The sequence below is a fragment of the Variovorax sp. GW821-FHT10C12 genome (genome assembly GCF_059415405.1).
Window position 1 is genome coordinate 1 of sequence record NZ_JBWKNE010000006.1, and the last position, 57,671, is coordinate 57,671.

Genomic DNA, 57,671 nt, shown 5'->3' on the forward strand with positions numbered 1-57,671 from the left:
GCCGTGGGCGTGGCGGCAGGCGCGCGCCGCACGCTGATCGCCAACCAGGTCGTGAGCGACGAAGACCTCGCAGGCATCCAGCTGCTGCTGGCCGACCACGCGGACCTGCGCATCGTGTTCCTGGTCGACTCGCTCGCACAGCTGGCGCTGATCGAAGACTGGTCGAAGCTCAATCCTGCGAGCGTGCCCTTCGAGGTGATGCTCGAGATCGGCATCGACGGCGCACGCACGGGTTGCCGCACGCATGCGGAAGCGGTCGCCGTGGCCAGTGCAGTGCGTGCCAGCAGCGCCGCGAAGCTGGTGGGCATCGAGAGCTACGAAGGCCTGAATGCCACCGGGTCCACCGAACAGGACACCGCCTTCGCCAAGGCCCTGATGGACCGGATCGAAGCCGTCGCGCGTCATTGCGACACGCAGCAACTCTTCGAGACCGACGAGGTGCTGGTCTCGGCCGGCGGCTCGGCGATCTTCGACCTCGTGGCCGGGCGGCTCAAGCCTGCGCTGGGTTCGCCGGTGCGCGGCCTCTTGCGTTCGGGCTGCTACGTCACGCACGACCATGGCTTCTACAAGCGCATGGTGAATGTGGCGGATGAGCGCATGGGTTGCGAGTGCGGCGAAGGGCTGACGCCGGCGATGGAGGTCTGGGCCAACGTGCAGTCGCGGCCCGAGCCGGGACTGGCGATTCTCTCGGTCGGCAAGCGCGACATCTCTTTCGACATGTCGATGCCCATCCCCATTGCACACGCGGCACGCGGTGCATTGCAGTCGCATGCGGTGCCCGCCAGCTGGAAGGTGACCGCGCTGAACGACCAGCACGCCTACCTGCGCTGGGACGCGAACGACGAAGCGCAGGCACCGGTCGTCGGCGACCGTGTCGGCCTGGGCATCTCGCACCCCTGCACCACCTTCGACAAGTGGCACTGGATGCCCGTGGTCGAGAACGACTACCGCGTGAGCGATGCGGTCGTGATTCATTTCTGAGCAAGGCAACGCCTCCCCCATGAACACACAGAAGAACAGCGCGACGCTGCTCGAAGGCGGCCTCGTGGTCGACGGCTCGGGCGGCCCTTCGTGGCCCGGTGACGTGCTGCTGCAGGGCGACCGCATCCTGGCGCTCGGCGAAGGCCTGCGCACGCGGCTGCCCGAGGGGCTGGACATTGCAGATATCGAGGTGGTCGACTGCCGCGGCAAGGTGATCGCGCCCGGCTTCATCGACGCCCACACGCATGACGACGCCATCGTGCTGCGCGATCCGCTGTGCCTGCCCAAGGTGTCGCAGGGCATCACGACCGTGGTCACGGGCAACTGCGGCATCTCGCTGGCACCGTACCGCACGCCGCAGTCGAAGCCGCCGCTCACGCTGCTGGGCGCGGATTCGTTCCAGCACGCGACCATGGCCGAGTACCGCGCGGCGGTCGATGCGGTGCAACCGGCACTCAACGTGGCAGCCCTCGTGGGCCACACCACGCTGCGCTTCGCGGCCATGCAGGCGCTCGACCGGCCCGCCGATGGCGACGAGCTGGCGCGCATGGAAGCGCTGCTCGACGACTGCATGGCCGCCGGTGCGCACGGCCTGTCATCGGGCCTGTTCTACGAAGAAGCCTTTGCCGCGCCGGCCGAAGAGGTCACCGCGCTTGCGCGCGTCGTGGCACGCCATGGCGGCGTCTACGCCACGCACCTGCGCAGCGAGATGCAGCAGATCATCGAGGCGATGCACGAGGCCGGCGACTCGGCGTTCGAAGCCGGCGTGCCCTTGATCATCTCGCACCACAAATGCGCAAGCCCGGCCAACTGGGGCCGCACGAAGGAGACCCTGCCGCTGATCGACGCCCTGTCGCAGCGCCAGGAGATCGCGATGGACGTCTATCCCTACGTGGCCGGCTCCACCGTATTGCGCGAGGACATGGTGGACGGCGTCATCGACGTGCTGCTGACCTGGTCCGAGCCCCACCCGGAGATGACCGGGCGCCTCATCGCCGACATCGCGCGCGAATGGGGCACGACGGAGCAGGAGGCCAGCCTGCGCCTGAAGCCCGGTGGTGCGTGCTATTTCCTGATGCAGGAAGAAGACGTGGAGCGCGTCATCGCGCATCCGCGCAGCATGATCGGCAGCGACGGCCTGCCGCATGACCGCCATCCGCACCCGCGCCTGTGGGGCGCGTTCCCGCGCGTGTTTGCGCGCTACTGGCGCCAGCGCAAACTCTTCACGCTGGAGCAGGCGGTGCACAAGATGACGGGCATGACGGCGCGCAACCTGCGCATCGCCGACCGCGGCCTGCTGCGTGTCGGCACCATGGCCGACGTGGTGGTGTTCGACCCCGAGACCATCACCGACACGGCCACCTACGACCAGCCGCTGGGCGTGAGCGAAGGGATCGAACGCGTGTTCGTGAACGGCGTGCTCGCCTACCGAGACGCGAACGAGGCGCGCGTGCTCGCGCGCGCGGGGCGCATGCTGACACGGCAATCACGCGCCGCGAACTGAGCGTCGCCGCGCCCCTTCCCCGCCATCCCGTAGAGTGCACGCATGATCGAATCCACCACCCTTCGGTACTTCTACGAGGTCGCGGCCTTCGGCTCGGTGCGCGTGGCGGCGGAAAAGCTCTTCGTGGCCCAGAGCGCCGTGAGCCGGCAGATCGCGCTGCTGGAAGACGAACTGGGCGTGCCCGTCTTCGAGCGCCACGCACGGGGCATGGCGCTGACCGCGGCCGGCGAACTGCTGCTGCGCTATGCGCAGGACAACAAGACGCAGCTGGCCGACCTGAAGGGCCAGATCCACGAGTACGAGACGCTGGCCAAGGGGCACGTGCGGGTGGGCTGCGTGGAAGGCATCCTCCACGGCCTGCTCACCAGCTTCATGCCGAGCTTCATCCGCACGCACCCGGGCATCACCTTCTCGCTCGATCTCATGGGCTCGCATGCGGTGGGCGAGTCGGTGGCGGAGCACAAGTACGACCTGGGCATTCTGTTCGGCGCCTCGCCGCGCCCCGACCTCATCGAGCTGCAGAAGATCGAGCAGCCGCTGTGCGTGATCGCTTCGACGCAGCATCCCCTGGCACAACAGCGCAGCTGCACGCTCGCGGAAGTCGCCGACGCGCCCCTGGCGTTGCCCGACCGCTCCTTCGGCCTGCGCCAGCTGGTCGACCGCGTCAGCTCCAAGGGCAAGTTCAAGCTGAACATCGCGGTCGAGACGAATTCGCTGTCCTTCGCGAGCCGGCTGGTCGCGGAGTCAGACCTCATCACCTTCCAGCCGAGCGACGTGGTCGCCCCGCTGATCGAGGCCGGCAAGGTGGTGGCCATTCCGCTCACCGATGCGTCGCTGCGCTCGGCGCGCGCCACGCTGGTGGCGAGCTATTCCCGGCGCCTGTCGCTCGCGGCCAATCACCTGTCGCAGTCGCTGATCGCCTACATGCAGGGGTGGCAGCGACCCGTGAAGCCGGGGCGCGCCACCGCCGCTCGCACGCCCGCCAGGGGAAAGCCGGAGTAGTCCCCGCGCGCGGGATCGTCGGCATCGAAGGGCTCAACCCGGCAGCGTGACCGTGATCATCTTGATCTCGGTCATCGCCTCCAGCGTGTGCATGCCGCCCAGCCGGCCGATGCCGCTCTTCTTGCCGCAGCCGCCGCCAAAGGGCAGGTGGATTTCCCACCAGGTGGTGCCCGCGTTGATGTTGACGATGCCTGCGGGGATCGCCTTGGCCATGGCGATGCCGCGGCCGATGTCTTGCGTGAAGACGCCCACCGAGAGGCCGTAGTCGTTCTGCATGGCCAGCGCCAGGGCCTGCGCTTCGTCCTGGAAGGCGATGACCGGCACGACGGGGCCGAAGGTTTCTTCGCGGCACAGCCGCATGTCGGGCGTGACGTCGCGCACCACGGTGGGCTCGAAGAAGAGGTCGCTGCCCAGGTCCGGCCGCGCGCGGCCGCCGCACAGTACGCGTGCACCCTGTGCAACGGCATCGTCCACATGCGCGCGCACCTTGGCCGCCACCTGGGCGTTGTTGAGCGGCCCCATGGTCGTGGCGGGATGCAAGGGATCGCCCAGCACCTGCTCGGCGGCCTTGGCGACCAGCCTGTCGCAGAGGCGGTCGACCACGCTGGCATGGGCCAGCACGCACCCTGTCGCCGCGCACACCTGCCCGGCATTGAAGAACGCGCCGCCTGCCGCTGCAGCGGCTGCCGCATCGAGGTCGGCGTCCTCGAAAACGATCACAGGCCCGTTGCCTCCGAGCTCGAGCAGCAGGGGCTTTCCGGCACCTCGCGGCGATGCGCTGGCCCGTCGCGGTGCTGCCGGTGAAGGTGATGGCGGTCACGTCCGGGTGCACAACCACCGCATCGCCCACGGTCGCGCCCTCGCCGATCACCAGATTGAGAACGCCTGCGGGCAGGCCGGCCTTTTCGATGGCCGCCATCAGCGCGCAGGCCACGAGCGCGGTGGACGGCGCAGGCACCCAGACGAGGGTGTTGCCGGTGGCGATGCCGGGGGCGATGTATTCCACCGGGATGTTGACCGGGAAGTTCCAGGGCGTGATGACGCCGTACACGCCGCGCGGCTGCCGCAGGGTCATGACGAGCTTGCCCGGGTCTTCCGCCGGCAGCGTCTTGCCGCCCATCTGCTTGACGAGTTCGGCGGCAAGCCGGAAGCCGTCGGCGGCCTTGGCGACTTCGCCCTGCGCCTCGGCCAGGACCTTACCCTGCTCGCACGACAGCGTGTGCGCGAGGGCCTCGCGCGCGGCATCGACCTCGGCCGCGATCGCCATGCATATCGCGGCGCGTTCGAACACCGGCGTGGCGGCCCAATCGGAGGCCGCGGCCTTGGCGGCGGCGACGGCCGCGTCCGCCGTCTCGCGGGTCGAGCGGGGCACGGTGGCGATGGTGTCGCCGTTGGCCGGGTTGATCACCGGCAGGGTGTCGACGGGGGTCGACCAGCGCCCGCCGATGAAATTTCCCGTTTCGACTTCGGACATGCAGTGGCGGCTCATGGCCTAGCCGTACGAATACGCGATCGACGCGGCATGGCGTTGGCCTTCGCTGCCGCCGGCACGCGCGTCCACGGTGGACGCGGACGGCCTGTACCCGGCCGGCGCCGGGGCTGCGACGCCCACATGGCGCTCGGTCTGCGCATCGAAGCAATGGGTCGATGCAGCCTCGCGGACCTGCAGGTGCACGAGGTCGCCGGGCTTGAGGGCCACGCGATCGTGCACGGAGACGCACCAGGGCGTCTCGCTGCCCGCCACGGTGCCGTAGATCTGCGTCTTGTCGCCCGTCGACTCCGTGAGGATCACGCGCAACGCCAGTCCTTCCGGGGCCAACTGCAGATGCTCGGGCCGCAGCCCCAGCAGCACGTGCTGTCCATCGGCCAGCAGCGGCGTGCACCCGGACGTGGGCAGGTCCCAAGCCTGCCCGTCGGGCAGCGCGAGCCAGGTGCGGCCGTGTGCGCGATGCACCTGCCCCTGCGTGAAGTTCATGGCGGGCGAGCCGATGAAGCCCGCCACGAAGCGGTTGACCGGGCGGTCGTAGAGCTCGAGCGGCGCACCGACCTGCTCCACCCGGCCGGCGCGCATCACGACGATGCGGTCGGCCATGGTCATGGCTTCCACCTGGTCGTGCGTGACGTAGACCATGGTGTTGCCCAGGCGCTGGTGCAGGGCCTTGATCTCGGCGCGCATCTGCACGCGCAGCTGCGCATCCAGGTTGGACAGCGGCTCGTCGAAGAGGAACAGCGCGGGCTCGCGCACCACGGCGCGGCCCATGGCGACGCGCTGGCGCTGTCCGCCCGAGAGCGCGCGCGGCAGGCGGTCCAGGTAGGGCGTGAGGTTGAGCAGGCTGGCGGCTTTTTCGATGCGCGGGCGGAAGTCGCTTTCGGCCTCGCCGCGCGTGCGCGGTCCGAAGGCGATGTTCTCGTAGACCGACAGGTGCGGGTAGAGCGCATAGCTCTGGAACACCATCGAGATGTTGCGCTTTTGCGGCGACAGGTCGTTGGCCCGTGCACCGCCGATGCGCAGCTCACCGCCGCTGATGGGCTCCAGCCCCGCGATCATGCGCAGCAGCGTCGATTTGCCGCAGCCCGAGGGGCCGACCAGCACGACGAACTCGCCGTGGGCAATGTCCAGGTCGATGCCGTGCACGACGGGCACGCCCGCGAAATCCTTGCGCAGTTGCTTGAGTTGAACCTGAGCCATGGAGTCTCCTTGTCTTTGTGGAAGTGAGTCGCCGGCTCAGTAGTCTTCGACCGTGATCTCGCGGGCCATGGGCAGGATGCCCGCCATGAGGCCCGCATCCACCGGCAACGCCACGCCCGTGATGACGCGCGCGGCGGGCGACGCCAGGAAGAGCACGGCATCGGCCACGTCGTCGGGTGTCGCGAAGTCGCCCAGCGGGTACCACTTCTTCAGCTGCTCGAACACCCGCGGGTTCTTGTCGGCGCGCGCCTGCCAGGCGGGCGTCTTGACGGTGCCCGGCAGCACGATGTTGGCGCGGATGCCATAGGCGCCCAGCTCCATCGCGAGCGAGCGGGTGTAGCTGACCAGCGCCGCCTTGGCCGCGCTGTAGGCCGGGTGGCCGAGCGTGGTCAGCGCGTTGACCGAGCCGATGAGCACCAGCTGCCCGCTGCGGCGCTCGACCATGGCGTGGCGCACCGCCTCCACGCAATGGAACGCGCCGTTGAGGTTGAGCTGGATGTCGGCCTGCCAGTCCTGCGGGGTGGTCTTGCGCACCGTCGGCCCGCGCGCGGCGCCCACGTTCGACACCAGCACATCCACCGGGCCGACCGTGGCGACGGCCGCGGCCACCCTCTCGCACAGGCCTGCGCAGTCGGTGACGTCCGCCACCAAAGGATGCAACCGCGCCAGGTCGTCGGCGCTCACGCCCTGCCCGGCCAACACGGCCGCCAGGCCTTCCAGTGCACCCGCGTCGTGGTCCAGCGCGATCAGCCGGTCGCCGGCCTGCAGCACGCGGCGGCACAGGGCCTGGCCGATGCCGCCGGCGGCGCCCGTGACCAGCGTCACGCGCCGGGACGGCGCGTGGGGATGAACCGAAGACGGAGTCGAAATTGATGTGTCCACGCAATGCGCCCTGTGAATTGCCAATACCTCTCCCGACCGGGCGGCAATGAATTACCGCGCGCAATTCGAGCTCGAATTTTGAAGCGTACAGGACGCCGCCGGAATTTGGCCTTCAATATTTCGCAGGCAGGGTTCTGTTTTTTAGAAATCGAGGGTTAGCTCTATCTATGGCGTCATTCGACCGACTCGTAAGATAAAAAAGCGAAAGCATTGATCGCAGCAGATCCCGACGTGTATTCAATTAATTTTCAATCACTTCACTAGGAATTAAATATGAAAAAACGAAATACAACTCTATTGGCAGGCGCAATTCTTCTGGGTCTTTCCTCCCTCACGGCCCAGGCGGGAAATATCCGCATCGCCATGTCCAGCTACAGCGACAACACACGCCCCTGGCTGGAGGCGCTGGCCCGGGACTACGAAAAGGCCAACCCGGGAGACAAGGTCAAGGTCGAGGTGGGAAGTTGGGAGAACATGCAGCAGAAACTGCAGGCGGAAATCGCCAGCAACAACCCGCCCGACCTGGCCCACGTCGCGACCCGCTGGGTGGGCGATTTCGTGAACGACGGCCTGGTGGAGCCGGTCGACAATTACGCCAATGCGGCGTTCAAGGATCAATTTATTCCGGCATTTCTGAAGGCCGGCAATATCAATGGCAAGCCTTATGCGCTGCCTATTGCGGCCAGCGTGCGCGCCATGTTCTATAACAAGGAAATGCTGAGCAAGGCAGGCTTTCCCAATGGCCCCAAGACCTGGGACGACGTGATTGCCGCCGCGAAAAAGATCAAGGCCACGGGCGCCTACGGCTATGGCATCCAGGGCAAGGACCTGGATACCGACACTTATTTCTACTATGCGCTGTGGAGCATGGGGGGCGACGTGCTCGATGCGGGCAACAAGGCCGCCTTCAATTCGCCGACCGGCGTGAAAGCCGCCACGCTTTACAAAAGCATGATCGACCAGGGCCTGACCGAGCCCGGCGTGGCCGGCAACACGCGCTACGACCTGCACAACCTGTTCAAGCAGGGGCGACTGGGCATGGTCATTTCGCTGCCGCCGCTGGCCAAGGAAATCGCCAAGGACGCGCCGCAACTGAAATACGGCATCACCGGCGTGCCCAATGGCGGCAAGGACATCACCTTCGGCGTGACCGATTCGATCATGATGTTCAAGACCTCGAAGAACAAGGAAACCGCCCAGAAATTCCTGAACTTCATGTTCTCGAAAACCGCGCGGCTGAAGTTCGACCAGGGCGAAGGCTTCATGCCAGTGACGCGCGAGGTGGCCAACGACCCCGTGTTCAAGGACGACCCGGTGCTCTCCGAGTTCGTGACCCTGCTGCCCAACGCGCGCTTCGCCCCGCTGGTCGCCGGCTGGGAAGACTCGGCGCAGGCCGTCACCAACGCGCTGCAGGCCATCTACCAGGGCAAGGCGGAACCGAAGGCGGCGCTGGACAAGGCCGCGGCCGAAGCCAACACCAAGCTCAACAAGAAGTAAGCAAGCCCCGGGGCGCAGCCCTGGGCTGCGCCAGCTTTTCGCGTGTCGCACCACGTCTATTCCGATCGAATTGCCCTATGCAGAATCCCGTTCGAGGCCCTGCCCTGGCTTGGGGGCTGATTGCGCCGAGCCTGTTGCTCACCCTCTTCATCCTGGCCTACCCGCTGTCCACCCTGGTGTTCCAGTCGGTGCACGACATCTCGCGCTTCGGCCTGCTGCGGGCCTTCAACGGCCTGGACAACTTTCGCACCGTGTTCACCGATCCGGTGTTCGCCCATGTGGTGTGGCGCACGGTGCAATGGACGGTGTGCGTGGTCGGTGGCGCGGTGCTGTGCGCTGTGCCGATCGCACTCATCCTGCAGCAGGATTTCTATGGCCGGGGCGTGGCGCGCACGATCGTGATGCTGCCCTGGGCAGTGTCGCTGACCATGACGGCCATCGTCTGGACCTGGTCCTTCAACGGCCAGTACGGCATGGTCAATGCGAGCCTCGCGATGGTCGGGATCATCCAGGAGCCGATCAACTGGCTGGCCGACGGACAGCTCGCGTTCTGGGTCGAGGTGGGCGTGGGCATCCTGGTGTCCATTCCCTTCACCGTCACCATCTTCCTGGGCGGGCTGTCGTCGGTGTCGCAGGACATCTACGAGGCGGCCGGCATCGAGGGCGCGTCGCGCTGGCAGCAGTTTCGCCGGCTCACGCTGCCGCTGCTCAAGCCCTTCATCCACATGGCGATCGTGCTGAACGTGATCTACGTCTTCAACTCGTTCCCCATCATCTGGATCATGACGCAGGGCGGGCCGGACAACGCCACGCACATCCTCGTCACCTGGCTCTACCAGCTGGGCTTTCGCCTGGGCCGGCCCGGTGAGGCGGCCGCCATTTCGCTCGTGATGCTGGCCTTGCTGCTGGCCTTCACCGTGTTCTACCTGCGCCTGCAAAAGCGCCAGTCCGCGAAGGCCGCCGCATGATCCGCTCCGACAAACTCGTGCGCAGCCTCTGGTGCTGGCTGCTGCTCGCGCCGCTGGTGGTCGTGGTCATCTTTCCGCTCGCGGTGATGTTCTTCACGGCGCTCAAGCCGGCGTCCGAGATCTACGTCTATCCGGCGCGCTGGCTGCCGCAGCAGTGGCAGTGGAGCAACTTCTCCGCCATGTGGACCCAGACCGGGTTCGGGCGCGCGCTGCTGAACAGCCTGCTGGTGTCGCTCTCTGCGACCGTGCTGACGATTGCCGTCAGCGTGCCTTCCGCCTACGCGCTGGCGCGCCTGAAGTTTCGCGGCCAGGGCGGCTACCGGCAGTTCCTGCTCATCACGCAGATGATCTCGCCCGTGCTGCTGGTGGTGGGCCTGTTCAAGATGGCGGCCAGCCTGCCCTGGTTCGAGGGCGGCAACATGACCGACTCGCGCCTGTCCGTGGTGGTGGCCTATGGCGCCTTCGGCATTGCCTTTGCCGTCTGGATGATGACCTCCTACTTCGAGACCATTCCGCGCGACCTGGAGGAGTCGGCCTGGCTCGAAGGCTCGGGCCCGGTGCGCACGGTCTGCAAGGTGTTCCTGCCGCTGGCCTTGCCGGCCATGGCGGTCACGGCGCTGGTCACCTTCGTCAATGCGTGGAACGAGTTCGCGGTGGTCTACACGCTGATCCGCTCCACGGAAAAGCAGACGCTGACCGTGCTCGTCACCAACATGGTCGCGGGCCAGTACGTGGTGCAGTGGGAGCTGGTGATGGCCGCCGCCATCTGCGCCGTGGTCCCGGTCGCCATCCTGTTTGCGTGGATGCAGCGCTACATGGTGCAGGGCTTGACCGCGGGCTCGGTCAAATAGCGACCGCAGCGGCATCACAGCCCGCTGCTACCCGCTGCGCCCGCCCCCTTCGAATAATGCGGTGACGGCCGGCGCGCACCCTGCGCAGGCCGGTTTCGCTACACCTCATCCGAAGGAGACAAACCCGATGGCTCGCAAGATCCTGATGCTCTGCGGCGACTACGCCGAAGACTACGAAACCATGGTGCCGTTCCAGACCCTGCTGGCCGTCGGCCACACCGTGCATGCGGTGGCGCCCGACAAGAAGGCCGGCGACTGGGTGCACACCGCCATCCACGACTTCGAAGGCGCGCAAACCTACAGCGAGAAGCCGGGCCACCGCTTCACGCTGAACGCGACCTTCGACGACGTGCGCCCCGAGGCCTACGACGCGCTCGTGATCCCTGGCGGCCGTGCGCCCGAGTACCTGCGCATGCACCCCCGCGTGGTGGAGATCGCGCGCCACTTCCTGGCCACCGACAAGCCGGTGGCCGCCGTCTGCCACGGCGCGCAGCTGCTCGCGGCCACGGGCCTCATCAAGGGCCGCAAGGTGTCGGCGTATCCGGCCTGCCAGGTCGAGGTGGAGCTGGCCGGCGCCGAGTACATGGGCATCCCGGTCGACCAGGCCGTGACCGACCGCAACCTCGTCACCGCACCGGCCTGGCCGGCGCATCCGGCGTGGCTGTCGCAGTTCCTGGTGGTGCTGGGCACCCGCATCGAACACTGAGCTGACGAAAGTGCGTGGGCGGCGCTACAGTGCCGCGTCGCCCCGATTCACCCCGCCTCTCGAGGAGATGGCCCATGTGCGAAGTCTTCATCAGCGCCGATCCGCAAAGCTACGACGCGCGCACGCGCTCGGTGCGGCTGCACGGCGTGGTCACCAGCATCCGGCTCGAGAACCTGTTCTGGCAGGTGCTCGAGGAGATCGCGCAGCGCGACGGCATGGCCGTGGTGCAGCTCATCGAGCGGCTGTACGACGAGCTGGTGGCGGCGCGCGGCGAGGTCGGCAACTTCGCGTCGTTCCTGCGGGTGTGCGCGCTGCGCTACGAGGCGATGGTGGCGCAGGGGCGGATTCCGGCCGACACGTCGGTCGCGATCCGCTCGCTCGATGCGAACGCCGTGCTGCATGAACTGCCGCAGGGGTGGGGACGGCCGTCGCCCGCGCAGCCGTCAAGCGAGACGCGCGTGCGCACGCTCCACGCTGTCGTACGGCGGCATGCGTAGACGCCGCCCGGCGCACGAGATCACCAGCGCATCTTCACGCCGACGCTCGCATTCACCCCGCTCTTGATACGCGAGTCGCCGCCGGAGCCCGCCCATAGCTTGCCCAGCTCCACATACACGCTCGTGTTCTCGGCCACCTGGAGCGTGGCCCCTGCCGCCAGCTCGGTGCTGCGGCCGCCGGTGCGCGTCGCGATGTCCGTGACACCGGCCGGGCCGACAAAGCGGGTGACGTCGGTGCCGCTGCTGCTGCGGTAGAGGTTGACCCGCACATAGGGCTGCAGCAGCCCGGCGCTGGTGACGAACTCGCCCTTCACGCGCAGACCGGCGCGTGCCTGCCAGCCGTTGTGGCTCTTCTGCTGCACGAGGGCGCCGGAGATGCCCGTGTCGCCCAGGCTCACGCGCTGGTGCACCAGCTGCACCTGCGGCTCGAGGGTCCAGTTCGGCGCAATGGGAATCGACTTCCCCACCTCGATCGACGCCAGCAGGCTGTTGCCCTTGCCGCCCCGGGACAGGCCCAGCGCGGGCATGGCGCTGTAGCGGTGGCGCCCGGCCTGCAGCACGCCGTCGACGTACACGCCGCTGGGGCTGTGTGTCCAGGTGGCATAGGCGCCCAGGAACTCGCTCTTCTGGTTGTTGCTGCCCACCCCGAGGTTCGCCAGACCGCTGGCAAAGCCGTTCACGCGCATGTCGCCGTCGAGCTGGCCGACGTACACGCCCGCGCGCCAGTCGGGGGTGGCCCACAGGTCGGTGCCGGCCTGGAAGCCCGTGAGGCGCCCCTTGCTCGTGGGGCTCACGGTGCCGCCCTGCCCGATGGTGCGGTCGGTGCTGATGATGCGCCCCCACGCCTCGCGGTAGCCCTGCGCGGGCTTGGCCGGGTTCGCGCCCGCGACGAGGTCCTCGCCCATGCGCAGGCGCCTGTTGCCGAGCATCGCGAAGCTGGCCTGGCGCAGCTGCTCGGGCAGCGCGGCGTACAGCGGCACTTCGGCGCGGTAGGTGGGCACGACGAGCACGGGCACGCCGCCTGCGCCGCCGGTGCCCGAGCCGCCACCGCCGGCAGACGGCGTGACGGGCGTCACCGGCGTGACGGGGGTGACTGGCGTGGCTGTCGAGCGCAGGTACCAGTTCTCGCCCGCGCCGGTGGCGTCGGCCGCATGCAGCCGGTACTCGTAGGCGCCCGCATCGACGTGCGCGCCGGCCAGCACGAACGCGCTCTTGGTGGTCTGCGCGGTGGTGGTCGCGCCGTTGAGGGCGCTGATCACCTCGATGCCGTTGCCGGTGGTGAGCGCGCCCAGGCCGCCCAGGTTGGTGATCTGCACATTCGTCGTGCCGCTGGCGACGGCGGTGGCGCCGCTCAGGATGAGCCGGTCGCTCGCGCTCGCGCTGCCGCCCAGCGCGGTCCCCAGTCGCAGCGTGCCGCCGTTGCCCACCCAGGGACCGTTGACGGTGAGCGTGGTGCCGGGCACCGCGCCCACCAGCGACACCGTGCCGCTGTGGGCCATCGACGCGAGGGTCTGGCTGTTGCCGGCCAGGTCGAGCGTCGCGCCGGTGGCCACGGTGAAGGGGCTCACGCTGCTGAGCACGTTGGCCGCGCCGGCGCGCAGGGTGCCCGCTGCGACGTTGGTGGCGCCCGAGTGGGTGTCGGCACCGCTCAGCGTCAGCACGCCCGCGCCGATCTTCACGAGATCGCTGGCGCCGGAGATCGCGCCGGTCCATGCCAGGTTGTTCCCGTTGGTGTCGATGGTGCCCGTGCCGCCCAGCAGCAGGGCGTTGCTGACGCTGAGGCCGCTGGCGCCCGCGATGACGCTGGCGGTCGCGCCCGCGCCGATCGAGATCGCGCCCGTCATCGACGAGCCCGTGTTCAGCCGGAGGCTGTTGGCGCCGCCCGTGAACGCGACCGCCGCGGCGCGCGTGATGCCGTCGCCGCCCAGGCCGCCCGTGATGGTTCCGCCGTTGGTCAGCGCAAGGTTGGCGCCCGTCACGCCCGCGCCGCCCACGCCGTTGGCACCGCCCGGGCCGCCGTTGCTGTTGGCCCCACCGACGCCGCCTGCCCCACCGGCGATGGTGCCGGTGTTGGTGAGGGTTGCGCCCGTGCCGGTCGATGCGAGGCCCGCCCCGCCATCGCCGCCGCTGCCTGGTGAGCCGGTCCCGCCCGCTCCACCGCCGGCCGCACCGCCCGCGCCCCCGGCGCCGCCCGTGATCGCGCCGGAGTTGCTGACGGTGACCGCGACGCCCGTCAGCGTCGCGCCGATGCCCCCTGCACCGCCGCCGCCGCCCGAGGCGTTGGCACGGGAGCCCGGCAATTCGGAACCACCCGCGCCACCCGCCCCGCCCGTGAGGGGCCCGGTGTTGGTGAAGCCGAGCCCCGGGTTGGTCGCGTTCAGGTAGAACCCGCCGCCTCCGCTGCCGCCGCCACCGCCCTGCGAGAAGGCGTCGCCGCCCTTGCCACCGGCGCCGCCCGTGGAAGACCCCGTGGCCGTGTAGCTGCCGAGCGGGCCGCTGAGGATCGAGCCGTAGCCGCCCGCGCCGCCGCCGCCGGCGGCCCAGTACCCGTTGCCGCCCGCGCCACCGATGCCGCCGGTGTAGCTGTCGGGCGAGTTGGCCACGTTGTTGCCGATCGACATCCCCTGGAAACCGCCGCCGCCCCCGCCGCCATAGCCGTTGCCATTGCCCGGGTCGCCGGTCTGCGCCTGGCCCGCGCCGCCGGCGTCGCCCTGGAACGCACCGGGGCCGGTGGGCGTGCTGGCGGCGCCGGCCGCGCCGCCGGTGCCCGGCGTGGCACCGCCGAAGCTGCCGATGCTGGCGTTGGCCCCCGCCGTGACGCCGCCCGGCGTCGACGATCCGCCCGCGCCGCCGGATGCATTGACCGTGGTGTCGTTGAGCCCGCCGCTGCCGCCCGTGCCATCGCTGCCGCCGGCGCCCCCGTTCAGCGACGTGTCCCCGACCGGCTGGCCGCCCGCGCCGCCGGCCGCGAGCACCGGCACGACGCAGACCCACAGCGCAGCCGTTGCCGCCGCTGCCGCCACCGCGCGCACGCCGCCCCCGCTGCACGATCGCGCGCGGCCGCGCGCGATTTCCGGCGCGGCCACCCAGGTGCCGACGGTGGGACTCCACAGGGTTCGGAAGATCTTGTTCATGACTTCAACTCCCTTTTCGCCACGGGGCGACGATTTCGGATTTGCAAGTCAAAAATGTAAGAACGGGTGCCAGTTACGTGTATCCCTGCAAGGGGGTACCGTGAAGCGAGAGCGATCTGCCGAAGGCGGGGCCGCGTCGCCTCTGTCAGGGCGTGCGGTAGACGGTCTACCCAGTCACGTATCCATACGTAACATGTGACTTTGGGACAGCACAAATCATTCGGCCGACGCGCCCCAAAAAAAGAAAAGGCACCCTCACGGGTGCCTTGTTCGTTGCAGATGCCGTGCTGAGCGCGAGCGATCAGTCCAGCGACACGTTCGCCTTGCGGATCACGTCGGTGAAGCGCTTCGTCTCCGTCGCCACGAACTGGTCGAACTGCGGGCGCGTGGTGGGGAACGGCTCGTAGCCGAAGCTCTTGAACTTTTCCAGCACGTCGGGTTCGGCCAGGCCCTTCTCGATGTCGCGCTTGATCTTGTCGGTCACCGACGCCGGCAGGCCCTTCGGCACGGCGATGGCGTTCCAGCCGATGACCTCGAAGCCCTTCGGGCCGCCCGATTCGCCCACGGTCGGCACGTCGGGGAAGGCGGCGTTGCGCTGTGGTGCGGCCACGGCCAGGAAGCGCAGCTTGTTGGCGCGCTGCAGCGGGCCGGCGGTGGCGCTGCTGCCCAACGCAAAGGCCAGCTCGCCGGTGGCCACCGAGGTGTACAGCTGCGTGGTTTCCTTGTAGATCACGTGCTCCATCTGCGTGCCGGTGGCCGACTCGAACAGTTCCGAGCCCAGGTGCACCGGGTTGCCGACCGACCACGAGCCGTAGTCGAGCTTGCCGGGGTTGGCCTTGGCGTCGGCGATGAGGTCGCCCACGGTCTTGTACTTGCTGTTGGTCGCGACAGTGAAGAAGAAATACGTCTTGAACAGCGGCAGCAGCGCGTCGAAGTCCTTCGATGCGTCGTAGGGCAGCTTCTTGAACAGCGCCGGGTACGCGGCCAGGTGCACGTTGTCGAGCACGATGATGTCGTGGCCGTCCTTGGCGCCGCGCTTGAAGGCGTCGATGGCGATGAAGCCGTTGCCGCCCGGGCGGTTCTCGACCACCACCGGTTGGCCCCAGGCGCGCGAGAGCTTGTCGGCCACGAGGCGGGCCACGCCGTCCGGGCCACCGCCGACCGGGAACGGCGTGATGATGCGCACGGGCTTGGTCGGGAAAGCTGCAGGCTGCTGTTGTGCCGAAGCGGTCAGCGGCAGCAGGCCGCCCGCGGTCAGGGCCAGCACGGCTGCAGTGAGGGCGCGGCGCGAAAGCGACGAACGGAAGAAGGACATGAGGGAAGTCTCCGGTTTGATGAATCGTTGATGGGTGGGAAGCGGTGCGCCGCCGCTCAGTCGACCGACGCGCCCGAGGCCTTGACGATGCCGGCCCACAGCGCGCTTTCCTTCGCGATGAGCGCGGCGTACTCCGTCGGCCCGCCGAGCAGCGGCACGGCGCCTTCCACGTCCAGGCGCGACTGGAACTCGGCGCCGCCCGCCACCTGCAGCATCTGCGCCGACAGCGTCTTCACGAACGCATCGGGCGTGCCGCGCGGCGCGAGGATGCCGTAGGTGAGCGTGCTCTCGAAGCCCGCGAGTTCGCGCAGGCCCGACTCGGCCACGGTGGGCACGTCGGGCAGCGACGGCAGGCGCTTGGCACCGGTGACGGCAATGGCGCGCAGGCGCCCGCCCTTGACCAGCGCGAGCGCGGGCGGGATGACGCTGAACATCATCTGCACCTGGCCGCCCGCGAGGTCGGTGAGCGCGGGGTTGGTGCCCTTGTAGGGGATGTGATTGATCTTCGTGCCGGTGCGCTGCGCGAAGAGTTCGCCCGTGAGGTGGCCGCCCGTGCCGCTGCCGCTCGAGGCGGAGTCGAGCAGGCCCGGGCGCACCTTGGCCTCCTTGACGAGGTCGGCCACGCTGCGCACCTTCGAGGCGGCGGGCACCACGAGCACGAGCGCGGACGAGGCGAACATGGCCACGGGCACGAGGTCCTTGCGGGCGTCGAACTTCAGGCCCTTGTACAGCGCCGGGTTGATCGACACGGTGCCCGTGTGGCCCAGCAGCAGCGTGCTGCCGTCGGGCGTGCTGCGCACCACCTGCTCGGTGCCGAGGTTGCCGCCCGCGCCGGGCTTGTTGTCGACGATGACGCCCAACTTGCGCACCTCGCCCAGGCCCTTGGCCATCTGGCGCGCGAACACGTCGTTGCCGCCACCGGCCGCAAAGGGCACGACGATGCGGATCGGCTTGCCGTCGGCCTGCTGCTGCGCATGCGCCGGCAGGCCCGCTGCTGCCAGCAAACCCAGCAGCAGCTCGCGTCGGGCGAGACCCATCAGACGCGTTCCAGGATCACGGCAATGCCCTGCCCCACGCCGATGCACATCGTGCACAGCGCGTAGCGGCCGCCGCCCTTGTGCAGCTGGTTCACCGCGGTGGTGGCCAGGCGTGCGCCGCTGGCGCCGAGCGGGTGGCCCAGCGCGATGGCGCCGCCGTTGATGTTCACGCGCGCGTCGTCGTCCTTCAGGCCCAGGAGGCGCAGCACGGCGAGGCCTTGTGCAGCGAAGGCTTCGTTGAGTTCGATGACGTCGATCTGGTCGAGCGTGAGGCCGGTGAGCGCCAGCACCTTCTGCGTGGCGGGCGCCGGGCCGATGCCCATGATGCGCGGCGCGACGCCGGCCGTGGCCATGCCGACCACGCGGGCGCGCGGCGTGAGGCCGTGCTTGGCGGCGCTGGCTTCGTCGGCCAGCAGCAGCGCGCAGGCGCCGTCGTTCACGCCGCTGGCATTGCCGGCGGTGACGGTGCCGTCGGGACGCACGATGGGCTTGAGCTTGGCCAGCGCCTCCAGCGTGGTGTCACGCGGATGCTCGTCCTTGTTGACGATGAGGGCGTCGCCCTTCTTCTGCGGCACGCTCACGGGCACGATCTCGGCGTCGAAGAAGCCGGACTTCTGCGAGGCGACGGCGCGCAGCTGCGAGTTGAGCGCCATCAGGTCTTGCGCTTCGCGCTCGATCTTGTAGTCGGTGGCCACGTTCTCGGCCGTCTCGGGCATCGAGTCGACGCCGTACTGCGCCTTCATGAGCTTGTTGACGAAGCGCCAGCCGATGGTGGTGTCGTACACCGCGTTGTTGCGGCTGAAGGCGCTCTCGGCCTTGGGCATGACGAAGGGCGCGCGGCTCATGCTCTCGACGCCGCCGGCAATCATGAGGCCGGCTTCACCGGCGCGGATGGCGCGCGCGGCGGTGCCCAGTGCATCGAGGCCCGAACCGCACAGGCGGTTGATGGTGCCGCCGCCCACTTCGATCGGCAGGCCCGCGAGCAGCGCCGACATGCGCGCGACGTTGCGGTTGTCTTCGCCGGCCTGGTTGGCGCAGCCGTAGAGCACGTCGCTCACGGCCTGCCAGTCGACGTTCTTGTTGCGCTCGATGAGTGCACGCAGGGGCACGGCGCCGAGGTCGTCGGTGCGCACGCTGCTGAGCGAACCGCCGTAACGGCCGAAGGGGGTGCGGACGGCGTCGCAGATGAAGGCTTGATTGGTCATGTGAGTTGTCTCTTGTCTTGAATGGGTGGAACGGATCAGGCAGCGATCGGCAGGCCGACCAGCTTTTCGAGTTCTTCGCGGCTCAGGCCCTCGACGGTGTCGACGAGCTTCAGGCCCTGCGGCGTGCACTCGAGCGTGGCGAGGTCGGAGTACACACGCTTGACGCAGCCGATGCCGGTGAGCGGATAGGTGCACTCTTGCACCAGCTTGCTCGCGCCCTGCTTGGTGAGCAGATCCATCATGACCCACGTCTGCTTGGCGCCGATGGCCAGGTCCATCGCGCCGCCGACCGCGGGAATGGCGTCTTTTTCGCCCGTGTGCCAGTTGGCGAGATCGCCGGTGGCCGACACCTGGAACGCGCCGAGCACGCAGATGTCGAGGTGACCGCCGCGCATCATCGCGAAGCTGTCCGAGTGGTGAAAGAACGAGCCGCCCGGCAGCAGCGTGACGGGCTGCTTGCCGGCGTTGATGAGGTCGTAGTCTTCTTCGCCGGCCTCGGGCGCGGGGCCCATGCCGAGGATGCCGTTCTCGCTTTGCAGGATGACCTCGCGGCCCTGCGGCAGGTGGTTGGCCACCAGCGTAGGCTGGCCGATGCCGAGGTTGACGACGGCGCCGTCGAAGATGTCTTGTGCCACTCGCGCGGCGAGCTGGTCCTTGGTGCGACGTGTGTATGCCATGGTCATGCTGCCTTCTTGAAGCCGCCGGCCTGCGTGGCGACACGTTCGATGCGCACCACCTGGTGCACGAAGATGCCCGGAGTCACGATGGTCTCGGGGTCGAGGGTGCCGAGCTCGGCGATGTCGTGCACGGTGGCGATGGTCTTCTTCGACGCCATGGCCATCACCGGGCCGAAGTTGCGCGCGGCCTTGCGGTAGACCAGGTTGCCCCAGCGGTCGCCGCGCTCGGCCTTGATGAGTGCCACGTCGCCGTGGATGGGGTACTCGAGCACGTACTGCTTGCCGTCGATCTCGCGTGTTTCGCGGTTGCCTGCGAGCTGCGTGCCATAGCCAGTGGGGCAGAAGAAGGCGCCGATGCCGGCGCCCGCCGCGCGGATGCGCTCGGCGAGGTTGCCCTGGGGCACGAGTTCGAGCTCGAGCTTGCCGCTGCGGTAGAGCCCGTCGAACACCTGGCTGTCGGCCTGGCGCGGAAAGCTGCAGATGATCTTGCGCACGCGGCCGGCCTTGAGCAGCGCCGCCAGGCCCGTCTCTCCGTTGCCTGCGTTGTTGTTGACGACCGTGAGGTCCTTGGCGCCCTGCTCGACGAGGCCGTCGATGAGTTCGCCTGGAATTCCGGCGGTGCCGAAACCGCCGATGAGCACCGTGGCGCCGTCTTGGATGCCTGCCAGGGCATCGGCGACCGAGCGCGCGATCTTGTTGATCATGAAGCTTGTCTCCGGGAGTGAAGAAAGAAACCGAACGGTCCGAACACCCTGCCGAATTCACGAATCCTCGCGAACCGCAATTTGTTCGTCTAAAGAACTTTTGTTCGTATAATGAATTTTAGAGAGGATCGCTCGCCATGGCAACCCACCCCGTTTCTGCTACGTCCACCACCGACACACCCGCCCCCGGCGACAGCTACGTGCAGTCTTTTGCGCGCGGCCTGCAGGTGATCCGCTCGTTCAGCGCGAGCGCGCCGCACCAGACCCTGAGCGAGGTGGCGGCCGGCAGCGGCCTCACGCGTGCGGGGGCGCGGCGCATTCTTCTCACGCTGCAGACGCTGGGCTACGTGGTGACCGACGGCAAGCTCTTCACGCTCACGCCGCGCATCCTCGACCTGGGCTTTGCCTACCTGTCGTCGATGCCGATCTGGAACCGCGCCGAGCCCGTGATGGAGGCGCTGGTGCAGCAGGTGCAGGAGTCCTGCTCGGCCGCCGTGCTCGACGCGACCGACATCGTCTACGTGCTGCGCGTGCCGACACAGAAGATCATGCGCATCAGCCTGGGCGTGGGCTCGCGGCTGCCGGCGTACTGCACGTCGCTGGGCCGCCTGCTGCTGGCCGACCTGGGCGACGACGAGGTGCGCGCGCGCCTCGAGGCCTCGAACCTCGAGGCGCTCACCAAGCACACCGTGACCGACATCGACGCGCTCATGGCCAAGGTGGCCCAGGCGCGCAAGCAGCAGTGGTGCCTGGTGAACCAGGAACTGGAAGAAGGCCTGATCTCCGTGGCCGCGCCCATCGTGAACCGGCAGGGCCGCATGGTGGCCGCGCTGAACATCAGCGGGCAGGCGAATCGCACGAGTGCGAAGGTGATGCAGGAGACGATGCTGCCGGCGCTGATCGATGCGGCACGGCAGGTGTCGGCGCTGCTGTAGGCCATCCACGCACGGCCCTCGGCCCTTTCAGGAACACCGCGGAACCGGCTTTGCCGGGCCGCTGGTGTTGCCCCCGGCAGGGGGTTGGAGAAGCGACACGAAGTGCGCGAAGCCTGGGGGCGAGCTCAGGTTTCGGAGTGGATGCCCTTCATGATGATCACGCCGCCCAACCGGGTCGTGTCTGCGCGCATGCGCTTGGCCAGCGCGTCGGGCGAACCGGGCTGCGCCTGCCAGCCGGTCTTCAGCAGCTCGCCGCTCACCTCGGGCGAACTGATCACCTCCACCAGCGCGGCATTGAGCTTGGCCACGGCCGCCGGCTTCATGCTCGCGGGCGCGGCAAGCGCGGTCCAGATCTCGAGGTCGGCGCCGCGCACGTCGGCGTCGCGGATCGTCGGCAGCTCGTTGACCAGCGGGCTGCGCTCGGGCGAGGTCACGCCGATGGCCTTGAGCTTGCCCGACTTCACATGCGGCATCGCCAGGCCCGGCGGCAGCAGCGCCAGCTGGATCTCGCCCGCGAGGATGCCGGCGATCACCTGCGGGTTGCCCGTGTAGGGCTTGTGCTGCGCGGTGATGGCCGCGCGGCTCTTGAGCAGCTCCATGCCCAGGTGGCCCACGGTGCCCACGCCCGGCGTGCCGTACTTGCCGGCGCTGCCCAGGTTGCGCACCCACAGCAGCAGGTCGGCCGCAGACTTGCCCGTGGCGCTGCCCGACACCACCAGCACCAGCGGCGCGGTGCCGATCAGGCCGATGGGCGCGAAGTCTTTCTCGGGGTCGAAAGCCAGCGACGGATTCAGCAGCTTGGCGATCGTGAGGTTGCCGTTGATCAGCGCGCCGATCGTGTGGTCGTCCGTGGCCTTGGCCACTTCGGCCGCCACGAGGTTGCCGCTGGCGCCGGGCTTGTTCTCCACCGTCACCGGCTGGCGCAGGAGCTTCGAGAGCGGCTCGGCGATGGCGCGCGCCGCCAGGTCGGGCGAGGCACCCGCCGGAAAGCCCACGAGGATGCGCACGGGCTTGGTTGGCCAGGCGGCATCGCCGCCTGCTGCGCGCTGGGCCCACGAGGCCGGCGTGAACAGCGAGGTGGCAATGGCTGCAGCGCCGCCTTCGAGCAGGCGGCGTTTGGTGATCTTCAAAACGGACTCCGGAGGGTTGGAAAAATCAGGGGCTGGACGCAAATTTTGCTTACGTGAAGTTACATGATGATGCTGCATTGCACAAGTTCGGCACAACTGTGAATAGGGCCGTTCGACGGCTCCGTCAGCTTGGTATCCAGAGGTGACGGGCGCATTTACAATGCCTGCCGCATTCCCCTTCCCCACCAACGAGGTCTTGTCCGCAATGCCCAAGAGCCCCCGGCCTCGCGCCCGCTTCAGCTTCTCCCCCACCGTGCGCGCCCTGCTCCTGGCCGCTGCGGCCTGCGGCACTGCGCTTCCCGCGCTGGCCGCAACCGAGCACGAGGACGTCGACCGCCTGATGCAGGCCGGCAAGCTCGACGAGGCCATGACCAAGGCCGAGGCCTTCCTCAAGGACAAGCCGCGCGATCCGCAGATGCGCTTCCTGAAGGGCGTGATCCAGCTCGACACCGGCAAGCGCGCCGAGGCCATCGCCGCCTTCACGCAGCTCACGCAAGACGCGCCCGAGCTGCCCGAGCCGTTCAACAACCTCGCCGTCATCTACGCGAGCCAGAACCAGTTCGACAAGGCCCGCAACGCCCTCGAAAGCGCCATTCGCACCAACCCCAGCTACGCCACCGCCCAGGAAAACCTCGGCGACGTGTACGCGCGGCTGGCCAGCCAGGCCTACAGCAAGGCGCTGCAGCTCGACCAGAACAACACCGCCGTGCAGCCCAAGCTGGCCGTGATCCGCACACTCTTCACCGCCCCGCCGGCCGCTGGCTCGAAGGGCTCGACCCTCGTGGCCTCGGCCACGACGACGCCTACACCGGCACCGGCTGCGAAGGCTCCCGCCCCGGCACCTGCGCCCGCACCGGTTGCCAAGGCACCTGCTCCGGCTCCCGTGCCCGCACCTGCGCCCGTCGCCAAGGCACCTCCTGCGCCCGCGCCGGCACCGGCCGCCGCGCCTGTCGCACCGCCGGTCAAGGTGGCTGCAGCCCCCGCGCCGGCAGCCAAGACACCTGAACCGGCATCGGCACCCGCCGCTGCGCCGGCGTCCACCGCAGAGATCGAATCCGTCGTGCGCGGCTGGGCCTCGGCCTGGGCCAGCCAGGACATGGACCGCTACCTCGCCGCCTACGGCAGCGACTTCGTGCCCGCCGGCGGACAGAACCGCAAGGCCTGGGAAGAAGACCGCCGCGCCCGCATCGTCGGCAAGTCCAGCATCAGCGTGAACCTCGAGAACCTCGCGATCAAGGTCGACGGACAGACCGCCACCGCCAAGTTCCGTCAGGTCTACCGCGCCGACAACCTCAACATCGCGAGCCGCAAGACGCTCGAACTGCAACGCTCTGGCAACCAGTGGCACATTCGCAAGGAAAGCGTCGGCGGCTAGTGGCAGACATCGTCCGGCGCGGCCGGCTTCAGACCCTCCCGTTCCCGCTGCGGAGCGGGAAATTGCTCGCGGCCTTGATGGCCGCCTCCGTGCTCGCGCTGGCCACGCCCGGCGCCGCGCTCGCAGCCAATCACAACAACGGCACTAGCAAGACCGCCAACGCCAAGAACAGCGGCACGAAGGCCGCCAAGGCGAGTGGCAGCCGTGCCGCTGCCAAGGAAGCCAAGGGCAGCAGCAGCAAAGCCGGCAGCGGCGCCAGCAAGACGCAGCTGCAAGCCAAGAGCAAACGCGCCGCCGTCGCAGATAACGCGGGCGCCACGCGCCCGGCCCGCAAGACCGCAAGAACAGCCGCACCGATCCAGGAAGCCAGCGGCGCCGAGGCCCGCCTGATCGGCGTCTACGAACTGTTCGGTCGCGGCAAGACCCGCGAGGCGCTGGCCAAGGCCCAAACCCTCGTGCGCGACCACCCGAACTTCCAGCTCGCACAGCTCGTGTACGGCGACCTGCTCGCGGCGCAGGTGCCGCCCTCGAACGCCATGCCCGACACCGCCGGCATCGCGCGCCTGCGCGGCAACCCGGCCATGGTCGAGCTGCACGAGGAATCGCGCCGCCGCCTGCAGGCCCTGCGCGAACGCCCGCCCGCCGGCACCGTGCCCTCGCAGTTCCTCACCCTCTCGACCCGCAGCCGCTTCGCCATTGCCGTCGATGCCTCGCGCTCGCGGCTGTACCTGTTCGAGAACGCCGACAAGGGCCTGAAGCTCGTCGCCGACTACTACATCTCGGTCGGCAAGTCGGGCACCGACAAGGCCGTCGAGGGCGACGCGCGCACCCCGCTGGGCGTGTACTACATCACCAGCAGCCTCGACCCGCGCTCGCTCAAAGACTTCTACGGCGCCGGCGCCCTGCCCATCAACTACCCCAACCCGTACGACGTGCGGCGCGGCAAGACCGGCAGCGGCATCTGGCTGCACGGCACACCGCCCCAGCAGTTTGCGCGGGCGCCGCTCGCCAGCGACGGCTGCGTCGTCATGGCCAACCCCGACCTCAAGCAGCTGCTGCGCAAGGTGCAGATCGGCGCCACCCCCGTCGTCACCGCACGCAGCCTGCAATGGATTTCGCAGCCGCAGGCCGAAAAAGAAGAAAAGAAATTCGCCGATTCAATTACCGCCTGGAAAGATGCCAGAGCCAGCGGCAATGAAGCGCAATTGAAAAAATTCTATTTGCCGGATTTCCAGCGCGCCAGCCGGAAGCCCGTCGATGCCGATTCGGTACTCCGCGACGAATTGACCTACGCACAAGGTAAACGAGTGCAAATCAAGGACGTGTCGTACCTCCACTGGCGCGACACCGAGGACACCATGGTCGCCACCTTCGGCGAGGTGTTCGAGGGCGAGAAAAACGGTCGCACCCGCCGCCAGTACTGGCTGCGCCAGGCGGGCGAGTGGAAGCTCTTCCACGAAGAAATCCTGGGCTGAGCCCACGTCACCGAAGGGGTCTCCACCCCAAAAGTGTGATTTATTGCCCAAACGGAGCCGCCTTGTCGGGTGTTACAAATTGCACCCCTAGGTACCGCGCTACGTAACACGTAACGGGCATGTTCCCGTAACGCTGAACTTCCGGACGTTCCCACGCCCGTAACGCGTTCCCCTCGTCCATGCCAGTGTGCATGCGGTTTACAGAGGGAAACGAACATCTCCAGACTGTGAATAAGTGACCTTTTCTGCCCCGTTGTGGGGGCCGAACGAGGCTGGCCGCCTTCCTGCTTTACCCCTCCGAGTAGCACATCCGGGACTCGATCCAGTGTGTTTCTCCTGTTGATACACGGAGTTACGCTGTATAACATCCACCGTGCCAGCCTTTGTTAACACTTCCTTTCAGGAGATCACCATGCTTAGTTCTATTACTCGTTTTCTGCGCGATGAAGAAGGTGCTACCGCAATTGAATATGGAATTATTGCGGGGCTGATTTCTATTGCAATCGTGACTGTTCTGACCACAGCAGATGGCTTGGGCCCACGACTGGCTCGCGTCTTTACCAACATCACCAATGCACTGCCGGCTGCACCAGCAACACCGGGCGGCGGGGGCACCAACTAATACCCCTTAGAAAAGCGACTGGTGTTCATACAGGCCTGCCTGCTGTGGCTGCTTTTCGTTACTGTCTATGACTTTCGAAAGCGCCGCGTCCCGAATGCTCTTGTGCTGGCCGGGGCTGCTCTGGCCCTGGCAGCCATCGCTTCGGACTCACAACCTTTCGGCCTCAATTGGGCCGCGGGGCTTGTGGGCGCAGCATCAGGCTTCGGATTTCTGCTGCTCTTCTATGCAACCGGATTCATGGGAGCAGGCGACGTGAAATTCGCTGGAGCTCTCGGGTTGTGGGTAGGGCTGCCGGCCCTGATTCCCATTTGGATCGTGGCCAGCCTGCTAGCGGGCGTCCATAGCGTCCTCTGGCTTGTCCTGACCCGCTGGCCTCTGTTCCCGCGACTTTCCTTGATGCTGGCAGGCCCAGTACGTATTTCCGATCCCGGCAACTCACCCGGCCGGCTTCGCATCGTTCCTTATGCGGCCTACCTGGCCTTGGCCGCTGCGGCCTGGATGGTTTGGGAGCGACAGAGTTAGCTACACCAGCCAGCTTTGCCCGTCTCGCAGGCCCTTCATCTCCTTTCCATGATCGCTTGCCCCTCTCATTCAGTTCGCCGCTCATGATCAATCTCACCAAAATCATCGCAGCCGTCTTGGTTCTTCTGGCCATCGCGCTGGGTGTCTATGCTTGGATGCTGGGCCGGCAGCCTGCACCGAAGGCCACCATGACTCCGGCACCGGCAGCAACGCAGGCCCAAAGCCCGCCAACTGTCACCCACCCCGTCGTCGTCGCAGCCAAGCCGCTGCCGGCAGGTCAGGTCATTCCCGCCGACGGCCTGCGCGTCGAACGCCTTACCGTTAATCCAGTTGGTGCTTTCCAGGATGTGGCAACCGCGGCGGGGCGAGTTCCGGTGCTGGACCTTTCGGAAGGCACGCCTGTGATGGAGAACCAACTGGTTTCGGGCCTGTCACTTCGTTTGGAGGAGGGCCAGCGAGCGGTTGCCATCAAGGCCGACGAGATCATGGGCGTCGGCAACAGGATTCAACCCGGAGACTTCGTTGACGTGTTCATCACCTTGAAGTCGGACGGGAGGGATGTGGACCGCAGCCAGGCGCGACTGCTGCTTTCTCGCAAGCGTGTCCTCGCCTATGGCTCTGCCTCGGTCGATGGCCTTCCCTCAAAGGCGATAGACAAGCAGCAAGCACAACAAGCCCAGCGCACCGAGGCTGCTCGCACCGCTGTTCTCGCCGTGCCCGTGGATGACGTCAACCGCCTCACGATCGGTGACGCAACAGGCCGGTTGATGCTGGCGTTGCGCAACCCGAACGACACGGCAGAACCCGACCCCAAGCTCTTCGCCACGCTTCCCACCGCACTACAGCCTGCAACGTCTCGCCCGGGGGAACCCCGCCGCGCCCCGCTGGACGGACTCGACCGTGCACAAGCCGGGCTGACTGCCGTGGACCTCGTGACAGGTGGCAAGGCCTTCGCCAACCGGGCTTTTCCACTTGAAGCGCGTGCCATCTCCAGCGGTCCGCGCTCGCCCCAAACCGGCACCGGTCGCGGCGGGCTCCAAGTCGAAGTTATTCGCGGCGAGCGCAGCGAAACCGTCAGCTACTGATCGCAGAGCACATCGCCGTCACGTCCGTCACACAAGAAAGAAGCCACATGCCCCATACGCCACGCGAACTGTCGAGCAGCCATCCAGGCGCCCCGTCGCTGCTGCGTTCGTCGCTTATCGCGCTCTGTGCGTTGACCCCTGCGGCTTGGCCGCTCACCACCGGCGCCGCGGATGCACCGCTCTCCCGCACCGTGTCTCCGCGTCCGGTGGTCCTTACCGCGGGCACTCAACAGGAGTTGCTGATTGACAAGGGCATCGAGCGAATGGCGATCGCCGATGAGGCTGTAGCAGCCGTCACCATCACGCGCAAGACGCCGAATGCGCCGGCGGCACGTCTGATCGTCACCGGCAAGTCGGCCGGACGCACCACTCTCATGATCTGGGAAAAGGGCAATGCCGCGGCGACCACCTATGCCATCGAAGTACGACGCAGAGCAACCAATCTGACCGGAACGATGGACAGCGTCACCGCGCATCAGCAAGCGCGCGATACGGCAATGGCCGGTGCAGCGGACAAGACTGAGCTGATAGATCGTTCCGTCGTGGCCGTGCGCAGCAACACCGTTCAAGTTGAAGTGAAGGTCGTTGAGTTCAATCGAAGTGTGCTCAAACAGGCCGGCCTGAATATCTTCAGCACACGTGCGAACGCCAATGGGTTCAGCTTCGGGGTTTTCGGTCCGTCTTCGCTTGGCAGCACCACCTTCGCTCCCAATGGCTCCATCAGCGGCGAATTCGGCAACCCGCTGGCACAAGCGTTCGGCCTGCTGCTCAACTTTGGCAAGGCTGGTATTGGCCTGAATGTTGGCTTCCTAGAAGGTAACGGCATGGCCCGGGTGCTCGCCGAACCCACTCTGGTGGCAATGTCGGGCCAGAGCGCCAGTTTCCTGGCCGGCGGAGAGCTTCCGGTCCCTGCTCCTCAAGGCTTGGGTAGCACGAGCATTGAATACAAACCCTTCGGCATTGGCCTCACCGTGACGCCGACCGTGCTGTCCAATGACCGCATCGTGCTCAAAGTGGCGCCGGAAGCCAGCGACCTCGACTATACGAATTCGCTCAGCATCGGCGGCGTCGCAGTGCCCGCAATCAGTACCCGGCGTGCCGACACCACGGTGGAATTGGGCGATGGAGAGAGCTTCATCATCGGCGGCCTCGTCAGCCGGACCACGACCTCCAATGTCGACAAGGTCCCATTGCTCGGCGACCTCCCGATCCTAGGAACCTTCTTCCGGCAGAACAAATACCAGATGAGCGAGAAGGAACTGGTGATTCTCGTCACCCCGCACCTGGTCAAGCCCATCGCGCGTAACACGGACCTGACGCCTTACCTTCCGGGCAACGCCGAACAACGCGACGGACCCGTATGGCGCTCGCACTTCCTCGGGGGCGCGGCCAACACAGCGGTGCCGGGCTTCTCCCGCTGATGGATGACGGTCGCACGAATCACACATCGCAGAACGGCACCATGAACGCCCCTCGCGACAACCTTCCGGAAACTGGCAGCGAAACCTACCTGTTCGCGTCAGCCAACGGCGGCCACATCACCTGGCTGACCGACGCCCTGAGCCACGAAGGCTCTGTCGTTGTTCTGGCCCAAGACACGAAGACGATTGACGAACGCATCTCGTTGCTCGGCCCCGTAGCGGTGTTCATCGACTTCTCACCTGAACAAGGCGCCGTCGCCAGCGAACTTCATCAGCGCCTGAAGCGCGACTGGCCAACCTTGCCCGTACTTGCTGCCGGCGTGTCTTCGCAACCCGCAGCGATGCTTGCCGCCCTTCGCGCTGGCGTAGACGATTTCATCGACATTTCGGCTGCGCCCGACGAAGCCGTGAGCACCCTGCGCGCGCTCCTCGAAAAACGGCGCTCGCTCCCGGGTGGCCTGCGCGGCAGCACGCTGGCCTTGCTGGGAGCTCGCGCGGGCCTGGGTGTCACCACGTTGGCCACGAGCCTGGCCCTCACGCTGTACGACCAATTGGCGCAAGCGCCCGCACGCCCGGCGGGCCGCAGCGGCCGCCATGGCGTGGCCCTGCTCGACCTGGGCCTGCCCGCACGCGATGGCCTGCTGTACCTGAACACGCAAAGCGGCTTCAGCTTCGTCGACGGCGTGCGCAATCTGCGGCGCCTCGACCAGACCTTGCTGCATACAGCACTGGCGCATCACACCAGCGGCGTCGCCGTGCTGCCGCTGCCGACAAACCTGGCACAGGTGCGCGAGATCTCGCATGCCGACTCGGTCTCACTGATCCGTCGTCTGGCCGATTTCTTCGACTTCCAGATCGCCGATCTGGGTGGCTTCTCGACCATCGACTTCATTGCCCAGACCGTGCGTGAAGCGCAGAACACATGGGTAGTTTGCGACCAGAGCATCGGCGCCATCGTGTCAACGGCGAACATGCTCAAGGAGCTGCGCACTCGCAACGTCGAGACCGAACGGCTGACGCTGGTTGTGAACAAGTTCGATGCACACGTCGGCCTGTCGGCCAAGGACATCGCCGAACGCCTCGAACTGCCGCTGCAGCACGTGCTGCCTGATCGCAGCACCCAACTGCTCGCCGCAGGTTGCCGCGGTGAAATGCTGGTGCGCACGGCTCGCAACGATCCGTATGCACAGGCCGTCGGCGGCCTCGCCCGCACCCTGCACCAGGAATACATGTCCGTCTCCGGTCAACCACCTGCCAAGGACCCTCGCTGGGTGGCACTGATGGCGCAGATCACGGGGCTCTGGAAGAGAGATAACGAAGGCTGATCCATGTCCACTGATATCGAATTTGCCGACGACGACCAGGCATTCATCAACTCCCAGCAATTCCAGGACATCAAGAGCTGGACGCACGACCATCTGTTGAGTCGCATCGAAGAGCTGGGCGCGGAGTTCGGCCGCTGGTCGCGCGCCTCGATCCAGCAGTTCGTTGAGCTGGAGGTCGACAGCTTTGTGCGCCTGCGCCGCGTGCCGATCAACGACCGCGAGATGCAGCTCATCGCCGATGCGCTGACGAAGGAGCTGGCCGGCTTCGGCCCCCTGGAAGACCTGCTGAACGATCCTGCGGTTGAAGACATCCTGATCAACGGCTACCAGAACGTTTATGTGTCGCGCCATGGCATCTTGGAGCGCGAAACGCTGCGCTTCACAGATGCCGAGCATGTGATGCGGATCGTGCGACGCATCCTGGCACCACTGGGACGCCGCCTCGATGAGTCGAATCCGATGGTCGACGCGCGCCTGCCCGACGGAGGGCGCATCAACGTCATCATCGAGCCGCTGGCCATCGACGGCCTGTCAGTTTCGATCCGCAAGTTCCGCAAGGAGCCTCTGACGCCTGCAGATCTGGTGAAGCTCGGCACCTTCGATGCAGGCATGGCCCAGCTGCTAGAGATCGCAGTACGCGCACGTTGCAACGTGCTCGTGAGCGGGGGGACTAGCTCCGGCAAGACCTCGTTGCTCAATGCCTTGGCAAGCTTCATTCCAGCGCGGGAGCGCGTGATCACCATCGAAGACACCGCGGAACTCTCGCTCAGCACCAGCCATGTGGTGCGCCTCGAAAGCCGCCCGGGTGGCTTCGATGGCACTGGCGTAGTGTCGATTCGCGATCTGCTGCGCAACAGCCTGCGCATGCGGCCAGACCGAATCATCGTCGGCGAAGTGCGCGGAGCCGAAGTCATCGAGATGCTGCAAGCCATGAACACCGGGCACGAAGGCTCCATGGGCACCATTCACGCCAGCTCACCGCGCGAGTGCTTGTATCGACTGGAAATGCTGGCTGGTTTCGCGGGATACCAAGGCAGCGAGGTCAGCCTGCGCCGGCAAATTGCCAACGCCATCGACTTCATCGTGCAGATCGGTCGTCTCTCCAACGGGCAGCGGCGCATCATTTCGCTGAGTGAAGTCACCGGCGTGAACGACAACGTGGTGGCGATGCAGGAGCTCTATCGCTACGAGCCAGTCGTGTCGCCAGACGGCGAAGAACGCGATCGTTGGGTGTCGCTGGGCATCGCGCCTCATTCGCCGAAGATCACGCGCTTCCGCCAGTCCTTCGCCCGCACGCAAAACGGAGAAGGTCGTGCGTGAAGCACTGCTCATCGTAGTCTGCATCGCGCTGCTGCTGGCAGCCACTGGGTTGCTGCTCTGGCAATGGGCAAGAAATCGGCAGACCCGTCGCACGACAGAGCGGCACCTTGAACAACAGATCCTGGCGAGCAGCGCCGATGCGACAGCAAACCTCTCGCACGCGCCACTACCTCAGCGCGCACCTCCTTCAGAGGCCTTCGTTCCTGGTATCACATCAGATCCTTGGCTTCAGAGCGAAACGGCAACAACTCCGGCCACTCGAAAGCTCTCGCTGGACGCCATCTTGCCCGCATGGCTCCACGGCATCATCCCGCCTCGAGTTGCAGCACTGGCCGCAGTCAGCACCATCGTTTTGTGCCTGTTGGCAGGCCTCTTTGGAGGCTGGGTAGCGGCAACTGGCGTGCTCTTTCTTCTCATCGTTGCCTTTGTCTTTGCAACGTGGCTTCGCCTGCAAAAAGTCCGCCGTCAATTGATCAGTCAATTGCCTGCATACATCGATGCGATGGTTCGTCTGATCACCATCGGCAACTCCACGCAAGCTGCGTTTCAATTGGCTATCGCAACAACACAAGCCCCACTGCGAGGTCACATGGAGCGCGCAGCGATCCTGGTACGTGCAGGCGTGGATCTCGACCGCGCGGTGCACCAGACGGCCAACAATGTGCGTGTGGAAGAAATGTTCCTGCTGGCCGCGATCCTGGGACTGAGTGTGCGCTACGGCGGTCGGTCCGATCTCCTCCTGGAACGAGTTGCCAACTTCATGCGCGACAGCGAGCAAGCCCAACATGAATTGGTCGCGATGTCTTCTGAAACGCGGCTCTCGGCCTGGATTCTGGGACTTCTTCCTCTGGGCGTCGGCGCCTTCCTGATCCTGACAAATCCGTCTTACTTCGTGGGTATGTGGAACGACGGAACAGGGCGCGTATTGATCTTTTCGTCTGCGGGGCTACAAGTACTAGGCGCCATTTTTCTGTATCGACTGGCGAGGCTCGCATGAATCTCACGTCGAACCATCTCGCCACCCTCAGTGTTGTGCTTCTGGCCCTGGGCTTGCTAGTCGCAGCAGGTGCACTGATTGCAGCAGAGCGTCGCCGAAGTCGTAGTGGTCAGGTAATAGGCCGCGCCCTCCGCAGGGACACGACCACCCAGATAGATCTGAAGACTCCTCCCGAAACCGATTCTGGGCTAGGTGCTCCCGCACGCGCCGATATCGAACTCCCCTTTCACTGGCTCGACTCGCGGATCGGACGCGCCTTGGTCGCAGACGAAGACCGACGACTTATTGATCAATGTGGATTCGCATCCAAGCGGGCGCAACTGATTTTTTTAGTCACCCGTCTCATTCTGGCCATCCTCCTTCCGGTGATCGTCTACGCCATCTGGAAGAACAGTCAGAGCGACCGCACCTTCGTTATCGTGCTCGCTGGGGCATTTGTGGTTGGTTTCATGCTTCCGAAATGGGTGCTTGGCCGAATCGCTGCCGGACGTCGCGAACGCATATCGCGCGAGCTCCCGCTCTTTGTCGATCTTCTGAAACTACTGCAGGGTGTAGGGCTGAGCCTCGATCAAAGTCTGCAGATCATGGCGGACGATTTCTCGCATGTTCTACGGGTGCTCGGGTACGAATTGACCTTGGCCAACCGTCAATACAGCCAGGGACGAACGCGCGAACATTCCCTTCAACGCCTCGCCACGCTCCATGCCAACGAGGATCTTCGTGGCTTGGTCTCGCTGCTCGTTCAGGTCGATCGCCATGGGGGAGCGGTGCAAGAACCCTTGCGTATCTTCGGCGAAAGGCTGCGTGAAAGGCGGCGCTCGGAAATGAAGGAACGCATCGGAAAGATCACCGTGAAGATGACTGGCGTCATGGTGACCACGTTGCTACCTGCCTTGGTGATCGTGACGGCCGGTCCCGGGTTCATTGCCATCTTCCGTTCACTGGCAGCAGTCTCCAAATGAGAAACATCAATCTCCTTGGCAAACAATCCCATGGCGCACGAAACCGATTTTCGGTACACGCTGCGCTTTGCCTGATGTTCCTTGCGCTTTCCGGGTGCAGTACCCCCAAGGATCAGTACGCTGCCAGCGTCGATGCTCAACAACGTATGGCCGCAGAAGCCGCCGCCGAAACCAAAGCGGGAAACTCCGTCGATACGAAAGAAACCTACCTCAAGCTGGTCGAACAGATGCAGCGAGAGAACCTGTGGTTTGCTTCACTGGCACACATCGATGCTCTTGAGCAACGCTGGGGCACGTCCCCCGAATCGACTCGCCTGCGCGCCGACGCCTTGCGTCAAACTGGCCAAGCAGCGCAGAGCGAAGCGGCCTACAAGCGGCTGATGGGCACCGCACTTGAAGGTGCCGGCTATCGCGGACTGGGTCTTTTGGCTGGTGCACGTGGAAACTACCCGGAGGCTGTGCAGTTTCTGAAGCAGGCCCAGCGTCACACACCGACTGATGCGCTGCTGTTGAGCGATCTGGGCTATGCCCACCTGCGTGCCGGCTCTATCGAGGAGGCTCGCTTGCCGTTGATGCAAGCGCTTCAGCTTCGCCCCGACAGCACACAGGCACAAGCCAATCTCGCCCTGTATCTCGAACTCACGAATCAGCAGGAACAAGTCGCGGCCATGATGGATGCAAATCGCATGTCCACCGCTGCGCGTTCGGCGGTCAGAGAAGCTGCACAGCGACTCCGTGATGGTGCAGCTGCGCTCCATGCACCGCTCGCACCCGTGGGGACATCCGCCCGCGACGAAACCCTTCCGCTTGCACTCAAGACTTCACGGCGGTCGCATTTGACCGAGATACGCACCGCCATTCAGGCAACTCCGGAGGCCATCGCCTCTTCGCCCCCTCCGACCCCGACTTCAAGAGGAACACCATGAAAAAAGAGTGCGACGCCGTGCTCCACGCTTTGTCCAGATGCGGTCTCCTTGTGGCCCTGCTTGCCTCCTCGCCAGCGGTTCTGGCGCAGGGCGTGGCACCGGCAGGACCGGTAGCAGTACCTCTCACTGCAAACATGCAAGCCCCTGCAGTTGCCGAACCTTCAGTCGATGCGCCATCTCCGCATGAAGAAGAGCACGGCTACGCTCCGCTACAAGTGGGCGACGCCACCCAGGGCCTGCTAGCCTGGCAGCGCAGCGGTGACATCGCGTCCAAAACGCCGCGCCCGATTGCAGGAAGCATCGCGCAGCGCAGCTACGAACGCTACTTGAAGAGCTTTGAGTTCCCGATCCCCGAGCGCTTCAACTCGAGCGTCAAATCCGGCAGCGCCAGCAATGGCACCGGTGGCGGCAAATAGGCGCGCGCCATGAAAACATCGCGGCCTTTTGCCTCCATCCGTGCTCAGCGCGGTGTGTATGCGATCGAGTTCGCTGTTGTGTTCTTGATTTTCTTCGCTGTTCTCTACGGGATCATCTGCTACGGAATTCTCTTTGCCTTTCGATTTGGGCTCCAGAACGCAGCGGAAGATGGGGCGCGCGCCGCACTGCGCTATCAAATCGACCTACCTCGCCGAAAGGCAGAGGCTGATTTCGTGGCCCGCTTCCAGACCAAGGGGTGGCTACCCGCAGCAAGCAGCCAACTGGTCGATGTTCAGATCTGCCAGGTTGAGACCAATGTCTGTCTCAATCCGCCGTGTCAAACAGCGTGGGAGAAAAGGTGCCAAGTCACTGTGACTGTGACTGTGAAGGGCATGAAACAAGTACTGCCCCCCCTGGCCAGTTTTGCCATCCCTGATGCCCTCGTAGGCAAGGCCACCATGCTTTTGGATGGGGGAACGCTTTGACAAATTCTCATGCCATCGCTCGATCAGCACGCATGAGTTGCCAGCGCGGTGTGGCCGCTATCGAGTTCGCTTTGGTCTTCAGCTTTCTCTTTCTCGTGCTCTACGGCATCGCCACGTTCGGCGCTGCGCTCTACACGCAGCAAGTGGTCACGCGCGCCGCAGAAGATGGCGCTCGTGCCATATCGCTGCTTCCTCCTTCGATCCCTCTCGTCGACGACGATGTTCGGATCAAAGGCGTGGTCTTCAACTCGTTGAACACTTCCATGATCGCGCCGACCGTCTCTCGCAGTTGGATCGAACAGAAGGTCGACGTACGCATCAGCAAGCAACCGGGGAGCCCAACGGGAATACCGCAAGCGCAAGCCACCGTCGTTGTGACTTTTCCCTATGACAGTGCTAGCAGATTGCTGCCCTCGTTGCCCCTGATCGGCAGTTCTCCCGAGAAACTGACAAGCCGGGCCATTGCCGCGCTTCAATCCTCCTGAGGAGCCTTGAATGAACTTCAGTCACAGGAGCGTTTCGCACGGCACCGCACATCGAGCTTCAAGGTCCCATCAAAAAAAAGGGCGGACGAACGGATCAATTCTGGTCAATACAGCCATCGCGTTGAGCTTAGTGATCATTACCCTGATTGGCACCGAATTGGGCTATCTCTTCTATATGAAGCGGGAGTTTCAAAAAGCTGCCGACTTGGCCGCTCTGGCAGGAGCGCAGCAACTCTCGCCCTTACCTGCGACCGATATGTGCCAATTGGCGAAAAATGCTGCGACAACCAATGCCGCCAGTAACCTACCCGGCGTCCCCCTCACGCTGCTGGAGTGCGGGAAATGGGCGCCAGGGGAGCCTGCGGAGGATCATTTCCTTTCGAGCGCTCTACCGAAGGACTACAACGCACTGCGAGTCACCATTACGAAGGAGCCACCCAAGCTTCTGCCGTTCTTCACGGGAAATCGACAGATCAGCGTCAAGGCCGTCGCAGCGCTCGACGCAGCCGTTGCGAACTTTTCCGTTGGTTCTCAACTACTTAGAACGAATGCGAACTCGCCCCTCGGAAAAATACTCCAGGCCGTCGGAGTGAGCCCGGAAGTTCTGACCGTTTTGGACTCCAATGGACTGGCCAAGATCAAAGTCACCCCTTCGGGCCTACTGAAAGCCTTGAATCTGGGCGTCGTGTTGGACGGGGGCGTCTTAACTCCAACAGAACTTGCAAAGCTTCCCCAAGTTACCCTGAGCCAGATTCTCGACCTCTCATTGAACGCCATTGGGCAAGATGAGGCCCTTGCCGTTTTGGTCAGAGCGCTGAAAGAAGATCTGATCGATGCGCATCTAGGTCAAGTGAAGTTGAACCTTCTTGGCTCTGACACCGGATCTGGCGGAATCCTGACGCTCAGCACACCAAACAGCACCAACGAGGCAGCGCTAAATACTGAGATCGACCTTGGAATGCTCTTGAAGACCAGCATTGGCATTGCCACAGCCGGTCGGGCCGTATTGATCCCCGGGCTGAAACTGGGTGGTCTTGTCGATGCGCAAGCTGGCATCGTCGAACCACCGTCTATCGGCATCGGCGGCATCGGAACCAAGGCCTACAACGCACAAGTTCGCCTTTACTTGAATATCGATACCGACGGTCTCCTGGGAGGACTTCTGTCTCCGATCGTGACCGGCTTGCTGGGCACTCGCGTGCATCTTCCCATCTACATCGATGCCATCAACGGAAATGGAGAACTTACCGGCATGGACTGCCTTGCCTCTCCTCGCAAGGCGACAGTCAAGGTCACATCAAACATTCTCCGCGCCTGTGTCGGAAAAGTTGATGACGCCAGCGTTCGCTTTTCTACCAAGAACTTGTGCGAAGACAGTCTCCAGAAGGAGCGATTGATTCAACTTCTCCACCTACCCGTACCTGCGCCTGCCTGGATCAAGATTGATGCATTTCCTCAACAGGAATCCGTGACTCTGGAGGTCGGTCAGGTCGTGTCAACAGCTCCGAACACGCTCAAAGTCGGTACGACAGTCGCCAAACTGATCGACGAGTTGTCCAAGACGTTAGGCCAGCTATTGAGTTTGAGCCCGGAAGCCCCAGCGGACGACAAGGCCCTCGCACTCGCAAACGCTTACCTCGCTGCAACCCAGAAACCGAACGGCTTCTACGATGCCACCGCCGTTATCAACCTTCTGAAGAATGGAAATCCGGCGACCGGTTCACCCAGCCTCGGAGATTGGCTTCGAACCGTTTGGGTGCCAGACCCATTGCTTGGCGTCATTCCAGTCAAGAAGAATCTGTCTGTATGGCAAGTTCTGGAAGACCAAACAAAGCCGTCTGGTGGTTTGTTGGGCCTGATCGGCCTTGGTCCCTCTTGTGCGGGCCTGCTGCAGGCATTGGCCTGGAACAGCTGCGTAAAAGGCAAGGTACTTGATGCACTCAACTCTGCGCCGGCCGGCGTGATTGACAGCGCCGCCTCGCAAGTTCCAGGTAGCACATCACCGGGAACAGGCGGCGCGACCGGGCTTCTTTCTGTCCTGCTCAGCCCGGTGATTGCACTTCTTCAGCCTCTCCTGGATGGCATTGGGGGATTTCTCTCCAACATTCTCACCAACGTATTGGGTCTCGAACTAGGCCGCACCGATGTCAAGCTGAATGGCCTTCAATGCGCGCGCTCCAAGCTGGTGTATTGACCGACAGCGAATTTCAGCATCAATCTTTCGATGAATCCTGCCTCCAACTTCGACGAACTCGACCTCTTTGTCTGGGAAGGCAAAGCCGACATCCTCGACCGCATTGCGCGGTGCATGGCGAGCTTCGACGTGGAAGTCATCCGGGCCGATGGCCTGCCGCCGCCTCAGCAGGACCGCGGTGTCGCATTGCGTCCTTCCGTCGCGATCATCAGCGTCACTGTGATCGACGGCGGCGGGCTGCCGCACGCGACCGAGCTGCTGCAAGGCATGCCCGTGATCTGGGTCGCTGCGGCTTCGCGCGAGCGCGACTCGCGCACGTATCCGCCTGAGTACCTGCACGTCCTGCCCTACGACTTCACCTGCGCCGAGCTGCGCACGATGGTGGCCAAGCTGGTGCGCCAGCTGCGCGCGCGCGATGTCGCGCCGCAGGCGCCCGACATGCTGGTGGCGCATTCCGATGCGATGAAAGGGCTGCTCGCTGAAGTGGGCGCCTTTGCCGATTGCAACCACCCGGTGCTGGTGCGCGGTGAGACCGGTGTCGGCAAGGAGCGCATCGCACAACAACTTCACATCGGGCACCAGCAGTACGGCAAGGGCGCGTTCGTGGCGGTGAACTGCGGTGCGATTCCTGATGGGCTGTTCGAGTCGCTGTTCTTCGGCCACACGAAGGGCTCGTTCACGGGCGCGGTGCACGCACACCGCGGGTACTTCGAGCAGGCCACGGGCGGCACGCTGTTCCTTGACGAGATCGGTGACTTGCCTCGCTACCAGCAGGTCAAGCTACTGCGCGTGCTTGAAGACAGTGCGGTCACGCGGCTGGGCGCGACGTCGCCAATTCGCGTCGACTTCCGGCTCGTGGCGGCGACGAACCGCAACCTGCGCGAAATGGTGGCGAGTGGCGAGTTCCGGGCCGACCTGTTCTACCGGCTGGCGGTCATCGAGCTGCATGTGCCCAGCCTCGAAGAGCGCGGCGAGATCGACAAGATCGCGATCTTCAAGGCGCTGCTGACGAACGTGCTGGGCGACGAGCTCGAAGCCTTGGGCGAAACGCCGCACTGGCTCAGCGATGCGGTGGCCGAAACCTACTTCCCGGGCAATGTGCGGCAGCTGCGCAATCTCGCGGAGCGCGTGGGTGTGATCGCGCGGCAGTTGCACAGCTGGGACCAGAACCTCATCCAGCGCGCGATCGCGCTCACGCGCGGCACGCCGGCACCGGCGACGCTCGCTACCGATCGCAACGGCACAGGGGTCGCGCTCGACGCGAACGGCGACCGCAAGGGCTGGAACAGCAGCGAGCGCAATCGCATCATCGCGGCGTTGGAGATCAACGACTGGAAGCGTCAGGACACCGCGCAGCACCTGGGCATCAGCCGCAAGGTGCTGTGGGAGAAGATGCGCAAGTACCAGATCCTCGACGGCGAACCCGGCATCCCCGAAGAAACTTAGCTCGCCCCCAGGCTGCGCGGCACTTCGTGTCGAGCACTGGGCTCACCCCCAGCCTGCGCGCACTTCGTGTCGCTTCGCCAACCCCTACCGGGGGCAACACCAGAGGCCCGGCAAAGCCGGTTCCTCGGTGTTTCACCAACGGGCTTCGCTGGCGCTTGCCTCGTGGGTCAGTTGATTCCGAGGCGCGTCGTCCTGCGCAGCGGCGGGTTCGTGAACGATGCACCCGGCGAGCGGTCGACCACGGGTTCGGTGGCACACGTCGTGTTGCTCGAGATGCACAGCGCGCCCAGCAGGCCGTCTTCGGTCAAGACGTTGCGGCTCGGGGGGCCGAAGATGCGGTCGATCCAGTTGTTGGCGCCGATGGGGTCGATGCGCAGTTCGCCGGTGGTGCGCGCCAGGCGCAGCTCCGAAATGCGCAGGTCGAACACGCCGTCGATGTAGTCGAACAGCAGCGTGTAGTAGTCCAGCTGCGCATCGAGCACCTTGGGCAGGGTCTCGCGGCCGAACTCCATGAGACGGCGGCGGCCGCGGAAGGCCTGGCCTGACGTGCTGACGGCTTCCATCAACTGGCGCTCGCGTTCGCGGCCAGCCACGGTGCGGGACCACGACGACGCGGTGAGCTCCATCAGGTTGAGCTTCACGCCCTCCATCTTGGCTTCCTGGTTCGCGACTTCAGCCAGGGCGCCCTTGAGCTTGAGCTGGCGGTCGAAGCCGTTGCCGAAGTTCCAGTTCAGTTCAAACGCGGCGCGCGTCGGGTCTTGCGGCGACACGCCGCGCGGGTCCTTGCTCTTCACGACGACGGCGTCGAGCGTGGGGTACAGGCTGGCCTCCGTCTGGTCGACCAGCGCGCGCGCACGTGCCACGCGGCCCTGCGCTTCGGCCAGTTCGGTGCTGCGCGCTTCGGCGCGACGCAGCGCTTCTTCCTGCGAGCCGATGCGCCAGTGCGACGGCGCGGCGAGCACGGGCAGCGATTCGGGGTTGGGCGAGAACTTGAAGTAGTTGCGGAACTTGGCCAGCGCCTCGTCGCGCTGGGCTTCGAAGTCGGACTCGCGCGCGGCCACGAGGGCGCGCCGCGAGGCGGCCATGTTGAGGTCGTTGTCGCCGCTCACGCCGAGCGCCACGCGCCGCGCCTCGGCCTTCGACAGTTCGGCCACGACCTCGGTGGCGCGGTGCGCGATCTGCTTTTTCAGATCGAAGCGCTGCACCTGCAGGTAGGCGGTGAGCGCGTCCAGCACGACCTTCTGCGAGGTGGTGACGACGGCTTCGTCGTCGGCCTGGTTGGCCAGTTCGGCGGCGCGCTGTGCGGCGCTCATGGCGCCGCCGTCGATCAGGCTCACGCGCGCCTCGGCGGTGAGCACGGTGTAGCTCTGGCTCTGCGCGTCCTTGGCGCCGCTGTTGTAGGTGCCCGACGACGTGCCGACCTTGAAGCGCGGGTAGCGCGCCATGCGGGCCGCGTCCACGCCGAAGCTGCTGGTGCTGGCGGTGGCCTGTGCGGTCAGCACCTCGGGGTATTCCTGCGACAGCGCAATGAGCGCCTGCTTCACGCGCTGCGCAGAACTCGCGGCGCCCAGAGAAGGCGAAGACAGGCGGCGCGAGAACGCGAGCGCGGCAGGTGGCTCGTCCTGTTCAGCGGATGTCTGTTGGGCATGCGCGGTGGGCGGCAGCGCCATGCTGACGCACAAGGTCGCGCAGAGCACACCCGGGGCGATGCGCACGCGCCGGCCCGGCAACACGGGCTTGCTCATGGTTCGCGGAAGGCTTCGCGCCGCAGTTTGAGCACAGGCCGCAGGATGTACCAGATGAACGGATCGGTCCCCACGCGCAGGTCGACTTCGGACTCCATGCCGGCGGTGATGCGGTTTTCCTTTCGCCCCACGTGCGACTGCGACATGCTGATGAGCAGCCGGTAGTACGGCGTGCCGTTGGCAATGGCGGCATCGCGGTCGGCGTCGGCCGCCACGAGCTTGACCTTGCCGTCGACGGCGCCGTAGCGCAGGTAGTCGTAGGCGGTGATCTTCACGCGCGCCTCTTGCCCCACTTCGACAAAGCCGCGGTCGTTCGGGTTGAGGCGCGCCTCGACCATGATCTCGTCCTCGTCGGGCACGACCTCCAGGATGGATTCGCCGGGCTTCACGACCCAGCCGGGGCTGCCGCTGCGCAGGCCCTTCACGATGCCGTCGGCCGGCGCCTTCACCACCGTGCGCGAGCGTTGGGTGCGGGCGCGTGCAAGGTCTTCGCTCAGGCTGGCGAACTGGCGTTCGACGGTGGCGAGTTCGTCCGAGGCGCGGCGGCGAAAGCGGCCCTCGGCCTCGGCCATCTTGGCCTGTGCTTCGGTGATGGCGGCCTGCGCCGAGATCACGCCCTGGCGCGCCACGGCGAGTTCGCTGCGCACGCCTTCGGCCTGGCGGCGCTTCTCGAGCACCTCGACCTGGCCGACGAGTTTTTCGCTGAGCAGTTGTTCGGAGATCTCCTGCTCTTTCTGCATCAGCTCCAGCCGGTCGCCCAGGCCCTTGACCTTGGCCTGCTGTTCGAGCTGCTTGCTGCGTGCCTGCTCCAGGTTCGACACGGCGCCGGCCATGACACCGCGCTGTTCGAGCGCGCGCGCCTGGTAGGCACCGACCTCGCCTTCGAGCACGGCCTCGTCGATGTCGGCATCGAACGAATCGCGCTTGAGCGGCTGGCCGCGGCTCTCGGCAATGAGCCGCACGCGGGTGGCCTGCGTGGCGGCATTGCGCGCGGTGAGCTCTTCGAAGTTCAGGCCGCTGCCGCCCAGGTCGATCTCGACGAGCGACTGGCCCTGCTTGACCTTGTCGCCTTCTTTCACGAGCACGTTGCTGACGATGCCGCCTTCCAAGTGCTGGATCGACTTCACGCGGTCGGAGGGGATCACGCGGCCCGGCGCGACGACGACGGTCTCCATCGGAAAGCCGAGCCCCACCACCGCCAGCACCGCGACCGCGCCGCCGATGATCCACTGGCGCCGCCGGCCTTGCGGCGTGGTCTGCGCCGCCTGTTTCTCGCTCTCGCCCTGAAGCACCTGCGGCAAGTCTGGTTTCAAAATCCCGTACCCCTGTCTCTGTCTGTCAGTCGGTCAATCAATCGATCACGCAAGTCGCTCAGGCCATCGAGCGCGAAGCGGTGGAGACACCGGCATTGCTGTTGCTGCTGCCATCCTCGCTGTCGCCCAGCGCCACCAGCGGCTTCTTCACGCCGAAGAGCTTGGGCACCATGACGGCCGCGGAGCCGACCTCCACGTTGCCCTGGCCGGTGACGTGATAGACGGTGGTGGCCGCCGACACGATGCGCAGCGAGTGCGTGACCACGACCACGGTGCGCACCTTGGCCACCGCGAGCATGGTCGCGAGCAGGTTGCGCTCGCTTTGAAAATCGAGGTCGTTGCTGGGCTCGTCGAGCACCAGCACCGAGGGCTTGCGCAGGAAGCTCATGGCCAGCGCGAGCTTGCGCCGCTCGCCCACGGAGAAGCCGGTGCCGCCCTCGCCCACCACGGTGCGGTAGCCGTCGGGCAGGCGCGAGATGAAGTCGTGCGCGCCCGAGAGCTTGCAGGCCGCGACGATCTGCTCGTCGCTCTGGCCCGGCGCACCGCGGCGCATGGTGTCGACGAGCGGGCCGCCGAACCAGTAGACCTCTTGCGAGAGGTAGCTGATCCAGCGCGACAGCTCTTCGCGGCCGAACTGCGACAGGTCGTACTCGCCGATGCTCACCACGCCGTGCGTGGGCGTGTACAGGCCCGACAGCAGCTTCACGAGCGTCGACTTGCCCGCGCCGTTGCGCCCGACGATCACATGCAGGCCGCCGGGGCCGATGTCGAGGTCGACGTTTTCCAGCACGGGCTGCGGTGCGTCTTCGGTGAAGCTGAAGCTCACGTCCTTGAGCGTGACGCGGCCCAGCGGCTGCGGCAGCGCCATGCCGGTGGGCGCCTTCTCGACCGGCTCGCCGAGCACGGTCTCCAGGCGCTTGGCGGCTTCCTTGGCGGTGGCCAGCGAGCGCCAGTTCGACACCAGCCCGGCCACCGGCTGCAGCGCCTTCAGCGCGAGCATGTTGGAGGCGACGAGGCCGCCCACCGTCATCCACTGCTGCATGACGGAGATGGCGCCGACGGTGACGACGATGACCGAGAACACGGTGAGCAGCACGGTGGTGCCGTCGCGCGCGGTTTCGATCTGGCCGTTCTTGCCGAAGCTCTCGCTGAGCCAGGCGTTGTAGGTCTGCTGCCAGACCTCGATGGTCGGGCCGTCGTTCGACTGCGCCTTGAGCGTCTCGCGCGCATGGCAGATCTCGGAGGTGATGCGGTCCAGGCCGCGCCCGCGCAGCACTTCTTCCACGCGGCCGGCGCGCACTTCGTCGGCCCACCACCAGGCCAGGAACGACATGATGGCCAGGAAGGCCACCACCACCGGCAGCACCGGCAGCGCGACGATGCCGATCACCACGAGCGCGAAGATCGCCATCGGCAGATCGAAGATCGACTGCGCGAGCCCGCCGGTGACGGTGCCGCGCACGGCCCCCACGTCGCGAAAGTACAGCTGCCAGGACGAAGCCGGTCGCGCTTCGAGCGCGCGCAGCGGGCGACCGAGCATGGAGTGCAGCAGCGCGCTCGACACGCCGTGGTCGACGGTCGCGCCCGCGTTGCGCAGCAGGCGCGAACGCCGCGTGCGCAGCCAGAACTCGATGCACAGGAAGAACAGGATGCCGCACACCAGCGCCGCGAGCGTGGAGACGCCGCTGCGCGAGAGCACGCGGTCATACACCTGGAGCAGGAAGATGGAAGGCAGCAGGCCGAACAGGCTGACGGGCAGCGACAGCCACGCCGCGCTCTTGACGAGGGGGTAGGCCGCACGAAACGCATCGCTCAGCGCACCGGCATACGGACTGGCGCCGGGCGTTTCCGGCCTGTCGGCAACCAGCTGGCTGGGCAAGAGGAACTTGATCATGAAGAAAGACCGATCCGTCGGGCAACGACGCCAGCGCCATTATCAACTGTTACCCGTCTGTTACAAGGCAAAAATTCGCCTCTGATGCCTCTCAGCATCGGTGTGCGCGAACCTGCGCCGGACCGGTCGATTCCACGCCGCGCGTTCCTTGTGGCGCGGCGTTTTCCCTGAGCGTGCAATTCATCGTTTTATGCGTGTAACTGTGGGTCGCGGTGCGGCCGGATGTGCCCGGCAGGCCTTCGGCGAAAACGAGCGCGATGTTGGCGCACAGCAGCATGAGCAGCACCCAGGCGCACAGCAGCTGCAACCAGCCCAGCCACCAGCGCCGCGGCGGTGCCTCGCGTTCGGATTCATAGGGAATGTGGACCAGTGCGTTCCATCTCATGGCAGTGCTTTCAGAACCCGGGCGAGCCGGGAAAGACCGACACCGGCGGAGCTTTTGGCCAGCACCCAGTCGCCTGGTTGCAGCAGCCCGCCGAGTGCGGTGGAGAGGTCGGACACATCGACAAACCAATGGGAGCGGACCTTGGTGCGGATGCGCGTGTGAAGCGCCCGCATCAAGGGTCCGCACAGGAGCACGCGGTCAGGTTGCGACGCCAGCAACTCGGCCTCCAGATCGAGGTGATGGCGTTGCGCCGCGGGCCCCAGCTCCTGCATGTCGCCCAGGATGGCCACCCGGCGCGCGGGCTCGCAGGGGGCTTGTGACAGCAACTCCAGCGCCGCCCGCATCGAACTCGGGTTGGCGTCGTAGGTTTCATCGATCAGCTTGAAGCTCCCGCCGCCGATGTGAATGGTGTGCAGCGCACCGCGTCCGCCTGGCGGCTCGAAGTGCGCAAAGGGTTCGACCGCGGCGGCCAGCGGCAGGCGCAGCGCCTGCAGCGCGGCCAGCGCGGCGACGGCGCTGGCGCCCATGTGGCGGCCCGGCGCGTTCAGGCGCAGCTGAAAGGGCTCGCCCGCCACCTCGGCCTGCACCTCGCCGTGGTCGAAGGCGAGCAGGCGCACGTCGGCGTCCTTGTGCTCGCCGTAGGTCACGATCTGCAGCTGGTGCGCCATCGCGGCTTCGGCGAAGGTGGCGAACTCGGGCATGTCGCGGTTGAGCACCACGCGGTCGCCCGCGGCCATGGCCTGGAACATGCGGCAGTCGAGCCGCGCGGCGGCCTCCGACGGGCCGCGGTGCTTCTGCGATGCGGCCGAAATGCCCGTCACCACGATGAGCGACGGCCGCATGAGCTGCGCCGATGCGGGCATGTGCGAGGTGCCCATCTCGAGCACCCAGTAGGCGGCATGGCGCGGCATGCAGGTGAGGTTCCATGCAATGCCCGACGGCAGGCTGATGCTGCCTTCGGGCTGCGCCACCTCGCCCCACACGGTGAGCGCGCCGGCCAGCATGGCGGCCACGGTGCTGCTGCCCGCGCCGCTGCCCAGCACGCCGCACACGCGGCCGGTGAACTCGGTGCGCGCATGGTCGCCCAGCTCGAGCACGGCCTGCAGCACGTTGGCCACCTTCAGCACGGGCACGCGCTTGTCCAGGTGCGGCTTGGGGTCGGTGCACAGCACGGCCGCGGCCGGCTGCAGCACGCCCTTGAGCGTGACTGCCGCCAGCGGCGTCTTCGAGGGCCGGGCCTGGTGTTCGAACACGACGCGGCCCTTGCGCATGAAGGTGCGCTGGGTCACGCCGGTGGCGCGCCAGCCGTCCTCGGGCTTGACCACCCATTCGCCGCCAGTCACGCGGGCCATCTCGCTGGCGGTCCACACGGCGCCGTCGTCGCGCAACCCGCCGCCGCCGCCACTGCCTCCGGGACCGGGGCCGCCGGGCTGGCTGCGCCGGTCCAGCAGGTAGCGGTGGTAGGCCGCGAAGCCCGTCACGTACTGCTCGACGTCGTCGATGCGCACGCGGAACGAGTGGTGCCGCACGAAGAAGGCGCCGACGACCGTGGACGGCCGGCGAAAGTACATCGCCATCTCGGGCCAGAAGAAACCGTTGAGCAGGTAGTGCGCGCGGTAGTCGAGCGCGCGGTAGAACTTCTCGGTGTCCAGCTCGTCGAGCAGGTGCCGCATGGCGGGCATGCTCTCCAGCCGCTGCAGCATCTGCTGCGCCGCCAGCATGAGGCTGAGCAGCGTGGGAAAGGTGGTCTTGCGGTCGAGCACGAAGTCCAGGTAGCCCGCCACGTTCTGCAGCCCGAATCGGAAGTAGCGCTCCTGCGGGCTCCACTGCGTGAGCTCGTTCACGCAACCGCTGAGCCAGTGGTCGTGCGACTGCCAGTGCTGGCTTGCAATGAAATGGTCGAAGGCTTTCTCGACCGCGGCCAGCCAGCGCGGATCGCGCGTGAGGCCGTACAGGCGCATGAGGCCGAAGGCCGCCTCGCCGTCGTAGAAGATGACGCGCGAGGCCTGCTTGAGCGTCAGGTCGGCCGCGTGCAGCACGTGGTCGAAGCGCCCGCTGGTGGGGTCCTGCAGCGCCACGATGCCCAGCGCGAGCTTCTCGAGCAGCGGCAGCCAGTGGCGCGTTTCCATCAGCTCGCAGTAGCGCACGAACATGCGCACGCACGCCGCGTTGCCGCCCAGCTTGATCTCGCCGCCGGTGTCGACGAGGTACGCGACCTCGCGGCCGTCGGGCAGCGTGTAGTCGCGGATCAGCGCATCGCTGAGGTGGTCGATGGCGCGGTCGATGGCCGCGCGCAGCGTGTCGTCGCGCGTGAGCTCCCAAGCCTCGAGCATGGCGTGCACGGTGCCCGCGTGGCGCATCGCGTCGTAGGTCGGAATGCGGCGGTCGAAGCACGGAAAGTAGCCGTACACGAACAGGCCGTCGCTCTGCATCTGGCGCGCCAGGTACGACGAGCCGCTGCGCACCAGCTCGAGCACCGACTGCGGGTTGAGCGCCGGCAGCTGCCGGCGGCCTGCGTCGAGCCCCGTGCCCACGAGCTTGTGCACCACGCCGTCGGGCTGGCAGAACACGCCGACCGTGGCCAGCAGGTACACCGTGCGCTCGGACGACTCTTCCAGCGGCAGCGTGCGCTCGAAGCGGGCCTGCGCATAGACGTCGAAGTTGCGCGCGTTCACCACCGAATGGGCGATGGTCGAATCGCCGCACAGCATGGCGTTGGCGTTGAGTTCCTGCTCGGTGAAGGCGAAGCCGAAATCCTGGTCGAAGGCCAGGCCGAGCCGGAAGTAGTTGCGCTTGACCGCAGTGAGCTGGGTCTTGAACTGTGTCCAGTCCATCGGGCTGGCGCCCTCGACCCAGTCGATGCGCAGCCAGGGCGAGACGATGCCGCGCTCGCGCACCCATCGCTCGACCAGGTCGGCGCCTTCGCGCCAGGCGGTCTCGAAGTCGTCGGCCCGCGCATGCACGACGTGCGCACGCTGCGCGCCGTCGCTCACCGAGAAGAAGAGCGTGAAGGCCGGGTACGGGGCAGGCAACGCCGCGCACACGGACACCAGGCGCTCGTGGCAGGCGTGGAGCTGGTCTGAGAAGGACATCATTCGGCCCCGGTCGAATGCGGGCGAAGGCCGGTCGCGTCCGTCATCTGCTCTCGCTTGAATGACGTGATCGCGGACCGGAAGCCGCCCGTGAAATCATCGCGTGCTCCCGATTCAGCGGTAGCTGAACTCGGCGCGACGATTGAGCTGATGGCCCTCCTCGGTGGTGGCAAGCGATGCGGGCTTTTCAAGGCCCCAGCTGATGGCTTCGATGCGTTCGCCCGGCACGCCCATTTGCGTGAGCATGCGTTGCACGGCCTCGGCGCGGCGCTGGCCGAGCGCGAGGTTGTACTCGCGGCCGCCGCGCAGGTCGGTGTGGCCTTCGATCACGACCCGGCTCGCCGGCCGGTTGCGCATGTAGCCCGCGTGCGCCTCGACGATGCTGCGGTCGCCGGCCCTGACGTCGTATTTGTCGAAGTCGAAGTAGACGATCTTGGCCGGCGTGTTCGGCGGCGGCGGTGGCGGCGCCGGCTCCACCTTGGGCACTTCGCGCACGCTCTTGTTGGAGTAGTAGTAGGTCGCGTCGTCGCGACCGCCCTTGGGAGGCACACCGCAGGCAGCGAGGCTTGCGCCCATTGCCACGAGGGCCAGTATCCGGAAATTCTTGTTCATGACGGTCCTTTCGCGGGACGGGCCGCTGACGGCCCGTCCCTGTCTGCTTGCTATCGAGGTTTCCCTTCCTCCTTCTTCGTGTCCTTGGATCAGCCCAGCAGGCCGTGCAGGATGTTCGTCACGGGTGCCAGGGCACCGCCGGCCGGGCTCTGGTCGAGCAGGCTGGTGATCGGGGTGAGCACGTTGTCGAGCACCGGGGCCACCGTGTGTTCGACCGTGTCCAGCACACCGGTCACGACCGCGGCCACCGGGGCTGCCGGGGTGCCGGCGAGGATGTCGGTCACCGGGGCTGCGGCATGGGTCACGGTGTCGACCACCGTCGAGACCAGCGAGCCGGCAGAACCTGCCGAGCCCGTTGCACCCGTCACGCCGTCGAGGATGCTGGTGACCGGCTCCAGGATGCCGGCGACCGGCTCAGCGCCGCCCGTCAGGCCGCCGAGCAGGCCGCCCACGAGACCGTCGGCACCGAGCAGGCTGCCGACCAGGCCGTCGTCACCAAGGACGCCGCCGAGCAAGCCGCCTTCGCTGCCGCCGAGGACGCCGCCCAGAAGGCCGCCGTCACCGCCGAGGACGCCACCGAGCAGGCCGTCGTCACCCAGCACGCCGTCGAGCAGGCCGCCGGCGCCACCGCCAGTCACGCCGCCGAGGACACCGCCCAGCAGGCCGTCATCACCCAGGATGCCGCCGAGCAGGCCGCCAGCATCGCCGCCGGTCACACCACCGAGGACACCGCCCAGGAGGCCGTCGTCACCCAGCACGCCATCGAGCAGGCCGCCGGCGCCACCGCCGGTCACGCCGCCGAGGACGCCGCCCAAGAGGCCGTCATCACCCAGCACGCCGTCGAGCAGGCCACCAGCGCCACCGCCAGTCACGCCGCCGAGGACACCGCCCAGGAGGCCGTCGTCGCCGAGGATGCCGCCGAGCAAGCCGCCGTCACCGCCGAGAACGCCACCCAGCAGGCCGTCGTCACCCAGCACACCGCCGAGCAGACCACCGTCACCGCCGAGGACACCGCCCAGAAGGCCGTCGTCACCGAGGATGCCGCCGAGCAAGCCGCCGTCGCCGCCGAGTACGCCACCCAGCAGGCCGTCGTCACCCAGCACACCGCCGAGCAGGCCGCCATCGCCGCCGAGGACGCCGCCCAGGAGGCCGTCGTCACCCAGCACGCCACCGAGCAGGCCGCCGTCGCCGCCAAGCAAGCCGCCCAGCAGACCGTCGTCGCCCAGCACGCCGCCAAGCAGGCCACCGTCGCCGCCGAGGACGCCGCCCAAGAGGCCGCCTTCACCCAGCACACCGCCAAGCAGACCGCCTTCACCGCCGAGCAAGCCGCCCAGCAGGCCGTCGTCACCCAGCACGCCGCCGAGCAGACCACCGTCGCCGCCGAGGACGCCACCCAGGAGGCCGCCTTCACCCAGCACGCCGCCGAGCAGACCGCCTTCACCGCCGAGGACGCCGCCCAACAGGCCGCCGTCGCCGCCAAGGACGCCACCCAGCAGGCCATCGCCACCGATCAGGTTGGCCACGCCGTCAGTCACGAAGTCGACCTGCGTGTCGACCGCGTTCAGCAGGCCGTTCGTTGCGCCGGCGCCGAGCAGCTGGTCGACCACCGGGCTGACCAGGCCACCCACGCCGTCCGTCACGTCGTCAACGAGGCTGTCGGCCGGGTCGAGCACGTTCGGGTCGTTCGGCGTGAAGCTGGAACCAAGCACCGGGGCCAGCAGGCCGTCGACCGTGTCGGTCAGGCTGTCGGTCAGTTGTGAGACCGGCGCCAGCACGTCGCCCAGGCCGAGGTCGCCGAGCACGCCGTTGTTCAGGCCGTTGACCAGGCCGGCCACCACGCTGTCGGCCGGGTCGAGCAGGGCTGCGCCGGTGCCAGGGGTGCCGCCACCGCCGATGCCGCCGAGCACGCCGCCCAGCAGACCGCCGATGAGGCCTTCTTCACCGAGCAGGCCGCCCACGGGGCCGTCATTGCCCAGGAGACCACCGACGATGCCGTCCGGTCCGAGCAGGCCGCCGGCGCCGTCGCCGCCGAGCAGGCCACCCAGCGGGCCGTTGTCGCCCAGCAGGCCGCCGAGCAGGCCGTCGTCACCGAGCAGGCCACCGATGGGGCCGGTGCCGCCGAGCAGACCGCCGACCAGGCCGTTGTCGCCGAGCACGCCGCCCAGCACGCCGTCCTCGCCGAGCAGGCCGCCGATGGGGCCGGCATCGCCGAGCAGGCCACCGAGCAGGCCGTCGTCACCCAGCAGGCCGCCCACCGGGCCGTCGCTGCCGAGCACACCGCCCAGCAGGCCGTCGTCGCTCAGCAGGCCGCCGACGAGGCCGTCGTTGCCGAGCAGGCCGCCGATGGGGCCGCCTTCGCCGATGACACCACCGAGCAGGCCGCCCAGCAGGCCGTCGTCGCCGCCGAGCAGACCGCCCAGCGGGCTGTCGGCGAGCAGGCCGGAGATCGCGCCATCCTGGCCGAGCAGGTTGTCGATGAGGCCGCCCTGGCCGAGCAGTTCGCCGGTGAGGCCTTCCGAACCGGCCAGGCCGGCCAGCACGCCGTCGCCGCCGAGCAGGCCGCCCACGAGGCCGTCGTCACCCAGCAGGCCGCCCAGGGCGCTGTCGTCGCCGAGCAGGCCGCCCAGCAGGCCGTCCGCGCCGAGCAGGCCGCCGGTGAGGTTGCCGAGGGCGCCGTCGCCGAGCAGCCCGCCGACCAGGCCGTCGTCGCCGAGCACGGTGTCCAGCAGGCCGCCGACGGCGCTGCCTTCACCGATGAGGCCGCCCACGAGGCCATCGGGTGCCAGCAGGCCACCGACCAGGCCGTCTTCGGCCAGCAGGCCTTGCACGAGGCTGCCTTCGCCGATCACGTTCTGCAGCAGGCCGCCGAGTGCACCGTCGTCGCCCAGCAGTTGGTCGGTCACGCCGCCCAGGCCGAGGGCGTCGGTCAGGCCGCTGACGATGCCGTTGTCACCGATGAGGTTCTCGAGCCCGTTGTTGAGCGCATCGGTCACGTAGTCGACCTGGTGGAGCAGGCCGCCGGTGATGGCACCGGCCGCGCCGGCACCCAGCAACGGATCGAGGATCGGGCTGAGCGTGCCGCCCAATGGATTGGTGATGCTGCCCACGAGGTTGTCCACCGGGTCGAGCTGGTTCGGGTTATTGGCCTGGAACTCTTCGCCGAGCAGCGGCGCCAGCACGTCGTCGACGACGTCGGTCAGGTTGTCCACCACATCGGTCACCGGGGTCAGCGCGCCGCCGAGGCCGAGCGCGTCGTCCACGCCGTCGAGCACGCCACCCACGATGCCGTCGGCGGGGTCGAGCAGGTGGTCGGCGTCTGCGTCGGAATCCGAGTCGGAGTCACTGTCCGAATCGGAGTCGGAGTCGGAATCCGAATCGCTGTCGGAGTCGCTGTCCGAGTCGGAGTCTGAATCGCTGTCCGAATCGGAGTCACTGTCGGAGTCGGAGTCGGAGTCGGAGTCGGAGTCGGAGTCGGAGTCGGAGTCGGAGTCGGAGTCGCTGTCCGAGTCCGAGTCACTGTCGGAGTCCGAATCAGAGTCCGAATCGCTGTCGGAGTCCGAATCGCTGTCGGAGTCGGAGTCACTGTCCGAGTCCGAGTCACTGTCCGAATCGGAGTCAGAGTCCGAATCGCTGTCGGAGTCCGAATCGCTGTCGGAGTCCGAATCCGAATCCGAATCGCTGTCCGAATCGGCATCCGAATCCGAGTCGCTGTCCGAGTCCGAGTCCGAATCGGAGTCAGAGTCGCTGTCCGAATCCGAATCCGAATCCGAGTCCGAATCAGCGTCCGCATCGGAGTCACCGCCCGGGCCGCCCACGAACAGCGGGAAGCCGGTGGTGCCACCGTCGCCGCCGCCACCGCTGAGTGCGGCGCCCAGCGCCACGGCGCCCAGGGCGCCCAGCGCGAATTCACCGAGGCCGATGCCGCTGCCGGCCGCGGTCTTCTTGGTCACGGCCAGCGCAGCCGCATCGGCGTCGCTGTCCGGCGGGGTCACTTGCAGGTCGCCCGAGGCGACGTCCACATTCACTTGTTCGAGGCCACCGGGCAGCTTGGTCGAGCCGATGGTTGCATCGGTGCCGCCGGTGAAGACGCCGGCCAGCGGCGCCTTGTTGGAAGCCGATCCGGGGAACAGCACGTTGGCCTGGCCGCCGTCCGGCACGATCACGCGGTCGCCGGCCATCAGGGTCTGATTGCCGTCCACCGGAATGCGGACACCCTCGCGCATCACTGCAACGCCGGGCGTAGCATTGGACAATGTGCCCACGCTGGAAGACGCCACGGCCGCAGGCGCGGCGGAGGCGCCGGCGCTCATGCCCGGCGTGCCTAGCGGCGTGACGGTGGCTTGGGCAAGAAGCACGGGCGCAGCGCCATTGGCGGAGAGCCCTTCGGTCGAAACGGTCGATGCTTGTGGAGCGGTCATGGCAGCCTCTGTGACAAAAGATGCATCTACAGGGGCAACTTGCGTGCCGCTTTTCTGCCGCTGTGCCAATGCCGCGCCGTCCGCGCTTCAAGTGATTGATTTACATGGGTATTTTTCTGAAAACCGCCGCGCGCACCGACATCCGAAACAGGCCGTAAGGAGGTCATTTCGCGATTCGTTACGTTACGGTGTAACCCTTCGTACCCGGAACGCCGGACGTGTCCCGCGCACTTTCAACAGCCCCGGCGCTGCCCGTTTTTCTCTTCTCTTCTTCTCTCTTCTATATATGTTCAATCCCTCCCAGGAAGACGTGCGCCGCTTCTTCTGCGACGTGTACGCCAAGCACCGGCAGGGCCTGCCGATGGAACCGCTGGAGACCATCGCGGCCGGCTGGATCGACGAGCACCCCGAGTACCACGAGGACCTGCTCGACGCCGACGCGGCCGTGGCGCGGGTCTATGACGGATCGAACGGCCGCGAGAACCCGTTCCTGCATCTGTCGATGCACCTGTCGATCAGCGAGCAGTGCTCCATCGACCAGCCGCGCGGCATTCGCCAGGCCGTCGAGCTGCTGGCCGCGCGCCGCGGCTCGCTGCTGCATGCGCACCACGAGGCGATGGATTGCCTGGGCCAGATGATGTGGGAGAGCCAGCGCGCGGGACGCCCGCCGGACGGCGATGGCTATGTGGCGTGCGTGCAGCGCCGCGCCACGAAGGACTGACGAACCGTCAGCCGGTCGCGCGCGGCGTTCCTTTGCGCGCCGGCAACGCGCCCTGCGCCTTCGCAGCCTCGCGCAGCAGTCCTGCCATCGCGGCACGCAGCGGCGACGGCTCGGCCTCGCTGCGCTGCAGGAGGCCGACCGGCTCCTCGGTGCCGGTGGTGTCGATCGGCAGGCGCACCAGGCGGCCGTCGGCCAGCTCGCTGCGGGCAGCGCCCAGCGGCGTGATCCACACCGCGTCCGACACCGCCACCAGCGCGCGCGCCACCGCCACGTCGAGCGTCTGCAGGGCATTGGGCGGCAGCGCCAGGCCGCGTGCCGACAAAAAGCTCTCGGTGTTGTGGCGCGGGATCGTGCCCTCGCCGTACACGACCAGCGGATAGTCGAGCACCGCCTGCACCGGCGCCGGCTTGCGCGCGAGCGGATGGCCGGCGCGCACGGCGAACACCAGCGGCTCGGTGTGCAGCAGCTCGAAGCTCAGGCCGCCCATGAGGCGCGGATCGCTCATGCGGCCGACCACGAGGTCGAGCTCGCCGGCGCGCAGCTCGTCGAGCAGCACGGCGTTGGCCGCGCTCTTCACCAATATCTGCACCGCCGGCCAGCCCTCGCGCAGCCGCGCCAGCGCCACCGGCAACAGCGCCGGCGCCACGCTGGGCAAGGCGCCGATGCGCAGGCGCTCGATGCGCCCGCCCGCCGCCGGCGCCACGGCCTGGGCGCTGGCATCCATCGCTTCGAGCACGCGCAGGGCGTGGGCCAGCAGCTGTTCGCCGGCCGGCGTGAGGCCCTGCACGCCGCGGCGCCCGGCCTGGCTGCGTTCCACCAGGCGGGTGCCGACCACGGCCTCGAGCTCCGACAGCGTCTTGGACACCGCCGGCTGGCTCAGCGCCAGCCGCTCGGCCGCGCGCGCCAGATGGCGCTCCTGCGCGACCGCGACGAAGGCGCGCAGGTGCCGCAGCTGCACGTTGCGAACGAAATCCTGGCGAAGCTCGGCGGGAGACTTTTTCAATGCCTTCTGGTTATTGAAACTGGAACAATCTTCAATTTACATCATTGATCGCGACTTCTACAGTGCGGGCTTCGGATTCGTCCCACGACAGGAGACAACGTACATGACCAAGACGAGCGGCGTTCAGCCCACCCTCACCCCGCGCGACTGGGCGGCCCACCCCAGCTACATCTACCCCGGCTACAAGTCGACCGGCAAGCGCGGCCCGCAGAAGCCGCTCATTCCGCTGAAGGCCTCGCTCGGCGAGCTGCAGCAGCCGGTGTACGGCCACGACAGCATCGGCGCGTTCGACCACGACCTCACGCGCAACGCACGCGTCAACGGCGAGCCGCTGGGCGAACGCATGATCCTCACGGGCCAGGTGCTCGACGAGCGCCGCCGCCCGGTGGCCAACACGCTGGTCGAGCTCTGGCAGGCCAACGCCTCGGGCCGCTACGTGCACAAGGTCGACCAGCACGACGCCCCGCTGGACCCCAACTTCCTGGGCGCGGGCCGCTGCCTGACCGACAGCGAAGGCCGCTACCGCTTCCTCACCATCAAGCCCGGCGCCTACCCCTGGGGCAACCACCCGAACGCCTGGCGCCCGCAGCACATCCACCTGTCGCTGTTCGGCCAGAGCTTCGCCAGCCGCCTCGTGACGCAGATGTACTTCCCTGGCGACCCGCTGCTGCAGTACGACCCGATGGTCACCGGCACGCCCGAGCGCTACCGCAACCGCCTCATTGCCGACTTCAGCCTCGACATCACCGAGGAAGGCTACGCCCTGGGCTACCAGTTCGACATGGTGCTGCGCGGCGCCGATGAAACGCCGTTCGAGAACCGCTGAAAGGAATTCCCCATGCCATTGATGACCGCACAGGAAGCCGACTTCGGCCAGACCCCCTCGCAGACCGTGGGCCCCTACTTCGCCTATGGCCTCACCGCCACGCAGTACGGCTACAACTTCAACCAGCCCTTCGACGCCGTGCTGGCACTGGACACCGCCAGCGGCCAGCGCATCCGCCTCGAAGGCCGCGTGATCGACGGCGACGGCAACCCGATCAACGACGCGCTGGTCGAGATCAGCCAGCCCGACGGTGAAGGCCGCTACCCGCAGACGCCCGACGAGGCGCGCGCCCTGGGCTTTCGCGCCTTCGGCCGTGTGGGCACGGGCACCGACGCGCAGAACCGCTTCGTGTTCCACACCGTCAAGCCCGGCGCCGAGACGCCCGGCGAAGCCCCGCACATCAACGTGATCGTGCTGATGCGCGGCCTGCTGCTGCACGCCTTCACCCGCGTGTACTTCAGCGACGAGGCCGAGGCCAACGCGAAGGACGCCGTGCTGCAGAGCGTGCCGGCCGAGCGCCGCCACACGCTAGTCGCCGAGCGCGTGGAACAAGGCGGCGCCGTGACGTACCGCTTCGACATCCGCATGCAGGGCGCCGACGAAACGGCCTTCTTCGACGTCTGACCCCCGGGAAAATCCGGACGAAAAAAAGCCCGCTGATGCGGGCTTTTTCTTTGGGGCAACGGGTCAGTGCCCGTCTGGCTCCCTCTTTTTACTGAGGCGCGTGATGCAGGCGCGACTCCGGCACGATCTTCAGTTCGCCAGGCAGCGAGCTGATGTAGGTGGCCAGGGTCTTCAGCTCGGCGTTGGTGAACTTCTTGGGTTCGACCTGTGCGGCCATCACGGCGTTCGAGCGGCCCAAGTGGGGGTTGTTCTTCACGCGGTACGACTTCAGTGCCACGAACAGGTAGTCGGCGTGCTGGCCGGCCAGCTTGGGCACGGTGCCGTCGTTCGGCGTGTTGAAGTTGGCGCCGTGGCACTTGGTGCAGCTGTTGTCCTTGTCGCGCGCGATGAGCGCCTGGACGTTCTCGGACGCGGCCTTGGCCGGTGTGGCCGCAGGCGCGTCGCCTTCCTTCACGCCCAGCTGGCTGTAGTAGGCCGCGAGGTCGGCGATGTCCTGTTCGGTGAGGCTGTCGGCGATGGCGCGCATCGTCGGGTGCTTGCGGTCACCGCCCTTGTACGCGGTGAGCGCGGACGAGATGTAGGTGGCGCTCTGGCCCGCGATCATCGGGACCTTGTGGATCTCGGGGAAGCTCGCCTGGTAGCCGATGATGCCGTGGCAGCCCACGCACATCTGGACCTTCTTGGCGCCGTCCTGGGCCTTGCCAGTGACTTGCTGGGCTTGTGCCGAGAGCGTCACGCAAGCGACAGCAAGGGCAAACATCGTGGTCAACAACTTGTTCATTTTGCGCGCACAATCTCGTGGAGATACAGTTTTTCGAATCAACATTCGATTATATGCAAGGGTCCCACGGGAACCTCGCGCGAGCTGCACAAGAGGCTGCGCAATGCAGTTCGAGTGTGTTCTTTTCTCCACCCTGCCTCCGCTCCACTCATGAAATTCAAGGGCTCAGACAACTACGTCGCCACTCAGGACCTGATGCTGGCGGTCAATGCGGCCATCACACTCCAGCGCCCCCTGCTCGTCAAGGGCGAGCCCGGCACCGGCAAGACCATGCTGGCCGAGGAAGTGGCGCAAGCGCTCGACATGCCGCTGCTGCAGTGGCACATCAAGTCGACCACCAAGGCGCAACAGGGCCTGTATGAATACGACGCCGTGAGCCGCCTGCGCGACTCGCAACTCGCCGACGTGGACGGCGGCCAGCGCGTCAAGGACATCCAGAACTACATCATCAAGGGCGTGCTGTGGCAGGCCTTCACGGCCGACCAGCCGGTCGCGCTGCTGATCGACGAGATCGACAAGGCCGACATCGAATTCCCGAACGACCTGCTGCGCGAAATCGACCGCATGGAGTTCTACTGCTACGAGACGCGCGAACTCATCCGCGCCAAGCACCGTCCGCTGGTGTTCATCACCTCGAACAACGAGAAGGAACTGCCCGACGCCTTCCTGCGCCGCTGCTTCTTCCACTACATCAAGTTCCCCGATGCCGAGACGATGAAGCACATCGTCGCCGTGCACTTCCCGAACCTGAAGCAGGAGTTGCTCACCTCGGCGATGAAGACCTTCTACGACGTGCGCAACCTGCCCGGCCTGAAGAAGAAGCCCTCGACCTCCGAGCTGCTCGACTGGCTCAAGCTGCTGGTGGCCGAAGACATTCCGCTCGAAGCCCTGCAGAGCAAGGACGACAAAGTCGCCGTGCCGCCGCTGGTGGGCGCGCTGCTCAAGAACGAACAGGACGTGACCCTGTTCGAGAAGCTCGTCTTCATGCAACGCAACAACCGCTAGGCCATGAGCCGGCAACCGCATTCCACCAAGCAGCTGATGAAGCTGGGCATCGCCCAGGCGGTGCTGTTCGTGGTGGGCGCGCTGATCGGGCGCGGGATCGGGCTCTTGCTCGGCCTCGACGCCTTCGGCACCGACAGCAAGTACGGCACGCGCGAGATCGTCGGCATTGCGCTGATCGGCCTGGGCGGCGGCGCCGGTGCGCAGGCCGCGCGTGCGTGGTACGTGCACAAGTACGGCGACCCGCGCGCCTGAGCCCCAGATCCACCGAGACCCGCACGGAGACACGGAGAGTTTGCACATGGCGTTCGTCGAACCCGTCACGCTGAAGGCCCGCGGCCTCGCGCTGGTGCCGCTGGCACTCACCCACGAAGACGGCCTGCGCGCCGCGGCCGCCGACGGCGAGCTGTGGAAGCTGCGCGTCACCTCCGTGCCCGAACCGCAGGACACGCGCGCCTACATCGAGACCGCCCTGAAGACGGCC

Annotated in this window: 49 protein-coding genes and 1 pseudogene (1 of these 50 running past the window's edge); 31 read left to right on the forward strand and 19 right to left on the reverse strand. The window is 66.6% G+C overall.

What is annotated here, in order from left to right; genetic code table 11:
• From AC07OH_RS23050 to AC07OH_RS23060, 3 genes are all read left to right on the forward strand, one after another.
• On the forward strand, positions 1-981 hold a 981-nt coding region (locus tag AC07OH_RS23050; RefSeq protein WP_495302254.1), incomplete at its 5' end, for an alanine racemase.
• Between the two features lie 19 nt (positions 982-1,000).
• The gene (locus AC07OH_RS23055) at positions 1,001-2,485 is read left to right on the forward strand and encodes an N-acyl-D-amino-acid deacylase family protein (RefSeq protein WP_495302255.1); all 1,485 of its coding nucleotides are present in this window, start codon (positions 1,001-1,003) and stop codon (positions 2,483-2,485) included.
• A gap of 42 nt (positions 2,486-2,527) precedes the next feature.
• Positions 2,528-3,487 (forward strand): LysR family transcriptional regulator, encoded by a 960-nt coding sequence (locus AC07OH_RS23060; RefSeq protein ID WP_062481526.1) that lies wholly within the window; start codon positions 2,528-2,530, stop codon positions 3,485-3,487.
• A 33-nt stretch (positions 3,488-3,520) separates the two neighbouring features.
• On the opposite strand, the pseudogene AC07OH_RS23065 reads toward AC07OH_RS23060, so the two are convergent.
• The 3 genes and pseudogenes from AC07OH_RS23065 to AC07OH_RS23075 form a co-directional block, all read right to left on the reverse strand.
• Positions 3,521-4,976: pseudogene (locus tag AC07OH_RS23065) on the reverse strand (aldehyde dehydrogenase family protein).
• Positions 4,977-4,979: 3 nt separating this feature from the next.
• A complete protein-coding gene (locus tag AC07OH_RS23070; protein ID WP_495302256.1) occupies positions 4,980-6,176 on the reverse strand; it encodes an ABC transporter ATP-binding protein in 1,197 nt (398 codons plus the stop codon).
• Between the two features lie 36 nt (positions 6,177-6,212).
• The gene (locus AC07OH_RS23075; RefSeq protein ID WP_495302257.1) at positions 6,213-7,001 is read right to left on the reverse strand and encodes an SDR family oxidoreductase; all 789 of its coding nucleotides are present in this window, start codon (positions 6,999-7,001) and stop codon (positions 6,213-6,215) included.
• A 330-nt stretch (positions 7,002-7,331) separates the two neighbouring features.
• Between AC07OH_RS23075 and AC07OH_RS23080 the strand changes: the two genes are divergently transcribed.
• The 5 genes from AC07OH_RS23080 (at position 7,332) to AC07OH_RS23100 (ending at position 11,577) form a co-directional block, all read left to right on the forward strand.
• Positions 7,332-8,555 (forward strand): ABC transporter substrate-binding protein, encoded by a 1,224-nt coding sequence (locus AC07OH_RS23080; protein WP_495302258.1) that lies wholly within the window; start codon positions 7,332-7,334, stop codon positions 8,553-8,555.
• A 77-nt stretch (positions 8,556-8,632) separates the two neighbouring features.
• Positions 8,633-9,523, forward strand: coding sequence for a carbohydrate ABC transporter permease (locus AC07OH_RS23085; RefSeq protein WP_307696993.1), 891 nt, complete (start codon positions 8,633-8,635; stop codon positions 9,521-9,523).
• Positions 9,520-10,374, forward strand: a complete 855-nt coding sequence (locus AC07OH_RS23090) for a carbohydrate ABC transporter permease (RefSeq protein ID WP_495302259.1) — start codon at positions 9,520-9,522, stop codon at positions 10,372-10,374. Before AC07OH_RS23085 ends, AC07OH_RS23090 begins: the two co-directional genes overlap by 4 nt.
• 127 nt (positions 10,375-10,501) lie before the next feature.
• On the forward strand, positions 10,502-11,080 hold the full coding sequence (locus AC07OH_RS23095) for a DJ-1/PfpI family protein (RefSeq protein ID WP_153282122.1): 579 nt from the start codon (positions 10,502-10,504) through the stop codon (positions 11,078-11,080).
• Positions 11,081-11,154: 74 nt separating this feature from the next.
• The gene (locus tag AC07OH_RS23100) at positions 11,155-11,577 is read left to right on the forward strand and encodes a ribbon-helix-helix domain-containing protein (RefSeq protein ID WP_341887125.1); all 423 of its coding nucleotides are present in this window, start codon (positions 11,155-11,157) and stop codon (positions 11,575-11,577) included.
• A gap of 20 nt (positions 11,578-11,597) precedes the next feature.
• Here AC07OH_RS23100 and AC07OH_RS23105 read toward each other — a convergent pair whose 3' ends face one another.
• From AC07OH_RS23105 to AC07OH_RS23130, 6 genes are all read right to left on the reverse strand, one after another.
• Complete coding sequence (locus AC07OH_RS23105; RefSeq protein ID WP_495302260.1) at positions 11,598-14,711, reverse strand: autotransporter domain-containing protein; 3,114 nt, start codon at positions 14,709-14,711, stop codon at positions 11,598-11,600.
• 301 nt (positions 14,712-15,012) lie between these two features.
• Positions 15,013-16,026 (reverse strand): Bug family tripartite tricarboxylate transporter substrate binding protein, encoded by a 1,014-nt coding sequence (locus tag AC07OH_RS23110; RefSeq protein ID WP_495302261.1) that lies wholly within the window; start codon positions 16,024-16,026, stop codon positions 15,013-15,015.
• A gap of 56 nt (positions 16,027-16,082) precedes the next feature.
• Positions 16,083-17,063: a Bug family tripartite tricarboxylate transporter substrate binding protein gene (locus tag AC07OH_RS23115; RefSeq protein ID WP_495302262.1), complete on the reverse strand. Its 981-nt coding sequence runs from the start codon at positions 17,061-17,063 to the stop codon at positions 16,083-16,085.
• Positions 17,063-18,268, reverse strand: coding sequence for a 3-oxoadipyl-CoA thiolase (gene pcaF / locus AC07OH_RS23120; RefSeq protein ID WP_070062661.1), 1,206 nt, complete (start codon positions 18,266-18,268; stop codon positions 17,063-17,065). Before pcaF ends, AC07OH_RS23115 begins: the two co-directional genes overlap by 1 nt.
• 35 nt (positions 18,269-18,303) lie before the next feature.
• On the reverse strand, positions 18,304-18,951 hold the full coding sequence (locus tag AC07OH_RS23125) for a 3-oxoacid CoA-transferase subunit B (protein ID WP_095746742.1): 648 nt from the start codon (positions 18,949-18,951) through the stop codon (positions 18,304-18,306).
• Complete coding sequence (locus AC07OH_RS23130; RefSeq protein ID WP_119552256.1) at positions 18,948-19,649, reverse strand: 3-oxoacid CoA-transferase subunit A; 702 nt, start codon at positions 19,647-19,649, stop codon at positions 18,948-18,950. Before AC07OH_RS23130 ends, AC07OH_RS23125 begins: the two co-directional genes overlap by 4 nt.
• Positions 19,650-19,786: 137 nt before the next feature.
• Between AC07OH_RS23130 and AC07OH_RS23135 the strand changes: the two genes are divergently transcribed.
• Positions 19,787-20,584: an IclR family transcriptional regulator domain-containing protein gene (locus AC07OH_RS23135; protein WP_495275081.1), complete on the forward strand. Its 798-nt coding sequence runs from the start codon at positions 19,787-19,789 to the stop codon at positions 20,582-20,584.
• Between the two features lie 125 nt (positions 20,585-20,709).
• On the opposite strand, the gene AC07OH_RS23140 is transcribed toward AC07OH_RS23135, so the two are convergent.
• Positions 20,710-21,714: a Bug family tripartite tricarboxylate transporter substrate binding protein gene (locus AC07OH_RS23140; RefSeq protein WP_495302263.1), complete on the reverse strand. Its 1,005-nt coding sequence runs from the start codon at positions 21,712-21,714 to the stop codon at positions 20,710-20,712.
• 205 nt (positions 21,715-21,919) lie between these two features.
• Here AC07OH_RS23140 and AC07OH_RS23145 point away from each other — a divergent pair, with 205 nt between their 5' ends.
• The 16 genes from AC07OH_RS23145 (at position 21,920) to AC07OH_RS23220 (ending at position 38,771) form a co-directional block, all read left to right on the forward strand.
• Complete coding sequence (locus AC07OH_RS23145) at positions 21,920-23,089, forward strand: nuclear transport factor 2 family protein (protein ID WP_495302264.1); 1,170 nt, start codon at positions 21,920-21,922, stop codon at positions 23,087-23,089.
• On the forward strand, positions 23,056-24,564 hold the full coding sequence (locus tag AC07OH_RS23150) for a L,D-transpeptidase family protein (RefSeq protein WP_495302265.1): 1,509 nt from the start codon (positions 23,056-23,058) through the stop codon (positions 24,562-24,564). Before AC07OH_RS23145 ends, AC07OH_RS23150 begins: the two co-directional genes overlap by 34 nt.
• 412 nt (positions 24,565-24,976) lie before the next feature.
• Positions 24,977-25,186 (forward strand): Flp family type IVb pilin, encoded by a 210-nt coding sequence (locus tag AC07OH_RS23155; protein WP_495302266.1) that lies wholly within the window; start codon positions 24,977-24,979, stop codon positions 25,184-25,186.
• Positions 25,187-25,207: 21 nt separating this feature from the next.
• Positions 25,208-25,708, forward strand: coding sequence for an A24 family peptidase (locus tag AC07OH_RS23160; protein ID WP_495302267.1), 501 nt, complete (start codon positions 25,208-25,210; stop codon positions 25,706-25,708).
• Between the two features lie 83 nt (positions 25,709-25,791).
• Positions 25,792-26,793, forward strand: a complete 1,002-nt coding sequence (gene cpaB, locus AC07OH_RS23165) for a Flp pilus assembly protein CpaB (RefSeq protein ID WP_495302268.1) — start codon at positions 25,792-25,794, stop codon at positions 26,791-26,793.
• 47 nt (positions 26,794-26,840) lie between these two features.
• Positions 26,841-28,214 carry a type II and III secretion system protein family protein gene (locus tag AC07OH_RS23170; RefSeq protein WP_495302269.1) on the forward strand — a complete coding sequence of 458 codons (1,374 nt, stop codon included), beginning with the start codon at positions 26,841-26,843 and terminating at the stop codon, positions 28,212-28,214.
• Between the two features lie 41 nt (positions 28,215-28,255).
• A complete protein-coding gene (locus tag AC07OH_RS23175; protein WP_495302270.1) occupies positions 28,256-29,539 on the forward strand; it encodes a CpaE/TadZ family protein in 1,284 nt (427 codons plus the stop codon).
• A 3-nt stretch (positions 29,540-29,542) separates the two neighbouring features.
• Positions 29,543-30,859: a TadA family conjugal transfer-associated ATPase gene (locus AC07OH_RS23180; RefSeq protein WP_495302271.1), complete on the forward strand. Its 1,317-nt coding sequence runs from the start codon at positions 29,543-29,545 to the stop codon at positions 30,857-30,859.
• Entirely contained in the window at positions 30,852-31,856 is a 1,005-nt protein-coding gene (locus AC07OH_RS23185) for a type II secretion system F family protein (RefSeq protein WP_495302272.1), read from the forward strand. Before AC07OH_RS23180 ends, AC07OH_RS23185 begins: the two co-directional genes overlap by 8 nt.
• A complete protein-coding gene (locus tag AC07OH_RS23190; protein WP_495302273.1) occupies positions 31,853-32,818 on the forward strand; it encodes a type II secretion system F family protein in 966 nt (321 codons plus the stop codon). The genes AC07OH_RS23185 and AC07OH_RS23190 overlap by 4 nt, the downstream gene beginning before the upstream one ends.
• Positions 32,815-33,744 carry a tetratricopeptide repeat protein gene (locus AC07OH_RS23195; RefSeq protein ID WP_495302274.1) on the forward strand — a complete coding sequence of 310 codons (930 nt, stop codon included), beginning with the start codon at positions 32,815-32,817 and terminating at the stop codon, positions 33,742-33,744. The genes AC07OH_RS23190 and AC07OH_RS23195 overlap by 4 nt, the downstream gene beginning before the upstream one ends.
• On the forward strand, positions 33,741-34,160 hold the full coding sequence (locus AC07OH_RS23200; RefSeq protein ID WP_495302275.1) for a DUF3613 domain-containing protein: 420 nt from the start codon (positions 33,741-33,743) through the stop codon (positions 34,158-34,160). Before AC07OH_RS23195 ends, AC07OH_RS23200 begins: the two co-directional genes overlap by 4 nt.
• 9 nt (positions 34,161-34,169) lie before the next feature.
• Complete coding sequence (locus tag AC07OH_RS23205) at positions 34,170-34,646, forward strand: TadE/TadG family type IV pilus assembly protein (RefSeq protein WP_495302276.1); 477 nt, start codon at positions 34,170-34,172, stop codon at positions 34,644-34,646.
• Positions 34,647-34,678: 32 nt separating this feature from the next.
• Positions 34,679-35,131 carry a TadE/TadG family type IV pilus assembly protein gene (locus tag AC07OH_RS23210; RefSeq protein ID WP_495302277.1) on the forward strand — a complete coding sequence of 151 codons (453 nt, stop codon included), beginning with the start codon at positions 34,679-34,681 and terminating at the stop codon, positions 35,129-35,131.
• A 10-nt stretch (positions 35,132-35,141) separates the two neighbouring features.
• Positions 35,142-37,325, forward strand: coding sequence for a TadG family pilus assembly protein (locus tag AC07OH_RS23215; RefSeq protein WP_495302278.1), 2,184 nt, complete (start codon positions 35,142-35,144; stop codon positions 37,323-37,325).
• Positions 37,326-37,355: 30 nt separating this feature from the next.
• Positions 37,356-38,771: a sigma 54-interacting transcriptional regulator gene (locus AC07OH_RS23220; protein WP_495302279.1), complete on the forward strand. Its 1,416-nt coding sequence runs from the start codon at positions 37,356-37,358 to the stop codon at positions 38,769-38,771.
• Between the two features lie 167 nt (positions 38,772-38,938).
• On the opposite strand, the gene AC07OH_RS23225 is transcribed toward AC07OH_RS23220, so the two are convergent.
• From AC07OH_RS23225 to AC07OH_RS23255, 7 genes are all read right to left on the reverse strand, one after another.
• Complete coding sequence (locus tag AC07OH_RS23225; RefSeq protein WP_495302280.1) at positions 38,939-40,516, reverse strand: TolC family protein; 1,578 nt, start codon at positions 40,514-40,516, stop codon at positions 38,939-38,941.
• Positions 40,513-41,808, reverse strand: coding sequence for an HlyD family type I secretion periplasmic adaptor subunit (locus tag AC07OH_RS23230; protein ID WP_489061759.1), 1,296 nt, complete (start codon positions 41,806-41,808; stop codon positions 40,513-40,515). The genes AC07OH_RS23225 and AC07OH_RS23230 overlap by 4 nt, the downstream gene beginning before the upstream one ends.
• Before the next feature lie 79 nt (positions 41,809-41,887).
• A complete protein-coding gene (locus AC07OH_RS23235; protein WP_495302281.1) occupies positions 41,888-43,723 on the reverse strand; it encodes a peptidase domain-containing ABC transporter in 1,836 nt (611 codons plus the stop codon).
• Positions 43,724-43,814: 91 nt separating this feature from the next.
• Positions 43,815-44,108 (reverse strand): hypothetical protein, encoded by a 294-nt coding sequence (locus AC07OH_RS23240; protein ID WP_489061614.1) that lies wholly within the window; start codon positions 44,106-44,108, stop codon positions 43,815-43,817.
• Entirely contained in the window at positions 44,105-47,203 is a 3,099-nt protein-coding gene (locus tag AC07OH_RS23245; protein ID WP_495302282.1) for a glutamate ligase domain-containing protein, read from the reverse strand. The genes AC07OH_RS23240 and AC07OH_RS23245 overlap by 4 nt, the downstream gene beginning before the upstream one ends.
• Positions 47,204-47,314: 111 nt before the next feature.
• A complete protein-coding gene (locus AC07OH_RS23250; RefSeq protein ID WP_495302283.1) occupies positions 47,315-47,812 on the reverse strand; it encodes an OmpA family protein in 498 nt (165 codons plus the stop codon).
• An 89-nt stretch (positions 47,813-47,901) separates the two neighbouring features.
• On the reverse strand, positions 47,902-52,230 hold the full coding sequence (locus tag AC07OH_RS23255; RefSeq protein ID WP_495302284.1) for a hypothetical protein: 4,329 nt from the start codon (positions 52,228-52,230) through the stop codon (positions 47,902-47,904).
• 286 nt (positions 52,231-52,516) lie between these two features.
• On the opposite strand from AC07OH_RS23255, the gene AC07OH_RS23260 reads away from it, so the two are divergent.
• The gene (locus AC07OH_RS23260) at positions 52,517-52,951 is read left to right on the forward strand and encodes a DUF1841 family protein (protein WP_070062687.1); all 435 of its coding nucleotides are present in this window, start codon (positions 52,517-52,519) and stop codon (positions 52,949-52,951) included.
• 7 nt (positions 52,952-52,958) lie between these two features.
• On the opposite strand, the gene AC07OH_RS23265 is transcribed toward AC07OH_RS23260, so the two are convergent.
• Positions 52,959-53,954 carry a LysR substrate-binding domain-containing protein gene (locus AC07OH_RS23265; RefSeq protein WP_495302285.1) on the reverse strand — a complete coding sequence of 332 codons (996 nt, stop codon included), beginning with the start codon at positions 53,952-53,954 and terminating at the stop codon, positions 52,959-52,961.
• Positions 53,955-54,057: 103 nt separating this feature from the next.
• On the opposite strand from AC07OH_RS23265, the gene pcaH reads away from it, so the two are divergent.
• Together pcaH and pcaG are read left to right on the forward strand one after the other, a co-directional pair.
• Positions 54,058-54,780, forward strand: a complete 723-nt coding sequence (pcaH, locus tag AC07OH_RS23270) for a protocatechuate 3,4-dioxygenase subunit beta (protein WP_495302286.1) — start codon at positions 54,058-54,060, stop codon at positions 54,778-54,780.
• Positions 54,781-54,792: 12 nt separating this feature from the next.
• The gene (gene pcaG, locus AC07OH_RS23275; protein WP_495275101.1) at positions 54,793-55,404 is read left to right on the forward strand and encodes a protocatechuate 3,4-dioxygenase subunit alpha; all 612 of its coding nucleotides are present in this window, start codon (positions 54,793-54,795) and stop codon (positions 55,402-55,404) included.
• Positions 55,405-55,492: 88 nt separating this feature from the next.
• On the opposite strand, the gene AC07OH_RS23280 is transcribed toward pcaG, so the two are convergent.
• Entirely contained in the window at positions 55,493-56,185 is a 693-nt protein-coding gene (locus AC07OH_RS23280) for a c-type cytochrome (protein WP_489061626.1), read from the reverse strand.
• 150 nt (positions 56,186-56,335) lie between these two features.
• Between AC07OH_RS23280 and AC07OH_RS23285 the strand changes: the two genes are divergently transcribed.
• The 3 genes in view from AC07OH_RS23285 to AC07OH_RS23295 are tightly spaced (at most 46 nt apart) and all read left to right on the forward strand, a layout consistent with a single transcriptional unit that may run on beyond the window.
• Positions 56,336-57,190, forward strand: a complete 855-nt coding sequence (locus AC07OH_RS23285) for an AAA family ATPase (protein ID WP_056577821.1) — start codon at positions 56,336-56,338, stop codon at positions 57,188-57,190.
• 3 nt (positions 57,191-57,193) lie between these two features.
• Positions 57,194-57,442: a hypothetical protein gene (locus AC07OH_RS23290; RefSeq protein WP_095948065.1), complete on the forward strand. Its 249-nt coding sequence runs from the start codon at positions 57,194-57,196 to the stop codon at positions 57,440-57,442.
• A gap of 46 nt (positions 57,443-57,488) precedes the next feature.
• Positions 57,489-57,671, forward strand: partial view of a GNAT family N-acetyltransferase gene (locus AC07OH_RS23295; protein ID WP_369645173.1) — the 5' portion only. Its footprint extends 405 nt past the window's final position; the window shows 183 of its 588 coding nt (coding positions 1-183); its start codon is at positions 57,489-57,491; its stop codon lies beyond the right edge, outside the window.

Coding starts and splice junctions, on each gene's coding strand:
- AC07OH_RS23055 (WP_495302255.1), top strand. CDS start 1,001: ATGAACACACAGAAGAACAGCGCGACGCTGCTCGAAGGCGGCCTCGTG.
- AC07OH_RS23060 (WP_062481526.1), top strand. CDS start 2,528: ATGATCGAATCCACCACCCTTCGGTACTTCTACGAGGTCGCGGCCTTC.
- AC07OH_RS23070 (WP_495302256.1), bottom strand. CDS start 6,176: ATGGCTCAGGTTCAACTCAAGCAACTGCGCAAGGATTTCGCGGGCGTG.
- AC07OH_RS23080 (WP_495302258.1), top strand. CDS start 7,332: ATGAAAAAACGAAATACAACTCTATTGGCAGGCGCAATTCTTCTGGGT.
- AC07OH_RS23085 (WP_307696993.1), top strand. CDS start 8,633: ATGCAGAATCCCGTTCGAGGCCCTGCCCTGGCTTGGGGGCTGATTGCG.
- AC07OH_RS23090 (WP_495302259.1), top strand. CDS start 9,520: ATGATCCGCTCCGACAAACTCGTGCGCAGCCTCTGGTGCTGGCTGCTG.
- AC07OH_RS23095 (WP_153282122.1), top strand. CDS start 10,502: ATGGCTCGCAAGATCCTGATGCTCTGCGGCGACTACGCCGAAGACTAC.
- AC07OH_RS23100 (WP_341887125.1), top strand. CDS start 11,155: ATGTGCGAAGTCTTCATCAGCGCCGATCCGCAAAGCTACGACGCGCGC.
- AC07OH_RS23105 (WP_495302260.1), bottom strand. CDS start 14,711: ATGAACAAGATCTTCCGAACCCTGTGGAGTCCCACCGTCGGCACCTGG.
- AC07OH_RS23110 (WP_495302261.1), bottom strand. CDS start 16,026: ATGTCCTTCTTCCGTTCGTCGCTTTCGCGCCGCGCCCTCACTGCAGCC.
- AC07OH_RS23115 (WP_495302262.1), bottom strand. CDS start 17,063: ATGGGTCTCGCCCGACGCGAGCTGCTGCTGGGTTTGCTGGCAGCAGCG.
- pcaF (WP_070062661.1), bottom strand. CDS start 18,268: ATGACCAATCAAGCCTTCATCTGCGACGCCGTCCGCACCCCCTTCGGC.
- AC07OH_RS23125 (WP_095746742.1), bottom strand. CDS start 18,951: ATGACCATGGCATACACACGTCGCACCAAGGACCAGCTCGCCGCGCGA.
- AC07OH_RS23130 (WP_119552256.1), bottom strand. CDS start 19,649: ATGATCAACAAGATCGCGCGCTCGGTCGCCGATGCCCTGGCAGGCATC.
- AC07OH_RS23135 (WP_495275081.1), top strand. CDS start 19,787: ATGGCAACCCACCCCGTTTCTGCTACGTCCACCACCGACACACCCGCC.
- AC07OH_RS23145 (WP_495302264.1), top strand. CDS start 21,920: ATGCCCAAGAGCCCCCGGCCTCGCGCCCGCTTCAGCTTCTCCCCCACC.
- AC07OH_RS23155 (WP_495302266.1), top strand. CDS start 24,977: ATGCTTAGTTCTATTACTCGTTTTCTGCGCGATGAAGAAGGTGCTACC.
- cpaB (WP_495302268.1), top strand. CDS start 25,792: ATGATCAATCTCACCAAAATCATCGCAGCCGTCTTGGTTCTTCTGGCC.
- AC07OH_RS23170 (WP_495302269.1), top strand. CDS start 26,841: ATGCCCCATACGCCACGCGAACTGTCGAGCAGCCATCCAGGCGCCCCG.
- AC07OH_RS23175 (WP_495302270.1), top strand. CDS start 28,256: ATGAACGCCCCTCGCGACAACCTTCCGGAAACTGGCAGCGAAACCTAC.
- AC07OH_RS23180 (WP_495302271.1), top strand. CDS start 29,543: ATGTCCACTGATATCGAATTTGCCGACGACGACCAGGCATTCATCAAC.
- AC07OH_RS23190 (WP_495302273.1), top strand. CDS start 31,853: ATGAATCTCACGTCGAACCATCTCGCCACCCTCAGTGTTGTGCTTCTG.
- AC07OH_RS23195 (WP_495302274.1), top strand. CDS start 32,815: ATGAGAAACATCAATCTCCTTGGCAAACAATCCCATGGCGCACGAAAC.
- AC07OH_RS23200 (WP_495302275.1), top strand. CDS start 33,741: ATGAAAAAAGAGTGCGACGCCGTGCTCCACGCTTTGTCCAGATGCGGT.
- AC07OH_RS23205 (WP_495302276.1), top strand. CDS start 34,170: ATGAAAACATCGCGGCCTTTTGCCTCCATCCGTGCTCAGCGCGGTGTG.
- AC07OH_RS23210 (WP_495302277.1), top strand. CDS start 34,679: ATGAGTTGCCAGCGCGGTGTGGCCGCTATCGAGTTCGCTTTGGTCTTC.
- AC07OH_RS23215 (WP_495302278.1), top strand. CDS start 35,142: ATGAACTTCAGTCACAGGAGCGTTTCGCACGGCACCGCACATCGAGCT.
- AC07OH_RS23220 (WP_495302279.1), top strand. CDS start 37,356: ATGAATCCTGCCTCCAACTTCGACGAACTCGACCTCTTTGTCTGGGAA.
- AC07OH_RS23225 (WP_495302280.1), bottom strand. CDS start 40,516: ATGAGCAAGCCCGTGTTGCCGGGCCGGCGCGTGCGCATCGCCCCGGGT.
- AC07OH_RS23235 (WP_495302281.1), bottom strand. CDS start 43,723: ATGATCAAGTTCCTCTTGCCCAGCCAGCTGGTTGCCGACAGGCCGGAA.
- AC07OH_RS23240 (WP_489061614.1), bottom strand. CDS start 44,108: ATGAGATGGAACGCACTGGTCCACATTCCCTATGAATCCGAACGCGAG.
- AC07OH_RS23245 (WP_495302282.1), bottom strand. CDS start 47,203: ATGATGTCCTTCTCAGACCAGCTCCACGCCTGCCACGAGCGCCTGGTG.
- AC07OH_RS23250 (WP_495302283.1), bottom strand. CDS start 47,812: ATGAACAAGAATTTCCGGATACTGGCCCTCGTGGCAATGGGCGCAAGC.
- AC07OH_RS23255 (WP_495302284.1), bottom strand. CDS start 52,230: ATGACCGCTCCACAAGCATCGACCGTTTCGACCGAAGGGCTCTCCGCC.
- AC07OH_RS23260 (WP_070062687.1), top strand. CDS start 52,517: ATGTTCAATCCCTCCCAGGAAGACGTGCGCCGCTTCTTCTGCGACGTG.
- pcaH (WP_495302286.1), top strand. CDS start 54,058: ATGACCAAGACGAGCGGCGTTCAGCCCACCCTCACCCCGCGCGACTGG.
- pcaG (WP_495275101.1), top strand. CDS start 54,793: ATGCCATTGATGACCGCACAGGAAGCCGACTTCGGCCAGACCCCCTCG.
- AC07OH_RS23280 (WP_489061626.1), bottom strand. CDS start 56,185: ATGAACAAGTTGTTGACCACGATGTTTGCCCTTGCTGTCGCTTGCGTG.
- AC07OH_RS23285 (WP_056577821.1), top strand. CDS start 56,336: ATGAAATTCAAGGGCTCAGACAACTACGTCGCCACTCAGGACCTGATG.
- AC07OH_RS23290 (WP_095948065.1), top strand. CDS start 57,194: ATGAGCCGGCAACCGCATTCCACCAAGCAGCTGATGAAGCTGGGCATC.